Here is a 54,276-nt window from a genome sequence, read left to right on the forward strand (position 1 = left end):
TTGACCTTCAGACATTGATTGATGGTGGGTATGTGAGTAGTAAACTTTCTAGTGATTCATTCTTTGAAGGAACAAATCCCAAGCTGAGTTTCCACACTACTGCAGATAATTTCTTTCCTACATCGAGTCAACTTGAAGTAAACGTTAAGAGCGTTTATGTCCATTCATTGATGAAAGCTAGGTTTTTTAATTCAACTGAATCTAGAAATTTTGATGAAAGCGCCCAAGACAGAACATTTAGTTCGGTAATTACTTTAATACATCCAATGAAAGTAAATGACCTTACACCTGAGTTTTTATCAACGATAAATACTAGTAATTGTGGAAGCTAATTAAATGCGTAACAGAAAATCCTTTTTACAAATGAGAAACAGCCCATCGAAACAGAAAGGTCTAGTCCTTATTGATATTGTCCTTGGTGGTGCTCTACTTCTTGTTTTGCTCTCTGCATACGCTAAGTGGGAAATCGATAAGACAGAAAGAGAGCTCGCGGATTCAGCCAAGACTAAACTTGAGTATATTATTGAAAAAAGTCAAATGTACTATATGGCACGCATTTATGTGGATGGGAATGAACCCACGGACACTAGTAACTATCCATCTTCATATGACGACTTAACAGATAAGGGCTACATCGCTAAATGTTCATCCCAAGATGAAATGAACAACAAATGTGTTGATTACTCTTTATTACCTATTGGTGGCGGCGAAGCAGTTGTTTTTAATGTTAGTACTGATACTGACGGTTATGCTCAACTTAAGCTGTCATTTGATCTATCTAATGAATCGAATGCCAAACGAAAAAATTTAATTCGACAATCGGTGATAAAAGTTCCTGGTTACACAATGGATGACGACGTTGTCACTATAACTGTAACTCGTCCGGGAAGTGCCCTTGCGTTTGATAATGTTGTTCTTAGAGACGGTACGCACGATATGACCGATGATTGGGATTTTGGTGGTACTGCGAAATTAGAAAACGTTAAAGACATCACCTTTGAAGGTTTGACAGACAGGACTGCACTAACAGGTATAGTTAAAAATGGTTCGGTTTATGTAGAAGATCAAAATGGTGCTGTAGTAACAAAACCAGAATGCCCAGCAGGTTACAATCCAACCATTACAACATATTTCATTGGAACGGGTGGTGATACCGAGTTCACCGAAATGGGTAATATTGACACCTATTACCGCAGTACAAGTCCAACAACGTGGCAAGTGAATATTCGATTTGCCGCCTTGAAGAGTGGCGAAACATCAAGAGCCTGGCAGTATACAGGCAACGTCGGTTACTGGACATGGTGCGACCTTTAACATCTAACTAGGTGATTTGATTTATGGAAGATTTTCAAAATGATATTGATGCGATGCAAAAGAGATCGCTACCAATACATGAACGGTCTGAGCTTAGAACAAAATTTGACCACACATTACGCAAACCCATAGTAACCGTAGGTAAAAAGAAAAAGGGTATTTTCAGCTTTGGTAGAAAAACTTTAGAATTTTTGCTGCTAGATGTCTCACCTAATGGGGCATGTATAATCGCAAAAGACCTTCGTGCATCTCCATTTAATCTCAATGAAGAAATAATCATCGAATTTCCTAATGGGATTGAGCGTGCAGCTGAAGTGCGGTGGCAACTAAAAGAACTTGAGGTTTCGGGATACGATGAAAAAAAGTTAGGGATTGGACTTCAGTTGACCGAAGTGTTGACGCAAGATGAAATGCTAACCATATGATAACAGTAAAAATTGGCCGGATTTACTCGGCCATTTTTTTACGTGTTATAAAATCATCGAAAAAAAAATAGTTCTTTGGTAAAATCGTGGGATGCGCTGTTTATTTATTGCAATTGACACGAATGTCAGAGGGTAATTTTCGGTATGTTGTTGGGACACACGGAACAAGTTAGATCCAGAAATCAGAATGGTGACCCATTAGTTGACTTGGCTATAAAAGGGGATCAAAGTGCGATAGAAACCTTATATAACAAGTATAAGCCGCTACTGTTTTTTTCACATAATCACTTTAAAAGCGTCATCCCCTCTGATGAAATTGAAGGCTGTTACGATGAAGCCTTTGTAACCACGCTAAACACCTTCAATGAGAGTTACGGTTGTCAGTTTGTGACCCATCTTAAGAACATACTACATCGAACTATCTTCGCTAACATACCAAGCTATTCAGACATTTATATCCCTAAGATCCTACGGTACAGGGTTTTCAGGATAATGAAATATCTAGGGTGTAATAACGTTCATGATTCATCTGTACATGGTTTTACTATCGAGCATATAGAGATGGCAAAAGCTCATTACGGGTGGGATACGTTAAACTCTGAACTAGTTATGTATGTCATTCCCATTCTTTTTTACGAACTTTCAGATTCCTTTAATTATGAGGAAGCTCTACAGAAGAAGGATTCATTTGGTCTAACGGTTGAGCAATCGACCATTGATGAATCTGACGTTATAAGACGAGACTTAGCCAATCTTATAGAAACCGTACTCAATTTATACTTCCATGGTGAAGAAAAAGTCTTCATGAAAAATATTATGAGAATGTATGTGCAATCACTAGCTAATGATGAATGCTATGCGCAAAGAGCACTCCAAGTATACGGCTATGACACAAAAACAACTTCACGTAAATGCGTCTATTTCTTTGATGTGTTACGAGAATATTGCCAATTCAATGATATCAAAATAGACGATTACTTCTAATTGTCTTCATCGCGATCAAAGACAACTCAAAGGTTTAAGATATGAATAAAACGCTACTTTGTTTAGCAGTATCCGCAGTATTGTTTGGTTGTAGTTCGACAGAACAACATGAGTCATCAAATGGTGCAGATGTGGAATACATTTCAATTAATGTAACCGCTCCACATTTTACAGCATTCAAATATATAGATGCACCAATTAGCTTGACAGTTAAAGATGAAAGAAAAAATATTGAGGTCGGTCATTTAGAAGATTTGACATCCGAAGTGTTATCACCAGTACGTACCATTGAATCATTACAAGCAATACTTCAGCCTATTTTAGTTGAAACACTTTCGGGGCAAGGGCACAAAGTAGCGCTGTCAAATAATGGTAATTTCGAAGCGGGCAAAAACACAATGCGTGTAAATATAAAGTCGCTTTACGCTCGTGGCACCGCAAATGATGATCTCAGTGCTGTAGGTGAGTTAGAAGTAGTAATGGGTGTAGTCAATGCTGATGGTGATATCCAACAGTTTGCAAAAACAATCAACACCAAAATCAATTATACTGACTCTCAAAGTGTGCTGACCGAGGATAATGTCAGAGTGGCAATAGAGCAAATGCTTTCTAGCATGATCAACACCATGGCCAAAGATGCAGAAATTCAGAATTTTATGCGCGTAAACTTTGAACAATTTGAAAGTTGAGTTTAACCATGTCTAAAGCTAACTTGGTTTACTGTGCCCTAATATCTTCATTCGTTTCTGTGGCAGCACAAGCTAATGTATATGACCAAATCGATAAATACATGCATCAAGACCTTCATGTTCAGACAGTGCCTGTGGAATCAAAGTACATCGAAAAATATTTTGACTGTTCTTTTTATCATTCGACGGTGACTAAAAGTTCCGGCAGAAGCGAACATGTAAGTTTTGTTCCTGACACCATTGCTGTATTACCGAACGGCAATGTACTTTCAGTTTCGATGCCTGCTAATAATGCAAGGTTAGAAGAACTCGAAAAGTGCTTGAAACATAGCAACACCACTACAAGTTTTAAAGATGGAATGGAACTACAAAAAAGCTTAGAGGCTTTATATCCGTTTATGACAGGTGTTGTGGAAGGGCAGAAGTACAAAATAACAGGTCATGACTTAACACTAGTATCTGCCAATAATTATCGCGGAATTAACGAGTTTAATGTAGTACTTAAAGCAGGTAAACCTGAGAAAATCTATATTAGGTATCGTGCTGCTCAGTAACTCAGGTCTTTCCCCAAATAACCTTATAACCGCTATAAACCTCACCATCACGCTTATACCAAACCCGTCTAGTGACGGGTTTTTCAATGCTTGACTATTGATTAGTTAGAGTAAGATATCAACAAAGAGTTACCTAAAAATAAGGTCTATCATGGTGTTTAGAATTAGAAATTTTGGCAACGATGCTGAATGCTTTTCAATAGATGAACTAAAACAATCTCTTTCAACGATTTATTCCGGCCAGTCCGTTACCATTGAATACCGGAGCCGATGTGGATTGCTAAAAACAAAGCATGTCGATATTTCAGACGCAGGGATAATGACTAACAGCTATGGACTTAATGAAATCATCAGCTATGAAGATTTAGCAAATGATATCCAAATCCCCTAACATCTCATTTTGGCGAACCCGTAGAGAAGCAGCAAACCGATAAGCTTGTAGTTTTTGAGTAACCTATGGTGCTCCTGTGTTACAAGGGTTTACTGCTTAAGGTAAAATCACAGACCAAGTTCAGTCGTAATTAACAAAATACAATATTTAGGAAAACACGAATCAGATTTTGGTAAGCAAAAAATTGAGATATACCACCGGCATTCGAAGTCGTTCAGAACCTTCAAAGGAAGGTGCTTGGGTAGGGCTGGTGTTCGTATTTATTACAGCATTTATTATTGTACCGGGCGCGATAGCCTATATGTTTGGTTGGTCAGGAGCTTTTCTCCATATAATTATAACCTCGATGGCATGTCTGGTAACAGTCGGGCAGCGGTTACCACCATATATAATGCGTACCATATTGGTACTGACTTTCACATTCACTCTTACCTATTGGGTTCTAAGTCAAACGGGTCAATAACAGCGATTTTATTGAAATAACTATTGGGGATGTTATGTCTGGAAGTGAAAAAGGGGGGGTGTTTTGGCAGGTAGAGTAGCTTTAGACCTCACTGGTGGAAAATACAATAACCTCCGTGTTCTTGGTAGATAGGAACATGGTCAGCAATAGCAGCCAAACCCACTTTCTTACGACTCTACTCCTTGCACGTTCGAATTGTGCCCTGCCAAATCTGCTTGAGGGATCCCTGTATAAGATTCAGATTCGAACGTGATTGACTCGGCTGTGATAATCACATCGTCAAACTGATCGCTTAATTCTGTTTTTAGGTCTGTAAGTAATTCATCAGGGATTTGGCCACGGTCATACGTCACAGACTCTTTTTTAGAAGAACCATTGTGAACGTACTTGCCACATATAGAATCGGCTAGTTCAGCAACCGAATCTCGATTCAAGGTCTAGATTGGTTGCCTTTATCCCTGAAGATATCAAGGCTAGGGCAGAAATAGAGTAGATCTTTTCATGCTTGAAATTTCCTATCTCATTACATTTACACTATTGCCACGTACATAAACAAAACTAATGGAAATTCAGACCGCTGGTGGTATTATCAAGTGGAGCAAACTGCTTGCTTGTGTTCCGAACTTTGGCTTGCCAATTGGCAAAGATCGTATGATCAGCAGTCTAAACACCTATCTAATATTTATCTTTACATCAATGTGTAAGGAGTCGGACGTTGCTCATTGAATTGTGAGGATATGCCCTATGCTAACACCCGATCATCTATTGCGCTTTCCTGATGGAAAAGTTGTTTCACAAATTAAGAAAGAAGCAAAAAGACTCACGAAAGCCAGTGAACTATCTCACAGCCAAGTGCTTAGTCAATTAGCCAAAGATTCAGGCATTGACCTGCCCTGGGAAAAAGCCCTAAAACAATTACGAATCTATTGGGATAGTTATTTCGCAGAGTTCATTTTTCAGGAAGAACCAGAGTGGGAATTTACTGTGCAGATTGGTGGCTTTAGCACTGAGGAAGCCGCTGTTAGTTACGCGAAAGGGGACGGTAGCTTAAAGTGGTCTTATGGTATGTTGATGTTTAGGCATGAAAGTGACGAAAATCCAGATTGGCGCATACTGGATGAGCGTGAAATTATTATCAAACGACAAAAACCTGAGACATTAGGTAACATGACAGTTTACCCTCAAGACTTCGAGCAAGTGAAATTTAGGTCGCACGAATTTTCACAAGTAGTTGGGCGTAAAGTGACTTCATTCGGTAGTCTTGCTTATGGAGTGTCAAAATCACCACTAGTACAAGAACCTCCATTTGTAGAAAAGGGCAGTAATGATGTGGAAAGCTCAAAATACCTCGAAGCGATTGGATTAGCAACAAGAGCAAAACAATACGGACATTCGATTTATCAGATAAAAAACGGTGATTCTAGCGCGAATCTTCATTACATCCATACGTCATTAGAGCCCCGTTTTATAACGTTCATGTGCCATTTTGCAAATTCATTACCTACACACCTTGAAGCAGATCTTCAAACAACAAGATCGACTTTTGCGATAACCCACTTAGAAACGTTCGATTTAGAAATGGATACGCATCTACACGAACTATTCAATGGAATCCCATGTTTTGGTCTTGATCTAGATTCATTACCATCAATGGCAGAAGAGGGATCTTTTGCAGAATTTCAGTGGCGAGTTATCAATGTTATGTTACAAGTTCAGGGTGCGCTGGGTATAGAGATTAAAGATGTCCATTTATGGTTAGATAAACCGTACTTTTCTAAAGTGGTCGAGCAATTAGAGTCTCAAGGGACGCATCCCAACATTGTCGACCTCGCCCGAAGCTTTCTAGGACATGACAGAGCCTACTTTAATAAATTGATGGCGAGTTTAACTCCGTCAATGATGCTATATCACTCGCTCCTTAAACCGATTACATCATAGTTCCTTTAACGGATTAGTCATTAATGTGGCTAATCCGAAGTTTTCCATTATGATTTTGCTCCAAAATCATCAAGTGTTTGAGTTAAAACTTGACCCGAATCGCTTCCAGTTCAACGGCTAAGGCTATGCTCAATTGGCTTTTCAAAAGTAGCCAAAGAACCCTCTGAATCGAACTCAATTGATACCAACGACAGACGAACCTCTTTAATCTTTACTTGATGTGTCTCTGTCACTTCATTAACCGCATCTAGAGCTAATGAAACCTTCCAGTCATCAGTACTCTTCGGCAGACCAGATTCTCCACCCACTTCGATGCTGCTACTCAGGTTGCCAACACCGTAAGTAAATCTTGCTTTAGCTTTTAGATACCCTTTAACTTGACTCGCCATTGTCGCTTCCTATTGTTGATTGCTTCTGTCAAAGGCACTGAAATCAGCTACTTCAATGCCTTTTGCACAAGCTTGATGTTTCTCACTAGGGCGTTCGATGTCGGTTAGTTAGTTTACGTTCTATTTCGATAATTCCCTATGTTAAATAATTAAAGGTTTGCAACTAAGGTTTTGAGTTTATCGCCTAACTGCTTTTGTAAATCCGTATATTCCGAACTCAAACCAACCAGACCACAAAGAGCAAACATAGGCAAAGCCATGACAATGGCTATCAAAACCCATAACCAGATAAAAATTCCGACAATTAATGACTTCATATATTTCCTATCAGGCTATCCGTCACAGCGAACGGGAAATCTGGTATTGCAGTGTTTGCATGTGTGGTAAAAACTGGCACCTGAATGACAGTCATCATCAGGTAGCTGAACGGTTTCTTCACACTGAGGGCATTCGCATTCATAAATCGTAACTTTGTATGCCTTAACTTCAATGGCTGGTGTATTGCTATCTGTCATTTTCGAAGTTTCCAATTAGGCTTAATCGCTCGGTTTGTTTAAGCGAGTGTCTTCATTTGTGATCAGTTCAATGGCGCAACAGGGACAGATTGACTTTCTAACGTAGCAAACCATTTCATGTTTGTTATGTCGTTCGGCTAATTGTTTTTTATTGGGCAAATCTTCAACTGGAACTTGCGGAATAGTCACATGGCTATTTTCGTGACCACCAAAGTCTATTTTACATATAGGACATGGCATCCAAAACCAGTTACCTGATAACGCCCACCAACGCCTAAAACTCACTGGTAATCGCTTCATGCCAAATGCATCGATTTTCATCTTTGCTGTGATTTTGTAATCATAATCAGCCATCATTTTTCCAATATTAAGTAGTTCAATGTTTATCTTAGACGAACATGCAATCCGTTTTCACGGTATCTTTCTTGTAGTTCAACTCGGTTATATTTATTTCTTAACCAAAGATCTCCTGACTCAATGCAAGCCAATGTCATCTGCTCATTGATCGGCAACTGAAATTTTAAACCACCAAAAGATTCGTCATACGGAAATACACCCCCGTTCTGACCGATGTTTATAAACCGCCTATCTAATGGTTCAAGCAGTTCATCCGTTAAAAACAAGTCTTCAAAGGCATTAATCTGATATTCCTTTAACCGCCCTGATGGATCTTCAACAGTGAAATCAACCCAACCCTTGTGGTGAATATTTGGTTTGTGAGAAAACGTTGTTATAACTAGCGTTACACCGTTGTCTGTCTGCATCTGAGTTTCCCATTACTAAATTAGTTACTTTTCTGCCAAGTGTTCTTGTAATTTGGCACTAAAGAATCCTGACCAAAAGCAGCAATTACAGCATGATTTTCAGTATCAAAAACATGTGACCAATCGACAGTTAGTGTTCCGTATTCTCCATCAAAGTCAGAATTTTCAGTTTCAAACGTAGTGCCGATGAGTTGTTCTGCTGTGTTCTTTGCGGTTTCTAGGTTCAAGCTAGAGCTATGGTAATCGTGCGCTCCACCATCTGGATAATGCCGACTTCCTGCAAATATTTGATATCTCATATGTTTCCAATGTTGATTAGTAATTCCTAATTCCATGAACTTCGTAGATACAAGCATTTTCATTGTCTTTACTAGGGTTAGTTTTTAGGCAGTTTTCCATTGATGATTTAATGAGGTAATTACCTAAAAGCAGCCCTAAAACAATACCAATTACAACTAATACGAGGTTCTTAAAAGTCGATTTTTTCAACGAATGTTTCCTAATTGGCTTTCTTGCTTATCAGTTGGCGCTAGCGGCTTTAATCGCTTCGTCCATCTCGTTAAGTAGATTTCTTTTGTGGCGAACGAATTCTGTTTTGCTCATACCGAGCGCGATGTAGTTATCGCCACTCGATTTAACCTCTCGAATTGCCATTTTGATAAGACCTACCGTAGTGTTTTGTGGCGTGTCTATTTTCGTACTGGCTGCGTTTAATATTGCTCGTTCATTGGGACCAATAACTAACTCAGCTTTCGTGAAAAGATTGCTAGGGTCAAACATACGAATTTTCCTATCAATATAACCGTTACAGCGCACGGAACATTTAACCAACTAAAGCACCACCTTTAGCGATCGTTCCTAGCAATAAAGCCACGATCCAAGCTGGCATAACTAATATCAAATATCGGTTGTTTTTATTAGTTACTAGGCTTGTGAAGGTAAATAGTACGACCATAACCGCATTTAAAATAAACCACTTAGTTGCAAAAGGGTCCGAATACATGGCTTTGGTAGTGTAAACAAATCCAAGCGCATATATGAACATCATTATCCGTGCGTATCTTTGTTGGGGAGTCATAATTGTTTCCAATATTCAGTTCTTGGTAAAGCCGTGCTTTTTAAGATGAAGTTCTCTGAGTAATCCGAACGCCCCCAGAACAACTTGGCCTATAATGAATGCAGGGCTGTACGTGCCATCATAAAAGGCGAATAGATAAGCTAAACCCATCACGATGCAGCCTATCCAAATACCTGACATTTCTTTATGCGATTGCCATAATTTCCACATTTTCATTTTTCCCACTATGGTTTCATGCGTTGACTGAGCATCGGTTGGTTTGCAGGATGGTTATTTGAAACATGTTGTGGTGCTGAATCAACAATGGCCGTGTCATAGTCACCGCTTAGGTGCTCTAGTAGACCCAAATCTAGTTCTTTTAGCTTGGCCATTGCCTCACCGTAACTAGTGTAATCGCCCTTCGGTTGAATGATCGCTACCTTGTGACCAAGTTTTTCTAACGCAATCCGCTCCGCTTCAGCTTCTTTGGCGACAAGAGCCATTGCAGTGCCATTTAGTTGGATGCCAAGTATCGGTTGAATGTAGTAGCCAGCTAGTTCGCCTTCTTCGACTTTCTGCCAATGTTTGAGGTTGTTGATATCAATTTCCATTATTTCTTCCATCATTCTTTGTTTTTCACAAAATGCACTTTGAAGGCTAGAATTCCATGCTGCTTTAACTGTTGAGCAAGTCTATCTAGTCGTTTCCAACTTCTTAACTCATCCACTCTGCCATGTCGAATGGCATATGCAACACCCCTCGCAGAGTTGATCCCAACAACATTAAATTCATTGTCGTGCTGTTCAGACTCTTGCAAGATAACATCGGTAATTCCACCAGACTCTGCCAACCGGAAAAACTCGCCCTCAGTAACTCTTTCAAACTTCATTTTTATTCATATTGCCATTTTGTAATCTACATAATAACATAATGTAGATTGATCTGTCTATGAAACATACTACTTGAACATTTTGCTTGCTTTTTCTCGTAGTTGATTCCAGTCGATATCTACGTACTCATCTTGTGATCGTATGTCTCTGTGATGGAGTAGGTTCTGTATGATGACTTTAAGCTCTGAATCAGTACACTTTTTGCTAAGTATTTTTTGAGCAAGTCTAGCCATTGTGTGTCGGCCACTGTGGGCTGAACATCCAGCATGTCCATAATTTTGATACAAAGATTTGATTGTATTCTGCATACTGGTGCAAACCTCGTACTCCTTACCCTTGACGGTTTTTCTCTGTAAAGCAAAAGGTTTCCACTCCCTGTGATGATTAGACATAAAGACAGGACTCTCAGGGTCTAGTCCACGATATAGATCTTGCCTCTTGCCATAGTTCATACCCACTCGATGCTTTACCCTAAGATCTAACCAGCGCTCGATATAGTATCTTTCATTATCGATAAATACGGGCGCAATAATTGACTGACTGCCTTTCGTCGCACTAGCTCGAATTCTGGTCAGGTACATTAGCCCTCCACTTTCATATAGAGCTTCTTTGACTAGCCACTTAGAGCACTCAATTGCTCTAAAAGTTGAACCCAGCGTCGCCCACAATATGGCTTGGTTACGGGCTGCTATGAGAGGGTCTACGCTAGGGTTATCTATTCGGTCGATAAGGCTGTCGAATTCATTGAGTGTAATGGTGTCAGGCTGTTTAACCTTTTTCTTAGGAGGGTTGAACACCCACTTGAAGTCAATATTCTCAGAGTCCATTGAAGTATCCACCCATATAGGAAGTAAGTATTTCCCATATGGTAGTATACTTTTTAATCATATTGATTAAGTTGTTGTTTTTATGTGACGTGATAGGAAACTCGCGCTGGTGGTTTTTCAGAAAAACCGTTTTCCAATTATTTTCCCAATCATCGAAATATCGTCTATGCTGTTTGAGTAGAGCACCGCTTTTTAAAAAGTGTTGATGACGTGGAAATAAGTGACTAGCTCTGCTCACTCCACATTGAGGGGCATACTCGTACAATGTGCAATTCCGCCGAATAGGCGGGGCGTGATTTCATGGCTTAGTTGCTTGCACCGCTAGGAGTCACAAAAATGTGATCTGTCAGATTTCCGCCGAATAGGCGGCTCAACTACTACCGAATAGGTAGCTGACATAAACACGATCACATGTAAAACTACCGCCGAATAGGCAGAGAAGTAATAGAAGCCCGTCTTATTTGACGGGTTTTCTATATCTAAACCTATCAGTTCGCGTTTTCCCTTCTTTTCTTAAAACTCTATTTTTATTTACAATTATATGCGAATATGCAAAAGTGCATTTATGCAATATTGCACTTTGAGAGGAATTCTATGATCACGAATGTAGGACAGCAGATTTTGACTGAATTGAAATCTGAACAAGCAATGGACGTAGCAGATAAAAAATTGTGGTTTGTCTTTAAGGATGTTGGCAGTATTCCACATTTTCTTTGGCACTTCGTAAAGGCGTTTTCGACAGCAATTTTTGTTTATCCCACTGCCATTTTGGTGCTTAGCGTCGCGCTACTGGATGAACAAGGTATGCAATTGTTATTGTCTCAACCATTGTCTGAAATCATCCAAATTAAGCGCGAACTGATTCAGTTCTCATTTCTTTTGATAAGTTTATATCTTGGTTATTTTACTTTTCAATATTGGCGGAACTACGTCAACATCAAGCAACAATATCAGTCAGATAATGAAAACTTCTATCATGATCAAAAGCTCCAAATTGAACTGATTGAAGAAGTGTTATACCGCCATAAACTGATCGACAGAAAGGACACATAAGATGAGTGATGGATACAAAGGACTGAGCGTGTCGGCAGTCAAAGATTTGGTACAAAATCCCGACAAGACACTCACCGCAAAAGCCAAGCCCTACAGTGGATCGGGTTACGTGTTGAACATCATCGATGATCAACAGACGTTTATTGTCGCGTCTTACCGAAGCAACATGAAAGTGTATAAACGCGCTGATGCTCTACTCAATGACGCGAAAGATATGGGATTTGAGTCGGTCACGTTCGAACTGTAACTTCTTAGAGCGCATCATCTAAGGTGCGCCCGTTTTCCCCTGTTGTATCGAGCACTGGTAAAGTTTTGGCAAAACTTACCACTGGTTGCGCGATACTTTACCACCACTATATCTAGTGTCGTATCAGCTGCCGCGGCATACTACATATTGTGGTTAAAGCGTTTTCACCCAAAACCCCTAAAAACCTATGTTATCATTACCAACACGGCTAAAATCCGTTGTGTGTGTTTTTTGGAAGAATCAAAGGAAAAACACATATGTTCAAGTCAAAAGCCAAGGCAAGAAGTTTAACCCCTCCCCAAGTTAAAAAGCTGATGATTCGATGTCAGCTAATGCATAATTCGCAACAAAAACGCTTAGTTCTAGCGCTCTCTTTTTCGACGATGCGCGTCTCAGAAATCGCTCAAATTAAAGTCGCTGATGTAGTCACTCCAACGGGAGAAATAAAAACCGAAATTCATTTAAGAGCGGCTATGTGTAAAAGGCGAAAACCGCGCACAATCTGGCTCAGCAAAATGGCTAAGCAAATCACTCAAGAATGGCTCGACTATCGGCTATTACATAATCTTGCCACGACATTCGATTCCGCATACCAACAGATGAACCCTGATAATAACTTGGTGTTAAGTAACAGGGGGCGAAGCTATTCGATGAAGCGAAAGTCCAGAACGAATCAATTTGGCGAGCAAGTTGATTACTTGGCGTGTGATGCTTTGGAGTTGATGATCCGAAATGTCTATCAGCGTGTTGGTTTGAAGGGGTGCAGTTCTCACTCAGGCCGCAGAAGTGCAGCAACGATAATGAATCGGAAAGGAGTAGAGCTTAACGTTATACAGAGGGCTTTAGGGCATTCACAACCATCTATGACGCTTGAGTACATTGATATTTCTGCCGAGCAACTTTCTAATGCTGCAATGCTGGCTTTGTAGCCAGAATATGTATATGATTTTGTGCCATATTCCCGTTTTGGGAAAATAAATATTGACTATTAATTATTCGTTTCCCACAATGGGAAATATAGCAAAGGGGATTCAATGCGAGTTTTATCAAGAGCGACTTTGCGCCAGTTTTGGGAGCAGCCGCAGTACGCTGACTCTCAACAGCCATTGACCGCATGGTATGACGAAGCCAAACACGCAAACTGGCAGACGCCACAGGATATAAAAGCGTTATACCGGAATGCGTCTTTCGTCGGTAACAATCGCGTAGTGTTTAATATTCACGGTAACAAATACCGTTTGATCACCGCGATTAATTACAAATTTTCAATGGTTTATGTGCGTTTTGTCGGAACTCATGCCGAGTATGACAAAGTTGACGCATCCACTGTTTAAAGGGGCTGATATGCAAATCAAACCAATCAAAACCGAAGCCGATAACCGCGCCGCATTAGCGCGTATCGAGCAGCTTTGGGACGCAGAACCAAACACACCGGAGGGTGACGAACTTGAAGTGCTTGCCACATTGGTTGAAGCCTTTGAAGAAGCGCACTATCCGATTGATGTACCTGACCCGATTGAAGCTATCCGTTTTCGTATGGAGCAACAAGGGTTAGAAGATAAAGATCTTGTGCCGTTTCTTGGTCAGCGCAGCCGTGTCACTGAGATCATGAATCGCCAGCGACGCTTATCTATATCTATGATCCGCAAGCTAAATGAAGGGCTTAGAATCCCCTTGGATTGCCTTGTGAAAGAATACCAATTGGTTAAGTAGGGTAAATCTAAGTGTCTGGAATATCCAAACGTCTAACGTTTCAAGTTTCGAAAAAGAAGTGGCGGATAAAAAACCGTTTTATTGGTTTTGCTATTCTTGCTGGTTTATCTGTGTTTTGTTTGTTTGCACCAAAGACAACGGAAAAACTCTTAAATGATGAAACCGAATAATTGGGGAAATTACATGGATTTCAAAGATTTTGTAGGCTATCAACGCGATAGTAAAAAAACAGAAGAACAGGCGCGTTTAGATGATGCAACAAAGGCGCTTAATAGTTGGTTAGCCAAAAATGAAGAAGTAAAAGTAGTGAATGTAGAGTCTATATATTCAAGCCAAGGTTCAATGATGGGTTCTACTGAACCTAGATTTAAACATTTGCGTGTTTGGTACAACATTGTTTAATGAGGGAAATTTTATGAAAAGCATCACCGATGAAATGCACAAACATCACACGATGTTTCAAGGTGCTGGCACATACATGCCAAGAGTGGGAACTAAGGTCGTACAGGTACAGCAAGATCTTAGCGAGTACCTAGCTTTAAAAGGTAAGAATGCAGCATACAAAGATTGGCTACATAAACTCAACCGAAATGACAAGTTACCTCGCGGCAAGTTCTTCAAAGGCAAGAAAGCTGGTAAGCCAATCATTCTAATTGATGAGTTTTGGCAATATAGCTCGAAAACGGAATCATAGGGGAAAGTGAAATGTTTGGATATATACCACCAATTCAGGAAAAAGAACCTAAGTGGGAAGAGACACGAACTCGCATTAATGAGGATTGCGTAAAGGTAAGCCGAGTTAATCTTAATGCGCTTACCTTTATTGACCCGAAAGGCGATTTTTCGAATATTGAAAACACGATGTTTATATGCAATGGACAATTACCGTTTGGCGAATGGTTGAAGAAGTTAAGTAAGAATGACACTGCCCCTCGCGGTGCATGTTCAAGCTATTTTGATAAAAACGTCCGTTTCAGACGCTAAGGGTAAATATGAACGAAACCGAAGCATACGCAGCAATTAGAAAATTCGTGGCTAGTGCTATTTTCTTACTAGTTTACATTTATGCGGTACAACATTCTCAAGACCTTCTAGTTCATTTGGTTTTGGGACTAGGGTTTATTGTTTGGCTAATCCAAGGTTTGAGGACTGTACTGATAAAACCACGTAGCGAAGAAAACTTACCAGAAAAATTATCTTTTTCGAAAGGTAAAGAATTGGATAACTAAATAAGTAGGGAATTTACATGCTTGGAACAACCCAAAAAGCGAGTTTAGCATTGGTTATGTTTCTTTTACCATTTATGACTTTAGCCAATCAGCCATTGATATTGAGTCATGACGGTTCAGATCTTAAAACGGTTCAATTAGGTAAATACGAACTATGTATTATTTCAGGTCTTTCATTTCTAACTAATAGCAGAACTACAGGCGTACCAGCCACTATTAAGCAAAATAAAGGATTATGGGAGTTGTCACTTGAACAGTATGTGACACCTTTTACTGTAGAAGTAAGATGCAACTAACACACGGGGAAAGTAGATGTTTTTTAGTAAACGAGAGCGCCTACTCAAAAGAGTAGAAAAGGCTATCAGAATGGGGGCGTCGAAGTCACAAGAATATGTAATTCGTAGGAATCATGGCCGACAGCTTTGTTTGCAAAACTTATTAAACAAGTAACGCGGGGAAAATGATGCTAGATGAAAACTCACTATTCTTTGCCGTTTTCATTGGGTTGCTAGGCTTCTTCTGCTCTCAAATGTGGCAACGTTATTTGAGCATGAAGCAGCACAATGAAGTTGGTAAAGCTGTACGCTCTTTAAGAGAAAAAGGGTTCATCGTTACACTGGATCGCTTAGACGGATTCGACACTGATACTCAAACTGAAATGGAACGAGTGAGATCTGTTGGCTATACGGTTCTCGATAAGAACGGCAAGCCTATTGAAGCAAAAATCTCATAACGGGGGAATAACTGAGCCAAGTAACGACAACTTCGTTCACAAGTTATATGCCTGAACATTGAACTGCATGGTTAAACTACAAGTACAATTTTCAGGTTCATTGTGAATGAGTGGCTTCTAAAAATTCTCTGAAAATTGACTTGCAAGGTTTGCCTGTACAATTCCATCATAAAATCTCTGAGTTTGAATTTTGAACAATTGATATATCGCTTGGTGATTAAACGAAACATGAATAAAAGCAACTTAAAAACAAATACGGGTCATAGATTCATAAGTCTTGGTCCCACTGCATTCAAAGTACACATTCATACACCCGATGACCAAGTGTTGCATCGTAGCATTGGATTTCTAAAAGTGGGCGAAAAAAGAGGGTTGAAAAAGGCTATCAAGCTTAGAAATGAGCTGGGTTCACAATTGTGGGGTAAGCACTGGAAGCGCATATTGCATGAGCCTGAGATTTTCACGCGCTTACCTCATTCGCTCGAGCCGAAAATTATAAATAAGCCAAGGCCAACAATTATCGATCCTGACAATGTAGACACTTGTTACCTAGCGGCTTGGAGAGAGTACGACAAAAAAGGTAACCCAACATACAAGAGCGTAGTATGTTCCATCAACAAACACGGTAAACTCGCAGCTTACAACAAAACGAAACGAGCTTTGCTTGCTGCTTACAAGGACGACATAGAAATTCTACTTTTTATGGGTCGAGTTAACACGCTTAGGTTTGATTAATGTTACAAAACTAGTCGAAAATAGATCAGGATTTATTAGGGGATTAAAGAGAGCTATGCTGACAAGGCAACATGATATTTGGCGGTATAAGGAAGAAGCCTTCACAATCAACAATCCTTTTCTCGCCTCTATGATTGGAATAGTTGGTAGTTTTGGGTTGGATGAAAATGGGTTTGATTATGAATCTAAAGAAGGCAATCTATTTCATGTAAGAGGTTTCAACGCCAGTAAAGATTGCGGTTACGTTATTTTAAGTTATTTTGCTCAAAAGCTTTTTAATATTGAACGCCTACCATTTTGTACAGATAGAGTCGTAGATAAGAGTATATTTTACGGTTTGGATAATACTAGGCCGCTTGTAAAGGCACTCCAACTACTGTCCAACGAACAAATAGCAGACATACTCAGAGAGTGTGAAGGGTTGTATGAACATACACAACAAAAGCTTAGGGAACAGGGGTTAAATAAGGTTAGACTCGTTAGAAATATTTCAATTGAGTCCGAGAATCATAATTTGGACAACAGATATCAAAAAACACTTTTTCGCTATATTGAAGCGGCTAAGTTTCTTGGTTTGACTGAAGTTCAAATAGAAATGGATACGCTCAATTCGTTCACTAATTCAGATGGAGAATACCGCTATTTATCTGACATTGTGCTTTCACTGGATGTAGATGCCAGAGATGTCTTTTACTGCTCAGCTCTTATTGATAGCCCTCACCAAAATAATATAGTTGAGAGTAATGAATGGGTAGTCGTTAACCGGGCTTGCAACGGATTAGTTACTATCCCATTGCAGAGCATAGAGATAATGGAACGTAACTTTAAACGCGATACTAAGCTTGATGAAACAGGGGCGCGGGCGATAGTTGAAAGATATACGCCTTTATCATTGCGTCACGGTTTCCTTAAGGAAGCTAATTATGGAAATTTTGGTCTAAAACCTACGTTAAAAAGACGCTTCGCAAAGTGGTTATACTATCTCTGACAACAATCAGAATATGAATACTAAAGCTGATAGTTTGAAAATAAGAAAGCCCCATTAAAGGCTTTCTATCCCATTCTTCGATTAAAATGAGAAGGATATTTTTCTCCCTGCCCATCAACGATAAATGCACAGTGAACATCTACAGCTACTCCCGTATTTTGGGGGCTGGAAAATCCACCCTAGATAATTTGTTAATCTGGAAATCGTATAGACTGGGGTGGCTTTTGTCCCTAGTGCCAACGATTCGAACAACCAACGGGCGTTAGTCTCTTCTGGAGAGTTGCAGCGTTATTGCCGACTTTTCAGAGCGGAATAATTAATTTAATCCTGGTATATGACCTATCGAAATCACCCGGGAACCTTGCTTAATATGGTTTTCCAGTATAATGGAGAGTCGGAAATAAAGAGTAGGATAAATGAGCAGTAGAACTAAACTTTCGCCATTTGGAGCTGCATTACGAAAACTTAGAATTGATGCCGATGAAACCCAACAGCAACTAGCAAAATCCCTTCACTATGCGAGTACGTTCATTTGTGGAGTTGAAATTGGTACGAAGAAAATACCGGATTCTTTAATAACTCAAATTGAAGCGCATTATGAAAAAAAAGGTATCGAAGTTAAAGATAATTTAAGGGCTTTGGCAGCCGTCAGTAATGGAGAGGTGTCACTCCATGGGTTAAGCAGCGAACATAAGCTACTGACTAGCCAATTAGCATCCATGAAGCTCACTTCTGAACAATGTGCTTATCTAACGGAGAAGATTAAGGAACTCTGAATGCAAATACAAGATTGGACACCGCCGCCATGTCCGAAATGCGGAGCTGATGAAATGCTTCATATGTTGGTAAGCCACATCCCAACGACTAAAGCGTTTAGAACGCAAAATGGGTGGTACTGCGGTAAGTGCAATGCAGGAGCTTTTCAGTTGGGTAACTTCTCAGAATCAGATGCAGCTCAGTTGGCTGTATCGCTAGTAAACAGATAACGAGGGAAATTCCATGAATAAAAATGCGGTTTGGTTTGCTGTTTCTATCCTTGGTTCGGTGGGTGGTTTCTATGTGATTGCCCAAGATGCCAGTTTAGGTGCAAACATCAGTGCAGGAATCGCAATATTTTTCGGAGGTTGGTCAGCTTGCTATCGCTCTGGAAAATATCTAGGTGCAATTAAAGATTAACGGGGAAATTATGGACTTACCAGACTGGACGCCTCCACCATGCCCCAAGTGTGGGGCTGATGAAATGTATCACAGGTTAGTGAGCCACGTTCCTTCATCAAAAGCATTTAGAACTCAAAATGGATGGTACTGTGCGAAGTGTAATGCAGGAGCTTTTCAGTTGGGTAACTTCTCAGAATCAGATGCAGCTCAGTTCGCTGTATCGTTAATAAACAGATAAGCAGGGAAACATAAAAGATGGCTAGTGATAATGTAACAAGAATCAATATATTGTGGACGACTGTTATTTCGAGACTCGCGTTTATCTTTGCGGCTCTATATTGCTTTACAGAAGGTTGGGATACCGCAGGTGGTTGGATGGTATTTGGTGCAATTGTATGTGGTTATTCTTGGGGAAATAAGAAAGACGGTGAAGACACAGGGTCTACTCTTGAGGAAAAAGAGAAGATCACTAAGTAGAGGGAAATCGATGAAAAACAGATTAATAGAGTTTTTGAATAAGAAGGAGCTAGCCAATATCTATATCAGTTTCTACTGGCTGGCTGCTATGACGTTTCTTTTCAAGATATTTGGTGGAACGTTTGACCAAGTAACAATTCTTGGAATTATTACACTAGGTTGTTATTCGGTTTTGCTTTACGCAAGAGCAAACTTGAAAAATTGCAAACCTAAACAAAGTTAGAGGGAAACGACGATGTTTATTTTTTCAGAGGACGTTGCTATTGCTTCAGGCATATTGCTGATTATCGCCTGTTCTCTACCGTTTCTACCAGTTATGGATAGTCGATTTAACAGTCTGTCATCAAGCCAAGTAAAAATAGTGAAAACGGTTTATGGTTTCGGTGTTCTATTACTACTTGGTCTGGTATTGCCTCACCTGCTGAACTACTTATTTGGATAACGAGGAAAGTGTGGCTAATTCTAACCAAAAACTAAAGTATTCGATGGGAATCGTTACTTCAATGACCGTGTTTGCAATTGCGGTTTCAGTATTGCTTTTGGGTGTAAATGGGATAGCGAAAATTATTGCCTTAGTGGCAGTGTTTGCAAGTGGTTTTGGCTGTGCTCACTCACTTAGTAGCATGATGAAAATAGAAATACCAAAAGAAGGGTAATTCGTGTCTAGCAAGGGAATAAAACTAATCGCTAAGTTCAACGCATTGCATCTAACAGCAATGCAATTAGACCACCAATGTTCTGCGGCAGATACTCTTGAGAATTTAGACGATGTTTCCCAAGAGATTATTGACGAAATAGACCGTGAAATATCAAAAATCGTCAAATCTTTACTAGCAAGAGCTGACAAGCTCGAAGTTGAATACAGCAAGCATGGCATCGAACTACCAAATCTTGTTGAAGAAAGCCAATCAATCAACTACTAGGGTAAATTACGCCCTGTTGCAGAACTGCAAGTTATGAAGAAAGATTACCAGCTCAGGGTTTGCTTAACGATTAAGACTCTGAGAGCTCAAATCAAAGGAATTAAGCATGTCCGGTAGTAAAGAAATCGCAGATCGCATAGCAAATCTAATGGATGATGGAGAACCTAACTTCAAGGAAGGTTTAACGCCAGTTTCAGAACAAGCAGTAAAGGCGTTCTATCAGGGTTTAGTTGCTATGTTACCAACAATCAAATATAGCGCATATGCTCAAGCAGGAATTGCGATAACCCCTTCGATGAAAGAGTTACTAATTCATCACTGCTCAAATGAACATAAATTCAATGATGTCTTGGGGCTTGTTTATGTTGTCTCTTATCGTGATATGAAGAAATCATCGATCTTGGATTTTTAGGGGGAATTTAACGATGTTAGTAACACAATCGCTACCGAACGGATTTGATCTAGAAAAAGCAAAGGCTTATCGCTTAAAAACTGCTGCTTTTCGTGATTGGCAACACAAGCTAAATCGCAATGACCAACTCCCTCGCGGCAAGATCTTCAAGGGTAAAAAAGCAGGTAAGCCAATTATTCTGATTGATGAGTGTTGGCAGTTTTTCTCGAAAACCGAGTCATAGAGGGAAATCATGGATGACGGTTATTCGCTGTTCAGATCTAGATGGGCAAGCCAATACATAAAACAAAATGTGTCTAAAGCGGAAATCAGATGTTTGGAGTAATACCGTTTATTCAGGAAAAAGCACCTAAGCTGGAAGAGACTCGAGTACGCATTAATGAGGATAGCTTTAAGGTTAGCCGAGTCAATCTGAATGCACCTGTCTTTTTCGATCCTAAAGGTGATTTTGAGCAAATGGAAGGAATCGTTTTCTATTCTACGGGTCAGCTATCTTTTGCTGAGTGGCTGAAGAAATTAAGCAAGAGCGATACTGCGCCACGCGGTGCTTGTTTCGATTATTTCGCTAAAAACGCTCGTTTCAGACGCTAGGAGTAAATCGTGAAGATTAAAGTATGGCCTTTCGGTCTGGTTCTCATGGGACTGTGGTTTCTAACAGAGGTAACTGTAAGTTATTTGATTATTGGAATAGTTATTAAGGTTGGTCACGGTTTCTTTCGAAATGAGGGTAACTCTGAGGGCAAATTGGAAACTCCAGGTGCAACTGATTTAATTTTAGATTTCTACCATGTCACTACTTGGCCTTGGTATGTACAGTTGGTTGGGATCAAAGAATCGTTGCAGCTGATTACCGGAGGACTTTTTTGTCTCTCAACAGCGTTCGGAATGTTGTACTACCTTGGGGCTTCTACAAACGTTCCCGAAAGTGTCACAAATAGTTATAAATCCATTGTAACGGAAAGAGACAACACTCTTCCTTTACATGTCAAAGCTGAAATCAATAGCCGAATCGATGATGGGTTCGAGTATTCGGACTTGATTTGGGCTAGAGATGAAGTGATTAGATCATGCGGAATAGCTAATGAACCAGTAAACGTCAGTACTCAACTATTAAGCACAGCAATGATGGGTATTTTTAGGATGTTTCCTATTTTCTCCGACACCTTGATGAGTGTAGGTAACACCATCGATCGTGCGAACTGTACTATCAATGAAACCACCCAAGACTAGAAGGAAAGATAAATCATGATCAAAACACTAATAGAGCGCGTTTTTTTACGAATAGGTTCAACTGGCTCTAGACAGTTCACGTTTGAAAATAATGGTGAAATCTGGATTTCACCGGAAGAAAGAAGAGACCATATTGAAAACTTTGGTCAGCCAAAACTAGTAGTGGGTAAAACTCGATTACACGATCGACAACTTGAGCAACAACGTAAGCTTGAAGAGGCTTTCGAACTTGTTCCTGAAGGCGTTGTTGTTGAATGGAGTATCACTGACGGAGTGGCCGAATTTCTAGTGAAAGAAAAACCCATTGGTTTTTCAAACCAACAGGTTCAAGAATTAGTCACCAATCTGAATGCAATTGCAAATGAAAGTGCAGTGTTCTCCAAGTAAAAAGCATCTAGCTTGTGCAAAAGTTATTGAATTACTCGGATTCATTGCCTTTGACAGAAGTTACGAACACGAGATAAAGAATGGATTTTAGTAACCAAGATAAGCAAAAAGAGTATATCGACTTTCGATTCAAGCAAGGTGTAGATGTGATGCCTACCTGCGTTATGACTACCAAAAGTGGTGAAGTACGGGCATTTACCGTGCCATTCTCTAACGACGATGAAAAGCGTAATTGCATCCTTGCCCTAAGAAGACTCGTTCAGAAACTGGAAGTTGTGACTTACACGTTTATTGCAACCGTCAAAATGGGTGCTTCAAATGGCATTAGGCCATCAGAACAACTTGATAACCGAGAGGGAGTCATGTTCAGCGTAAGAACTAGAAACTCGGTTGACCTGACAGTATGGATGGTAGAAAAATCCGAGGATGGTTCAAAAAGGCCAGTAAACCCGGCTAAAACTGGTGATGCTGGTGGAGAACTAAGTGATCTCTTTGATTCTGCTCCATACAACCGCCTCACTTACACGCAAAAGCGCAAGATAGATAAGGTAGTTAAGACGCTGCTGAAACCTCAAACGGTGCATTAACGTGATATCGGAAACATCGAATGAAAAACAATATAGCGGGATTACTTTTCGGGATTGGTCTATTAATGGGGTGCGTTCCCATTTTTATTGCGAGTTTGCTCGTGAAGAAAAATCTCTTCATTGAAGCAATTGATCGCATGAATAGCTTTTGGAAAGAGCTGGAAAAATAACCTCAATCGTAATGGGAAAAATGAGAAAACTTATAGGTTTAGTTTTGTTGATAGCTATTGCATTCGGTTCGTATCATAGATTAACTACGATGGAATGTAATAGTGGTGACGTGCTGTGCGCTAAAATGCACAGAAAATCGGGATAGGAAAATGAACATGAGCATAGAAATTGGTGAAACATCACTTAATTACAATCACTTAACCAAGGGCGACGTGTTTACTATTGGTTTATCTAAGCAAAAACATACAGTTGCTTACAAGCATTGGCAACGAAGCTCAGGGAGTGGTCACGGTTCAACGCCTGATACACTACTTATTGTGCTAAACAATGGAGGGGTGATTAATGTCGACTCGTGGAGAAAACTAAAACCTTTCACAGTGGTTGATAAAGTAAAACTATCCATTAGAACACCCAATATCTACGTAAAGGAAAATTAGGAAAAAAATGCATGTACGAAAATGGTCGGTTATTTAATATATTCGCACGAATGATGCTTGGTGTACTGGTTTGTATTGCTGGTGGCACGTATGGGTACTATACGAGCGATAGCATCCTGATGATTACATGTAGTGTTTTTGTGGTTTTAGTAGTGGGGATCGGTTTGTTCCAATACATAACATTTGTTCGTGAAATGAACCGCTCACTAAAGCAGGAATCATCATGGCAAGTATAGAGACTCTTGAAAAGGTGGTGGTTCGACAATTAAATGCTCAGTTCAATTATCAAGCGCGCTATGACGGATTGAAAATGTTTTTCGCTATTTCACTTTGCGTGGCGGTCTTTATTGCAACGGCGTGGTATTTGTTTTTCGGGCCAGCTTTTATGGATTTATGGCCTCCCATGCACCAGTTTATGGTTCTAAGTATCAACTCTATCCCAGCACCAGAGACCAACCATAAATTGTACGAAATATTGCTAGACCAAGGGTATGTTTCGGTAGTGCAGATGAAAGAACTATCAGATATGGCAGCTTTGGAAGTCGATAAACTTCTCAGTTCGCAACAATAACGGTAAATACAAATAACTAAGCAGATTTTATGGTAAAGCTTGTCTCGATACTTATCTTGACTATCAGGGGGGGTGTTTAATACTCCAAAGTGTTTGATATGTCTTGATCGTGGGATTCCTTATAATAATAGGATGAGGCACACGAGTCTTGGTTAGATTATTCAGGTAATGGAAAGGAAAGGAAGTAAACAGTGGGTAACAACAATAAAACAATACGAAAAATTAGGTTAGAAATTTTAATTGCACTATCGTATCTATCGCTTACTGTCGGTTTGGTAATGAAGTCCCAATTTTCGTTTCCGGCAAACATCGAAGATTTGGTTGCACCACCAATTTTGAACACCCTCTTAAACTTTGCTTTAGTGACGTTAGTACCTCAAAGCTTCCAACAGTGGTGGAATAATATCGTTCCTCAATACTCAATTTTATCAACGTGTCTAATTATAGTTGGTACCACTGTCATGCTGTCCCTAGTGTTAATACGATTAAGCCTTGAACCTAGAAAGATCCGTCTTGAGGTTATAGGCATATTGTTGCTAGCAATATCGGCGTTTTTAAGTCTTTATTGTTATGTGAAATTTTGGGGATGGGTAGGCATCAATTCGAATCTACTTAGTTGGAGCATGCTTCTGATGCTAATACCTTGGTTGGCAATTTCTGTTTTATGTGTGGCGTACATTTTCACAAAAATCGGTTTTTTTGAGAAAGAAAAGTTTGACTCGTTTCTTGCCTATATTAGGTAGAAGTTCATGTTGAGCGGCAACATACGTTATTAAGTCTGTAATAGTATTGGACAATTTAAAGGTATACAGAATGAGAGATTTCCTAATAAATTTTTGTGTTATGGTCGGTTCCGGTCTAGGCATGCTAATTCTTGGAGGGGCAATTTGCTTTGGCTTAGGGTGGGTCATTAGCATTTTGGGTTTGAGCACCCTCATTGATGCTGGTGCGGTTGCTTCAGCTTCTCAATACTGGGAGTACGTTCAGCGAGTAACTTTGCTAATATTGCTTCCTCCTATCTATATCGGCGTATTTCGTATGCTTCCAATCTCTGAACAAGTAGAATTAAAGGAAGCGGCTAAGGTCACTGGTATTGCTTTGGTGTACACAGGAGCATGGTTAGGGAAAGTTCTCTTTTTCGCTATCGGTGTATACATATTCGCTACAGTTTTTAAGTGAAACCTGTAGACCATCATACTGATCCGAGCCAACTCAATAATTCACTGGCTTATTTCCAACCTTTCAAACGTTCGATTTTTTTGGTATTTTTAAAATACTGTCGGACTAAGTCACCGCGAGCCTTGCCAACGCTCAACGACCATTCAATTTTTTTACAGTATTCACATCTTTCTTTGGAGTGCTGTGAGGCAAGCACATCACTCCGATACATTTGTGAGTATTGTAAATGTCAAAATCAACGCTCGATTCCACAGAAGTAATTGTTTATCCAAGCGAGTTTGGATTATTTAAACAGTTTATTGAAAACTTATGTCATAGGATTTGCTACTTTTACCGTGATCAAAAATATCCCAGTGCATTCAAGCGGAACGATGCAGGAGCCCGGGCTTTTGGTTACAAATCTCATTCAGACCTGATAGCGAGGTGCAAAGGAGCTACGAAGCCGGAAGAAACTAGTACTTTTCACGTATATGCACTTTGGCGAGATAGAATTTCCAATAAAAAACTTGCTTCAGAGTTACAGCATTGCTTTAAAAACCTATCACCAGATCAGATTTGCCATTCTTTTGAAAACGCCCCGCCTAAACAAACAGAATTTAAAGTAGTTGATGGGACGCCTATCTGCCAATTCAGTCCATTAGATCCCGATATAAGCAACGAGCAGAGAACTCAAGAAGAGTTGGATACTTGGTGGAATACACCTTTCGTATTGAACACCTACGACGGACAAAGAAATCGATATACTTTGTACGTCTTAAACGGCGGTGCTTGGGACCGCGCTACAGGGCAGGCATGGTGCGACAATTTAGAGGATGCTTTAAAAGCTGCTCGAGATCTCAAGAACAGTAATACACAGTATCGTGATTATGGTGAGCCGGAAGCTGCTATAACGTTAATAAAAATACCTGGAAGTGTAGATGAACATGAAGCAGTAAAACTGATACTCAGTGAATCGCAAAAGCTCCTGATGTATGCCGGTAAAGTAAAGAATGTGCTTGAGTATGTATCGGTTCAATTTGTAGAGCAGAAGGATATTGATTTACGCTATGTTTGTACATTGCTGAATGAGACGTCAATAGATGGTATGTATCTCGGTACTTCCGATACTTATTTTCCGTTCAATGGTGCTGATATAGGTATGGACGGTCATATTGTCTTTGAAGTTGATGACCACTATCTTGCTCAGTTCATCGCTCTAGGCAAAACAGCAGCAATAAAGCGACATTTTGATTCATCGCTGCCAAAGAGCCCGGAGGATTTTGAAAACTGGGTTCTTGGAGAGGGTAGGACAGCAACGGATATTTATTTTGATTTAGCTGGACCCAACACTATGAAAAATAATCTTCAAGTCGTAGCTTATACATTAGATGGTCTCGACTACTACACAATGAAAATGTAGATTGAATATTCTAAGGACAAACCGGTGATATCGAAATGTAATTTACTGAAACGTCTGCTATGAGGGCGGTGACTCACTAGGTTTTGGCCACAAATTTAGTAGCACCTACAAGCAACATTAATTTGGGGAATTTTGAATGGAAAATCGATCAGTACTTAAATCTGAACAAAGCTGTAGTTTAGTAAAAGTTGAGCAATGTGATATTTACGGCAATGTCATTTCGACCTCTTTCTTGGTGATAGATGAAAATGGTCAAGAAAAACCATATTCATCTCTGGCAGCGGCTAATTCTGCTTATGCAAACCGTGTCTATGAGGCTGAACAGCGTTTGGGTTATAGCTCCCCAAGTATGGGAATGTAGAAAGGTGGCATTTATGACTGTACCGCTATGGGAAATAACGCAAAAGTTGCACCAAGCTGGTGAGCAAGCGATTAAATTCTCCGTGCACAAGTTCGATCCCTACAATCAAGGGCGAGAAACAACGCTAGTTGAAGCTGTCCGCTGCTTAACTTTTCAATCACGTTTTGCTGGCTCTCACTCGTTTGTTGATAGTAAGACCAAAGAGCCAATGAACTTACAAATTGACATTGAATCTCTAACAGACGTACCAATGCTAGGTAAATTTCTGTCAGTATATATCTCAGACGGGACAGAAAAATTCCTATCTCAATTTGTCGTAACTGAGAGCAAATCACATTACTTCTTTTTAGATTTTGGCCTCGCAAAAGCTAAAGCAAGAAGTGTCGAGGTTTAAGCAGATAATCGTAATATGAATAAAGTCAAAACACCGCTATCCCCGAACTTTACGTACAGTCTTATGGAAATATTCCGTAAATTGAACAAGTCTCACAAGCGTAAATTGTTCCTATCAACGTTACATTCTTCAGATGTCAAATCGATAATGGTGTGCTATTCAAACTTTGTAGAGCTACCACACCTTAAATCGCACATAGAGTCTCTAATGTGGCGTGGATTACCCCATAATCATGTTATTGAAAAAATGCGCTCATATGGGTTACCCGAACGATATCAAAGAGCCGTGATCAAGAAAGCGAGTTGTTGTGTAGCTAATAAATCCGCAGGCTATGGTTTAGTTCTCCCACTATTTACAATCGACAGTTGTATTAAACCTCAATCGCCATATCGGTTAATTGACGTGTCAAAGGTTGAAAAGTTTGCTCATGGCGATTTATCGTCAATCGATAGTCATTTAAAAGCACTCCTTGGAACGAGCTTTCGCCAGTACGACATAGAACGATTAAGATTAATCTATGCAAGGCTAACGCGACGCAAAACACTACTTAACATAGGGAACCCCAAACTAATTTCTAAGAGTCAGTTCCATTGGCATTTGTCGAGTGGTAACAATGCAATAAATCGAAACAAAGGGTTCTCACCATCAGGATTATCCAATTTTGGTTTCTTGAGTTTAGCTGACGCACTAGATTGGCTAAATTCTATATCAAGAGAACTGGTATGGCGTGATGGATATACATTCAAAGTTAGAGGACTTAAAGGCTCTTTCGCGGTGACTAATAAAAGAAGGGAGCTCCCAAGCGATCATGTCAATATAAGTAAGCATCATAGACACTTTCCAGCAATCTCCCCAGAAATGCGAGCAAGGCTAGTTGCAAAGGCTGCTTAAGTGGCGATAAAGGCAATTGTCTTATACGGCACAATGCTGGACAATTGCTGACTAGAAACAACCGGACATTTACAGCCGTATAGTAACAGACTTAACATTTTATTTTCGGTAAGTCTTTCCAGTTGGTTAGGTAAGCAGGTGAGAGGTGTTTACGTAACATCCCTGATTCATTTTCAACCTTCAGAGCTCCGAGCGTGATCATTCGGGAACCAAAGCGGCGATTTAGGCCATCTACAGTACTCATGAGTTTTGGAGCGGCTGGTGGGGCAAATAGGTCTCCTTGCTGATGCTTTGTTTGCTCAAGCCCTAATAGCCTGCAACCGATCTTGTAATAATCAACATGCTCTCTATATAGCTCTCCCATGGAGTCAGAAAGACCTTTTAGGAAAACTCTCGTGTCATCGGAAGGATATTCAAATAGCAAGTTGGCACTGAATGACTTTGGAGAAGTTTCAAACCGGCTTGATTGGGCAAAGACAATCATTTGCCGAGCCGTCAAACCCTGGGCTCGCAATTTTTCTGTAGCTATAGAGATTCTTTCACTCAATGACTGGTGCAAAGACGCTTCTGAAGTAGCTCTCACGGTAAGGCTGATAGAGGACGAGATTTCCTTTCTACCTTCAATTGTTGGGAATGAGTTGAAATCATAAACAACTTCATTATTGAGCTCACGTACCGTTCTCTCGAGAGTGATTCCGAACCAGTCATTAGCTTTTGAAGTGGATACTCTACTAAGATCCAGTGCAGTGTTTATTCCATTACGCTTGAGAAAAAGTGTTTTGGATCTACCCACATTCCAAACTTCAGAAACCGGAACCGAGCTTAAAAGTTGATTTCTGGATTCCTCATTAATCACACAAATCCCACGGTAGCCCGAAACATTTTTCCCAATGTAGCTCGCACATTTCGATAGAGTAAATGTTGTAGAAATTCCAGCCCCGATAGGAAGTCGAGTGTGATCCCAAACAGTTCTACGTAATTGCCGAGCCACAGCAAGTTGGTCTTCATATGAATTTAGAAATTCTGGTAATTGGCAGAACACTTCATCAATCGAATACTGCTCAATACGAGTAAGAAGGTTTTCGCTACGTATACATTCAACTAAGCGCTTCGACATTGAATCATAGAGCTGATAGTTGCTACTGAAAAGAGTGCACCGGCCTGTATCAAAGAAATGGCGTTGTTCGACGACCGACTTGAACTTCTTCACGCCTAATCGCTTTGCAGCGCGATTGCAAGCAACAATGACGCCATCGCCATTTGAGGCAACAGCGACCGCAGAATTATTAATTCGTAAATCAGGCCGAAATACGACTTCACAATTTGCATACATGCTGTGGACGTCTAGCAAACCAACAATCATCTGTAATTCAACGGTCTTAAGCAGCGCAGAGATTGCGAAATTACGGCTTCTACTACTACCATTTCGTTAAGTGGAATGGGGGGTTCATTGTCACTTCGCAGGCAATGATGATTAACATCGAAAACCCTTACAATGAACTCACCATCTACCAAAGCCACAATCACATCACCATGAGTAGCGGTAAGAGCTCGATTAGCGACCAGTAAATCGTTATTAAAAATGCCACGGCTCCGTAGCCCGTCCCCGTTAGCTACACAAAAAAAAGTCGCGTGTTTCTTTTCTCCTACGACTAATTCGTGCAAGTCTAGTTCACTCAGGGATGCATATTCGTTTGCTGGCGATTCAAATTTACTGACAATAGGCATAATTATAGCACTGTTTATATATACAGTATTAATTATGGTTTCAATAAACCAGCACGTCAATATGGGTTCAAACCATTAAAAGTCAACTGCGTAATTTACGACCAACCTAAAAGCGGGGGAGACCGTTAATAAGTAGGATTGGTTGTATAGAGAGGGATTTGAGTCTGATGGTAGTTGCGCGGGAAGACTAGTTAGGCATTTGCAGTAGATGAAGGCGCCCCAGTTATATCCAAGAACACATTAAATAAGTCCTTTCCGAGTGTTGCAATTGCGTGGTGTAAATTAATGGGTTCTTCTCTATCTTTTCGGTTTATATTGTCGCTCGTGGAAAAGTTATGTAGTCGTGAGCTAAATCCCGCATCATTTTTAATAACTCTAGCGATCGCATCAATATCGAATGTCTCATTCTGCAGAAGGCTATAAACCTCTGCGTATGTTTTCTCAAGAGGTTTAACTGTAACAAATGAAAGCACTTCAGGCTTAGATAAGTAATAACCTTGGAAAAAATCAAATCCAAATTTGAGGCAATGAGTCATAACCGATTCAGACTCCACTTTCTCGGCAAGAAGCTTGAGGTTAGGGAATTGGTGTTTTAACTGTTCTAGGATACGAATAACATCTGAACTGAATACATCGAAGTTAAGAACATCAATTTTTACGATATACACGTATGGCAGGATTTGAGACCATAATTCATATTGCTCAATATTGAAGTCATCAAGTGCAATCCTGTAACCTAGTGTGTGCAGTTCTGTTAAAGAGGAAGTTAGTGCTGTGTCGGGTTTAGCGCTTTCTAAAATTTCAATTACTACTTTGTGAGCCGGGAGTAATTTAGGGTACTGGTCAAGGATAGTTCGTTGATCAAAATTTACGAAATAATCGGCCCCGTGTTCTTCTTGCTGGTGCAATCCATATAGCAGTTGGTGAGAAATGATTGACGCTGTAGCATCACGCGAACTCACATGACTAGGGAAGCAATTTTTATCAGAATCTCGATAAAGCATCTCAAAACCAACAGCTTGCAACGATCGGTCGAAAATTGGTTGTTTGCCAACGTATGTCATATCGTGTAAATTCATCGCACCCATTACCGTGTGATTGTCTAATATATCAGAACGAATCCCATGATTTTCACATAAAACGGTTCTCTGCACAATATTTGTCCTGTGAATTCGTAGTCAGCGACAATGCTCTCAATACCTCTTAAAAAGTGTGATACGCTCTGATTAACTGTAACGCTTGGTTACAAATTAATACTGAAAAGTACATTAGCAAGGGGTAATATATGCAAAAACAAAGTTTTGCAAAAATTCGTATTGAAGCTTTTACACAGGATTCAAATTGCAGAAATTATATTTGTAATTTTGAATCCAACGAAAACTTGTTTGTATTCATAGTTTCTGAAAGTTCAAAAACAAAATGGGTAAAAGAATGGTGCGTATGTTCATATGCTCCAGATTCTTTCACTCATGAACTTGTTAGAGGTTGGGAAGATACTAAAAGAAAAGAATTAGGCTCTTTCGAATCCTCAAACTTTCATAGAACTGAGGTTTTGAGAATCGTTGAAGAAGTTGTTCCTTTGGGTAAACGAAGAGATGCGATTTTGAAAATTACAAATAGTGAAGTTTTAGAGATTAATGGTCAATCTGCGAGTATGGGATTACTTACATTTTTGATACAAGATATTAAGCCTGTAGATATTCCACAAAGTGCAATCAAACTATAAATTAATTAGCCAACTGTAATAAGTTGGCTAATTAACTCAAGTAAATACAATTAGATAAAAAACTTGTAACTATTGGTTGTTAAAGTTGTCGTATTTTTGAGAAAATCGTGTGATATCCCATATTTGGCCTACAAGTCATACTAAATTGATTTAGTATAGGTAAGTAGAAAAGGGAAATTTTGAGATATTCTTGCAAAGAACTAACAAAAATTATCAAATTGTTTCTGATAATTATGTGATTCATTCTGATATGTTGCATAATCACATAAAGAATGAAAGTAACCAGTGAGACAATAAGAGCTCACTCAATGCTTAGAGATGTAGCTAAGCATTTAGAGATATGACAACTTCATAGAAGAAGTAAGAGTCATACGAGGATAAGAAGGTAAACAATGCTTAATTCTGTTGATACAAAAACAACAAGTCGCGTTGATAATTCTGAAGAGAAAAAGAAGCCACTTACTAAGTCAGAACAAAATAGACTTAAGTGGTACGATTACTTTGTTAATTTAGCTGAAGAAAAAGGCGGCGAAGTCGTTTCGGATAAGTACGAACGTATGCATGCCAAGATGACGTTCAAATGTGAGCATGGACATGTATTTAGTGCGAAGTGTCATGATGTCCATCAAAAGGGCTCTTGGTGTCCAACTTGCGCTGGCAATAAGCGACTGACAGCTGAAGATTGTCAAGCTGCTGCTGAGAAGCGTAATGGAGAGTTCTTATCAAAAGATTATCTTGGTTTAGATTTAGACCATACATGGTGTTGCTCTGAAGGTCATGTTTTCAATCACACGCCTTTAAACGTCATGCACAATGATTCTTGGTGCCCGATTTGTACCAAGGCAGAAAATAAGAAAGCTTACAGATTAAAAAAGTATGAAGAAGTAAAACAACTGGCTGCCGATCATGGTGGTTTAGTCGTAAGTAAGCTTTATATCACTTCTCGATTACCAATGAGTTTCCAGTGTGCGAAAGGCCATTCATTTACAAAAACAGCAGCTAAAGTACGCTCTGGAGAATGGTGTCCGATGTGTAAGGTTGAAGAACTAGATTCTAACGATAGTTACGAAGATGAATAGCGGATTTAAAGTACAACCGTGAAATTAATTTTGCTAAAACACTTTTATGCCAGTCTTTGACTGGCTTTTTTTTAAGATAAACTACAAGAAAGTTATTCATAATGCTATATTTTTGATTATTGATGTAATCAATGAACCGCCGAAAGGCTTTTTAACAAGGAGTAATCTATGTATTTACCTCAATACAATGATGATACGGCTACACATTTTGAAGTGAGCCGGTTAAAACATCTCTATCCCGATCGCTTTTCATCCTTACCGTATTCTCTGAATACTTGGCGTGAGGAAGTGAGTCGTCACTATATCCTGGGTGAACCTAATGACGTAGATACCATAACTGCAGAGTTTTTAATTGCAGCGGTAGATAAGTTAAAGGAGCTTATTAAAGACGGATATATTTGCAAAACTGCACTTAGTTTTGGCAAGGATTCTAGTGTTTTGTGTCTAATTTTGCTTTTGGCATTGATGGAACTGAAACAAGAAGGATTTAAGCCCAAACACCGTGCAATAGTAACACACGGCTCTACGCTGGTGGAAATTCCGACGGTCGATACGCATGCAAAGGAAAATTGGAACCAATTGACCAAATTTGCGTTGCTTTATGATTTAGAAGTCGATTTCGTTTTAGCAAAACCGAGTTTTACTAGTTCTTGGATAGGTAGGGTTGTCACTGGTAGGGGACTACCGACGACAGTCGCTTCGAATGTACGACAATGTACAAACGATCTAAAAATTAATCCTATGGGGAGAGCAGTAAAGCGTTACTTCAAAAATAAAGGGATCGACTCAAAAAATGAGAAGATCTTATTATTATTGGGGTCTCGCGACTCTGAAAGTAAGATTCGTAAGAGTAGTATTGCTAAACACGGTGGTCAGGAAGATCCATTAGCTGTCACTAAACTTGATAGTGGCGAGAGCGTGAGTTATTTAATCAAAAACTTTAGCACAGGTATGGTATGGGAAGTATTGCAATTTGCTGGTTTGGATGAAGGAAAAATTCTTCCATCTTACAAATTGTCTTATGACGATACGGTCAGAATTTATGCTGATTCGAGTGGGGAGTGCGTGTTATTCGATACCTCTGAAAAAAGCAAGCAAACTCAACAACCTTGTGGCGCAAGGCATGGTTGTGTAACTTGCTTAGCGGTGGGCAACGAAGACAAAGCGATGCGTAATTTCCTGGCGAATGAGGAATATGCATACATGCGCCCTTTGAACCGTATTAGAGAATTCCTAGCGAAAACTCATTGGGATTGGGGGCAGCGCTCCTTGGTCAACCGTAGTATTGACCCGTGGGGGTTCTGTAAGGTTCAGGAGGATCTGTATTCTTTTGAGAAGTGTAAAAGGCTTTTTTGGGCTCTGGTATCATGTGACGCAATGGAAGAAGATCGCGCTTACGAGCATAGTAAGCGGTATTTCAGTGATGATAGTGATATGGAGAGAAGTGAATACAATCGAAGAATGTGTGAGCCGCAATTTAAGTTCGTCACATTCAAAGATGCCGTTTTGGTCGATTTTCTATGGGCTTTTCATTCGTTCGCGGATGAACCTAATACAGCACTCAATATCTGGTATAAGGTTTATGAACAAGGCCGCTACGAAACATTAGCGGAAGTTGACGATATGCCGTTTGTACCGAGAACTCCGCAGCCAGAGGCAAGGTATTTATACGTAGGGGAATCTTGGTCAAGCAAACTTGATGTCAATTTAATGGGAATCAGAGATCCTATTTTGGAGGTATTTGCAGACGAATGTCCGGGTGTGGGCTTGGAAGCTAGGTTGAGAACTAACAAGGTAACCAAGCAACGTGAGACTTTCTTTTCTATGGAAGTTAACGAAGGACAGGAGTTAGATATTAGTGAGGAAGCGTTGGAAATACTGGAGTCAGATTTAAAGTACTATGCACATAGGACAGGGTACGGACCATCAGACGCTAGTATCAGAATGCTTAGAGATGGGTCAATTCAGATAGCACGTGGCAAACAGTCGAGCTATCAGAATATGATGGAACGAGCACAGTTTTTTCAATATCTGGGTATCAATTCTCATACAACTCTCGCTGACATCGAAGCACGTAGTGACCTCAAGCTTTTCACTAAGGAGCAACATCAACAATTCACGCGCTTTATTCCGAGCAAGAAGGCGGCTATTGAGCGTGATTTTGAGATGAACGAAGGTAACTTAGAACACGGGAAAGCAACAAGTGTGAAAGTGGTTAAGCCATTACAGAAATCTGAATTTCAAATGGGCTTCAGCTTTGAATCTGAGTTTACTCAGGAAAGTAATGCACCAGTGAAAAACACTAAACCCCAAAAGACAGATGTAATAGAAACGCTGTTTATCGATGCATCTCCGGTGCAATCTGAGAAGCAAGTTTTAATTGAGCAGATGACATTTTGGTGAGAAAAGCCCCCGTACGTACGGGGGCTTTTAATTTAAGTGAACAATGAAAAAATTGCCGAAGCGTTTAAAGCGGTCATTAATCTTGGTCATTCGATTTTAGGTCAAAAGTTAGAATCCAGATCTTCTCTGGGTATTGGTTTAGAAGTAATCAAAACTCGAACAACTGCAACAATGAGTTGAGCGCTACAGGTACACTTTATTGCCAGTATTTAGTAACAGATTCAAAGGGAATTTAATTGACGTTACTTAAAAAACGCATATATATAGACATGCTAGGAAGTAACTACGACACGCGGCTCCTTCTCCATACGAGGCCACTCCGTTGGTGGACAGTGAGAAGAAGTCTCTTTTTATTTTTTTTTCGGTTTTTTTTTCGATTTTTTTTTCGATTGCCCGGGCTTATCAAGGAGGTAGAGGGGTGGATCCACAATATTAAAAGTCGTGCGGTGAGGCTGGGGGAGAGCTGAACTAGAGATTTGCATCCCTGTCTATATATATGCAAGGGTGCAGGCCTATCAAAAAATAAGGGTGGAAAATATAGGCAGAAATAAGATAATGAATCACACGCTTTTACGCTGTCTGATTTAAAAAGGATAGGTAACGCTCTGGGAAATGTGACGTACATCGCTATGACGTCAATTGATCGCTTGATCTATGACCACATTGTCAGAACCAAAAGTAGGATTTACTAAGCATGGGGAACATCGTATGAATTTGACTTACTTTAAAATGCGGATTTGGAAGGTAATTAACTGCACCACTGGAAAGCATTGGGATAAAAATGGAACAGCAAATTTCTGTGGCGCTTGCGGAAAACAAATCAATCCAGACGCATATTCCGATTACCTTGTGACTCTTCAAGATGGAACCGAGAAAACCGTTACTGCCGTAAGTCCAACTCATGCTCAGTCTCTGGTTATATACGGAGACAAATTATCGTTTGATTGTAGCACTGGCAAACCAATTGGTGATCGCGTCGTCCACACTGACAATGTTAAATCAGTTAAAAAAATCTAATAGGAAACATGAACAATGGAAGATAAAAATAAGTTATCTGCTTTTTTGGTTAAGCTTGCCTCATTAATGGATACATACGAAGTAGCATTTGACTACACAAACCAAGATGATGGCATTCACTTCATTTGTGGAACAGAGGAAGTTGCAATCATGTCTCCCAAAAGCTCTGACCTGATTCAAGAAGCAATGATTTTATCAAGTAACATCGGCAATAATGCAAATTAGATATAAGCCAAATGAAACTCTAAGTAGGTAGACTTATGGATAAAAGATTGAACACAAATAGACATATTATCTGGGCAAAATTACCAAAACGCTCCGAAGAAGAAGCGTTAGAAAGACTAGACAAGTGGGCGGCGGATGAATTCCGTAAAGACCCCTCTTTTAATTTGGTAAACATAGAAACAAAGTGTAGCGATGATACGTTTCTATTCTACCGAGTCTGGTATACCACAATGTCATAAACACCTATGGTAGGAATAATGTGCCAGGTTTAACAGCGTATCCAAACAATAACCCAAACCTTCACTAAAGATTCTGGTAGCGACCGAACACGAAAAGAGAGGCTAACATTGAACAAAGACAATAAATTGGTGTTTACCTCGACGTTGTTTGAATTTCTACAGCGATTGAGCTGCACTGAGGGCTTCGAGTCGGATGATGAGTTTGAAGAGTTGTCTATCGCTGACAAAAAATTACTCGAAGCTTACGAGAATATCTATCGTATGCAGACTGACTACCAAGCTGGGACAATGAGCTACCAACTTAATGACTGGTTAGCACTGAAGTTCCTCCTGCCCGCTAACCAGCATGAATACTTGTTGTTATTGTCAGAGCTGATTTGTTACCCAAAGAACTATACGGCATCACTGCTTAACGAAGTTTTGTCGTGCCTAGATTGCGACTTAGGCGAAATTAAAGCGATTCATGAACAATTCAAACGAATTTCTAAACCTATTGGCGGCAACTGCAAGCTAGAATTGGATAGCAGCTCAACATTAAATCAATTCAATATATTTATGCTGCAGTACGTCGAACTAATGCTTTTTCGGGATTTGGCTACGTATCTTAATTATCATCGGCCACAATTACCTCCAACAGAAATTGCAATCAAACATAAGGCTTGGCAAAAACTAAAAACCAGGATGGTAACTCGTGAAGAACTGCAGCAATTACCTTTAGAAATATCTAGTATGTGGCAGCGGTCGATTCAGCCGAAAAGTTATCGATTTTCTATTGGAACAAACGAATTTGTACCACCAAACCAACTAAATCAGTGGACATGGGATGCTTTAATCTGCATAGAAACGTGCTTGAGTGTTGCAAAAACAGTCTCTATTAACGATTTTTATATATTAACCAGTCGCCCATGGTTTAAATCAGACAAGCTTGCTGAGAACCGTCAATTCAAACAAACAGTTTTAAAAACCTGTTTTGCCAAGTTAGAACCAGTATCAAATGAAAATAGTCACTTAATGGTATCAGCTATAAAGATACTGCTAACTACAGGGATCCACCTGCCTGACAAATTTTTACATAATTTGACTGAGTGCGTATCGACCGAAGATGCAGGGGAATTAGCGGTTATCTTGAGGAACCACCAGCTTCTAGGGACGATTAATGCTGAAGTGACTATAGTCCTGATTTCTAAACTTTATACCAGGTACCCAGACAACGTGGTGATCATGGCCATAATCGGTTTACACAGTTTAATAAGCGGAGAAATTGAGACGGGGCAGAACCAGATTAAATATTCAGTAATTTGCTTGAGAAACCCAGGACTCGTAGAAGACTCGATTTCCAACGCAATCGTCAACACCTCTAGTCACATTAAAACTCTCGTAAAATCCGAATTAAAATGGCTATTTAAGCGTGGATAGAAATAGAAAATGAGCGTTCTAACCTTCTAACCATGGAATCACAGGTAAATTCCGCACAGACCATTCCTAATCTGCTCGGTAATTACGGCATAACACCAAAATAAACCGACAATTACAAAACATAATAAAAACAATGACTTATGTTGACATTAACCCATTTTGATTCCATGATTAGTTCTACAGCATAGGTGGAATTCGGTGACACCTGTTGAAAATTGAATTAAGGATTACACTCATGACTAGCTATATAAATTTCTCTGAATATGCCATCCATGAAACTCAATGCGAACAGATCAAAATGTTGAATGGCATTTATGCCTGCATTCAAAATGTAATGGCCAAGTGTGACACCAATGAAAAAGAGTTAATGCTAAAGAATATGGTTAATACCGTTTTAGATGCGGAACAATTTGTCACGAATAACCAAGTTACTCGGTCTCACATGGTTCTAATACTCGACCGTTCAGACATCAGCGAGCGAGCCCAAAGAGTCTTGAATACGAATTTTCAGTGTGTTGATTACAAAGACAGTAAACGCATTGAAATTATTGAGAAGATGTTGGCGTATAAAGACACTTTGGATTGTCCCCATTACGAATTCTATTCATTGATGATGAAAGTGATGCTAATGGCTGGTGTTAAGGTGGGGCCCCAACATATGGATATGCGGGAAGTCTCCGATAGCGATTATGCTCAGTACAATCTTTTAGAGTTGTCGCAACTGTTGTGCAAATCGCTAGCGTTTTCAGTAGCCATTAACAACCGTGACATTAAAGTTCGAATTAAGAGTGGAACTGAACTGGTAGGTGGACAGGAAGTACAAACGATGAACCTATTTTTCAACAATCGTCGTGTATCAAATGTTCATCATTTGGTTATTAACAATGAAAGCATTGAAAACTTTATGACAGGTCTATACGAGTTCCAACACCAACACTAAACACTTGATAGAAAATCAAATCGGGTGCTATTATCAAAGTTCATTAATGGTCATAGCACCATATTTCTGCCGAAAGGCTATTTGTAAACAAGGGGTCTACCATGCGAATCTCTACCAGTGATTCTTCTTTAATCGTGACTTTTGAAGACTGTACTTTAAAAATCACCGATACAAGCTCAAACGTACAAGCCAGCCTATTCCACTGGACTGTAACAAAAGTACGTATACAGCAACAACTGTTTAAAGTTAGTAAGTCCGTGTCTTTCAAGAACTTTTTTGACAATACAATGCGCCATGTTCTGTTTCAGAACAAGGATTTGAAAGTCGAAGTAGTTCAAGAAAAGCTTAAGGCTCTCACCATCACTCACCTAACATTTAACGACTCAATAGTAGTGACTTTGAATGATTGGGAAACTATCTGCAAAGCTGTCGAAGCTCAAGTTCAACTCAGTATGAGAACGAACCCAACAAAATTCGAAGCACTGCAAGATCAAATGATGGAATCGCTAAAAAAAGCGATAAACAACTAATAAAAATGGGCATTGCGCCCATTTTTTTTGTAAGCCCTAATGAACCAAGGGCTTAACATTACATGACTAAATGCACTTGATGAAATATGTAACACAATGCTAGTATCAACATTGTTGTTTTATAAGATATTTTGAACGACATTCCGAAAGGATATATCAAGGAGAATCATTTCCAGACATTGTCTGAACTTTTACTAGAATTAAAATCCGGATTAAATTACCAGTGTAATAATTACTCTTGTGATCAATTTTGATTTTTATCTCGGTGTTTTCGTCAAACATAATACCTCTATACTGTTGTCAGTGTTATTCACTACGCACACAGACAAATTAAGCATTTGATATATCAAATATTTCTAATGTCAAACTAGATAAAGTGTGATCCATATATCAGATTTCTTAAATTCATGCACATTTCACTCAACCAAGAGTGACGTTTTTGAGTAATTGCTCAAAAGAATGAAAGAAATTATCCTCAAAAAGTTTCTTAAATATCAACCTTTTAGGTATTGACCTATTTTCGCATACATGCTTTTGGCTTAGGTTTGTAGGAAAAATCTCTCGCTGTTTCACAAACCGTGTGATAAATTTCAAGCTCAAAAAAAAAGCAGTAAAAAATATTACTACATTATAGATCGCTGGTTAGTTATTCATGTACAAAAACATCCTTTTAGATAACCCGGAAATTCAAGTGGTTAACGTAAAAACTGAACATAGCTCAAGTTTCGAATGTTCAGTTCAATTAATGGAAAAAACTAAAGCTGCTATTATTGCATCTAGACAATGCGTTAAAAGCATTAATGGCTTGTCTCTTGTTCAATTGTCGTTTTTTGAATGGGTTTGCGATTTAGTTGCAGTTCAACCAACAGCTGTGCAATTTTTAGGTATGGGTGTAAGTAAAGCCCTAATCAACGCTCTGTTTCTTGAACAAATAAATCTAACTATCGATGGAGCCCAGTTCCATTATTATATCGAAAGCTGTATTCAGTCTGAGTTCTTTGGGTATATCTTCCAAAATGGACGCCCGATCCTGAACTTAAATATTGCAAATTAAAAGTAACTTAATAACTGATTCTATCAGTTGTTATTCCGGTCTATCCGGGTTGCCGAAAGGCTGCTAAACAAGGAGTTTACAAACGAGTACATACCTAACCAGAATGTACCTGTCTATTTGGACGTTATCTCGTCTCCTCTGTTTCTTCAGAAACAATCCCAACACTAAGCACGTTACGATTTTTTATAGTTTCTGCTTATTAGAATCTTTATCAGATTCCTTAGACCCCATTATCAGCTGAAAAGCAATCCATTAAGGAGTAATACCCATGAAAGTATTTTTAACTTTAGCAATGATCGTAGTTGCACTAACCGGGTGTGCAAGTGCACAACTTGACCAATCCTTTGAACGTCCTACTAATGAAGATGTAGCAATCCACAAAGCGGATGAAATGATCGGCCAGAAACTAACTGTTATTGTTCCTCACAACAACAATCTGTTAGAAACTTTGGAAGTGAATACTTCAAATGTAGGACTGACAAGAACACGCGTAAGAGACAGTAAGTATCCAATTCAGACGTTTATGGTTGATCATAAACGTTATTCAAATGAACTCGTACTTGCAAATGACACATTCTCTTTCGTAGAAGAGGTCTGTAACTACGAACCTGGTATTGGACCTTTTTTGTTGGAGGGAGAATATATCGATGAAGATACACGATGCCTCTATAACAAAGATAAGACATACCCGCCAAATCACTATCGTTCGTTTATTTCCGGTAAATACCAAAAATTGGCAACGAAAGTAGGGGAAAGCTATCAGTTCCAAATACAAAAGGCAGAATCTCATCACGATACCGGCAGCAATGTTTGGGGTGATTACTACGTGAGTGATAAGGATAAGTTCGTTAAGCTTGACACCATACTTAACCGCTTTCTACGTTACACACCAACACCAGTCGAAATTGAGTCGGCGTATCCGAGAGAAGCACTATATGAGGCCTTAAAACGCCATAGCGGTTCTATGACCAAATCTGAACATGACTATGTCATTAAAGTGGATGAGTTTTACGGCCGTTACACTATGTTCCCACATCAAATCATACTTCCTACTGAAGATGGTATCGTGGCAATAAAGGTAAAAGTAAGATCATATCGCGATGGTAGCATGGCAACACTCTATGCGGATTTTTATCCATACATCGATAGTAGTGAAGTTCATGGTCAAGAAATTGTGATTGATTATACTAAGCTTCAGACCGTTTTAGACAAATTTGTAAAAGACGTCAAAAATGATTGAAGCACATACATAAACGGGTTTAGGCAGTACGCTTTTACCCGTTTTTTTATACCGTTAGACTATGAGGCCAAGGCATGCTTGATGCTGAAAACGCTCATGTTGAGCAAAATTTAAAAATCACTGCGGAACAAGAAGAAGTACTTAATCAGTACAATGAAAAATTAATCAGAACTAGTATTTTCCGCATGTATATCCTCGTTTTGGCCGGACCTCTAACAGCGGGAATATTATCTTTCGTCGGCGCAGTCTTAGCATATCGCCTTAAGCCAGAACTGATTGGTACAATCTGGTTATCTCATTCAAAGAAAATTATAACCACCAGCGCAACATTCATTGGTCTTGAAGTCCTTGGGCTTTTGTTGAACGATACAAAAGCAGTATTCCCCATAATGATTATTTCAATAGTCTTTGTTTTAATCAGAACCTACAGAGGCATGCTTAAAGCGTTGCGATTTCGAGCATTTTAGCGCACTGACATGTCACCAACATTAGAAATAAAAAAGGACGCACATTGCGTCCTTTTTGCTATTTCACTTAACCAAAAATGATTTTCCAAGCTCAACACACAAACTCAAAACCACGTAACTAAATGTGGCTGCGGCGGCGCACAGAACTGGGAAGTATGCGCTAATTATAGCGGCATAAGCGTTAGTTTCCATTTCATACAAATGAAAATAGGAAGCACATATAAGAAATGCTACTGGGATCAGATATCCACTTAAGTACAACTTAACGTTTTCTGTTAATAGACCTGAATAGCTTATTAGCATGCTTATTGCTGATACACCGAACATAACATCACTCGATGCAGTGAACATTTGCCAAGCATCGAAAATGAAGGTTATTGCGGTGGTAATGGTGAGTGATATTAAAAATAAACTCATTTATTGACTCCTTGATTAATTAATCGCTTTTCAGCTGGGTTTTATTGTAAGAACAGTAGAATAGTAGCGATGCACACAAATCACTGTCAATAGAAAACACCAACATAAACACAGAAGAAAGGTTTGAGGGAAAGTTGTGCTGGATTATCGGCATATTGAATACCCAATACAATGCCAAGCACGCAGTAGTTGCAACTTAGAAGAAAGGGGTGCAAAGCACCCCTTATTATTACCGTTATTTACCAAATAAAACTGTTTCACCCTCATCGAGCAATTGCTTAGCACTCCAACATATAGATGTTAGTACTGCCGCGACGATAGGGGGAAAATACACACTAACTAAAAAGTTGTATGCAGTTTGATCAATGATGAAATCAATGGGTAGGTGACTCATAAAAATGAGCGTTGCCGGAACCAAATAAACCAACAACAATGGTCTGTTCGTCTTGGACGAAAAACCAAGCGCACCTAAATATGACCATACTGATGACAGAACAAGCCAAGTAAAATCACACGTGAAATTATATGAATTGGACACATTAACTTGAGTAACGATACCAAAAGCATGTGAAGCTATTAGCCATACTGTAGAAATTGATTGGAAAACTATAAATAGAATTTTCATGATATACACCTTGATTAAGAGTCTTACGACGGGTCTATTGCACAACGCAACAAAATTCTATGATACCACAGCTTGTCATCGTAGCTGTACTTCTTCTATGTCATTAACATAAAAAATCGTGGGAAGCACTCTCATTTCAGTGTATTTTTATTAGGCTATTTTCGACAAACATAGAATTTATTACATAGTTCTGAACATAAACCTAAGTTAGGAAAGCAAATGAACAAGTTTCAAAAGTTCAGCACAGCTGCATTTATCGGCCTCATTATAACTAATGGACTCTTGATTAAACGCGTTTCTGTACTCGAACAAGAATCGAACAAAAGTGCTGCAGAGCAGTTTAAAAAATACATAATGGATAACCCTCAAGACCTGATTAGCTCATTACAAAAATTTGATGAAAACCAACGTAATGAAGCCAAGGAGCTACTGGCTATTAAGGCTCGTGCTCATAGCAACGAATTACGGAAGGATGCATCTGACCCACACCTCGGGAATCCCAACGGAAAACATTTGATCGTTGCTTTCTTAGACTATAACTGCGGGTATTGCAGACAAACTGAGAAAATCCTTGAGCAATTGCTGGCAACAGACCCTGAAGCGAAAGTGATAGTCAAAGAATTCCCAATTTTCCCAGACATACCATCTTCAGCATATGCGGCAAAAATGGGTGTTGCTATCAACAAATACCGTTCAAAGCTCTATAACGAGTATCACACAACCTTAATGTCAGCTACAAAGGCATTAACGATTGAAGAAGTGGACCAAGTTATCATCAATTTGGGTATCGATATAAAAGAATTGAACAGGTTTGCTCAAGAAGCTGAAGAACATGTCCAATTGACTCACCAACTTGCTCAGAATATAGGTGTTACTGGTACCCCGACTATGTTTGTTGGTAAAAATATGGAACCACTTAGCACGGTTGAAACCCTAGAGCCTATTACTTCTCTGTTTTAATCCTGACTATCATGCAATTTCAAACTAGGAGTTCAGCTTTGGTAGATCAACTAAAACTGGCAACTTCAAAGTAGACGGTCTTCTTACCAGTGATACACATAGGCTACTTAATCTAACATTGACTCAATGGGAATACTTCACTGCATTCCCATAGTTATAAGGGCATGTATGGCCGTACTATCAAAAGAACAACGTCTGGAACTTCTAGCACAATCAACATACGCTAAGAAAACATCCTCAACCAATAAGGGCAAGGCAAATAAGAGCACTTCCGATTCTTCAACTGAACTTAAACGTAAAACCGGCTTTCGAAAGTTAACGCAATCCCAAATCGATAAGTTGACCTCCACGAATAAACAGGTAGATACAAAGCAACTTAAATTAGTGATTTCCGACCCACAATCGAAGATCAGTAGAAACCCGCACCGACAAGAATTAGACCGATTACACGATAACCCTCACTTCATAGATAATGATCCTGAACACTATGAACAAACCCAGTTTTTTTGTCAGATCATCGATTTGTTCCCGCTTGAATATCGCATGACATGTGCAACACCAAATGGAGGTCAACGAATAAAAGGAGAAAGATTTCGACTGTTAGGTGAAGGCTTGCAACCTGGTTGGCCGGATACACAATGTTCAATAGCCAGGCAAGGCTATCACGGTTTATATATTGAATTTAAAAAGCCACTAAACAAATTTAGAAATGAAAATGAAGCAATCAAATCTGTCAAGGCGCATCAACGATCAACGCTACGTATGCTTAATTACTTTGGAAACTGCACGCACGTTGCATTTGGTTGGCAAGAAGGTCTAGATATTTTTAAAGCTTATCATGGCTATGGCGACAAAACGCTATCTGAGCTTGAACTGTTCTACCCCAGAGAATTACTTTTGCCACCAACCGATGGCGAGGAACTTGAATTTCTGCGTGAGTGGTTTACGTTTTCTGACCAACCTTAACAGCGATTTTACTGGCTACGCCGTTTTGCTAAGACCCGTAGAAAAACTATAAACAATGAATAACTATGCATCTGGAATTGAAAATATGAGAAATATATCGGGGAAAGACAAAAATATTTGGTTTGGAGTGCATGATGATTCATTGGATTGAATACATGGTGCTTTTAACTTCAAAAACAAAACTTAAGTTTTGTGGGATTCGATGTATAATTTTTGTAACTCTCACTAATAAAGGCTAAATATGAAATTGCTAAGAAACATACCGATTGTCGTATTATCTTGCGCGGTTGTTTCGGCTTATGCTGATTCATACCCGAAACTAGATGGTAATGTAAAAGCTATCGGAATTACGGTTACGTCAGTTTCAAATGAAGTGAATGAACTCGTAGGTAACACCCAAGATACAGAATCATTAGTCGATGATAATAAGCGGCGAATAGACAACATTCATTTAAACGTTTCTAATCTGGATTCTCTTAAATTAGCATGTGTTGCCAAGGGGAGCACTACATCTTCAACCACCAGCGGTGCTTATACGTACAATTATAGGACTACCTATAATTGGTCGAGCCCTAATTGTAATACGTCAACAACCTTAGTAAGCAAATCGCACAGTCCAGCGTATAATTCCTGCGTTAGTCAACCAAGCTATACCACAAAATCAAACACACGTAATAGTGACAGCAGTTGTACATATTATGTTTATACTTATACCGTAAGTCATTATTGGAATAGTTCTTCAAATTCTTGCGCTACTAAAACTGAGCTCACCAATACAGATCGGTTGTCGGGTGGGATGGGTTGTGGCGGGGGTCACCGAAATCGTAATTAGATTCACGAGTACTTTTATGACAAACAATTTGCGAACAATAGCAGTAATAGTACTTACTTTATTAGCAGTACTATTTTTTAGTGCTAGATCCACATTAATTCAAACTTTTGGTATCGATGCTGACGTTGCAACAGATTCTATCGTGTTAGGTTCGAAGGGGCTGTTGCTGGCACTCTATTTTATTGCTGTATCTTCTTTCACTCTATCGAAGGGGATTCCTGCAATACCATTCATTCTTGCTTTAGGTTCGAAACCTATTTTGCAAAATTTATACGGACAAGATATTGATGCTATGCCTACAGTACTATCTATCATGTGCATTCTGTCCTTAGTACTTAGTTATTACCTTAAGCATAAGTTCGACAGAGAGTATTGAAGCCAAATTCCTAAACTCGAACAACTAAACATCAGCGGCCTATTTGCCGCTTTTTTTTTACCGTAATATTAGCAGCAGCTAATAGGATGGTAATATAACCTGAATTGTATTACCATCCTATTAGACTAAGCTAATTAAAGTTTCTGCGCTCGGAATTTACGCTAGTCAGTGGTTTTTTCGTCATCCACCAGCGATTGAACAACATTTACAGTTTTTTGCTTTATGAGAGGATTCATGACCAACAACCTTCAAATTAAAAGTGTTACAATGTCACGTAATGAAGTAATTGAAAGTCAGAAACATAACCTCATCGTTCGACGCCCGCAGACGGATGCGTTTCGTGAAGCGATCGTAGAAAGCTATCAGAAAAAGGTAAGTAATCCGGATCGGGGACGCTTACCTCGATTTAAAGTAAAAATGGTTTCTGTGGAAGAACTTGCACATTCCATTGATCCAAATTTTTCAGGTTACGAAAACTGGTTAAGGCAATATCAGGAATTTCAACTCGAACGTGGGGGAAAAAGCCATTCGTACATCAGCTCGTTAAACACAACTATGCGAGCTTTTGATTCTTTCTGCGTTGAGCAGCAATCATATTGCTACCCAGCTCACCCCCGAACGATTGCCTATTGGTTCGAGTCATTAATCAGCCAAGGAAAGAAAATTAACACCGTAAAGCAGCATAAGGCTATGTTGTCGTTTTTATTTGAGACAATCTTCGGGGTTGCCCCTAACCAGAATCCTGCAAAGCATGACCTCATAGTAAATACAGTCATAAAAGCTGCGAAAAGGGATATTATCGAAAGTGACAATGTCACGGATAGAGAGCTACAAGCGTTACCTATGCGAATTAGCGATTTGGAAGCTTTACATCAAATCACTACTAGAGCCAACGCTAAATATTTCCGGGATCTTGTCTTTGTTAGTCTTTGCTATGCCACTATGCTACGTGTCAGTGAAATCCGTACATTGAAGAAGTGGCAAGTACAAGAGCATATGAATACTGAGGGAGATTATCAAATAGTCCGGGTTCGCTCAAAAACTACAGATTCCCCAGAGCCCAAAAGTGTAACTGGTGACTTTGCTAATTTATTGCGTGAATACCTTGAGAGGTTTTGTATACCACTTAATGATAAAGACTTTATATTTTCTGAACTTACCCATTTTCAAGGGTTTAAGGATCCTAAAAAACCAATGTCTCTAAAAGGTGCCATTGAAATTTTTGGACGATGTCATAAGCGCCTATACGGTGAAGACACAACTAAGAAACTCGGGCGCAGAGATGTCTTTACTGCACACAGCTGTAGGGTAGGGGGCGCGATTGACGGCTTTATTATTCATAAACTTAGTGTTGCTGAATTAATGGTACTTGGTGATTGGAAAAGCGAAGAAATGCTATCGCGGTATTTGCGTGGTGTGGCCGAATCCCTGAATACCAAAATACAGTCTAAGTTCATCACTGGTTAGACGGCATTGTCTGAATTTTAGGATTGGGGCAGACTAACCCACGAACCGTTCACATAAAAAATAATTCATTTGCGTTTGTACGCTGGTGGGCTGAAGACTAATTGCGCCTAACTCGAGTTTCCATTAATATCGATCATGAACTTCTACTTTATGTAGACTTAACCTGCTGTAAAGCTTTTAACTAAGGAGTCACAATCATGACCGATAAAATCATACCTCGTAACCAAGTTCCATCCGATTATTCAAACCTACTACTAAGAGAAGCTGGTAATTCGCATCCGATTATATTGGCTGAAAATGGTGGTTATTTTTGGAAAGAAAATCCAAGTGTAGCTAACCTTATTAGTCAAGTTGGTCTGAATAACGTATGCCACCTACTTCTAACGATGGGCTTTGACCAAAATAGTGATGTTTATAAACAGCTTTACCGCAATTTGGGAGTCTCTTTGTCTCGATATGAGTCAGTAATCTATCAGGATGAGGAGAAAAGTAAAATTGAGGTACTTACTAATGAACAAGTAGCAATCTTAATAAAGAACGCAATCAATTTTGGTTACATAACGGGAATTACCGACGACCACAATGGCGATGTCAATATATTTGGAGATGCTGGAGAAACGTATGGGCAAATGTTTCTTGATGCTAATGGAATACCAAAGATCGAAGATGCTAAATCTTCTGAATCTATGGACTTTTCATTCAAGCACCCAGGAACTGGCGAAATTAAAACCGTCACCCTTCAAGCATGGGAAATTCAGAACAAATTAGCTGACCAGTTAATTGATGAATTGGAATGCGACTGCTCTCCTGTTGGAGAAACCAACGTCGTCGAATGTAACTGTGACAACTACCTTTATGAGTTTGAGTTACAAGAACGCAAGTAAAACTCAGCTGAAAAGCAATAATAAACAAGGAGAAATCAATTATGAATAATGCTATTCAATCTAAGATGACAACGCTCACTGCAGCTCCAGATTTACACCATGAGTTTGCTATGAGTGCAAAAACATCTATCTACCGAGCCAAGCCTTCCTTACCACTACGTACTTTACTTGACCGAAATTTGCTCCAAGGCTCCACACTAAATTTCGGTAAAGGGAAATACGATGTTGATTCTCTGGCCATAACGGAGAATATAGGGATTCAATGCATTGACTACGATTACACTTGGGCAAAATGGGACATTATGGGCTCTAGCTTTAAGTCAGTCGTCGCAATGTATGTATTGAATACCTTATCTAGACAAGGTCGAGATTTCGTTTGGAATCAGCTTGCTAGAGTGACAGACGACTCTAATGGTTCTCTGTTCGTAGCCGTCCGGAGCGACCGGAAAGGTATGAAGGGTGAACCTTTTGAAGATGGAGTCAAAACTAGCCGTGGGACGATACAGGTAGCTTATACTGATGAAATGTTAATCTCGGAAGCTACTCAATACTTCGGGCATGTAGAAATAATCCAAAGCAATTCAAGCTTTATACTCTGCAAATGTAAACACGCTGCAGAAGCTGCTATTAAAGCGGATGACACGCAGATGGCATTAGCTTTATAACACAAACCAAAAGACCACCTTAGAATTCGGGTGGTCTTTACAATTATTGAGTAGAGCGTGGAAGACTTTTCCTGAATCTATAACCTAGCGTATTACCCTCAATAAGGTACCATTTCTTCAGAACTTAAAATGAAGTTAAATCATCAGCGGAGGAAAAGCAGATGAATAACAAACAGCAAACCCAAGCACGAATAATGATGATCATATATGCACTTGGGTTTCTTTACACTGGCAAAGCCATGTATTCGGATCCATTTGCAATAAGCTGGTTCATTTGGAATACATTGTCGGTCGTACTGTTTGTAGTCACTAGCTTAGTTACAAATCGGAACAACAATTGGTTGGTTATGGTTGGTCCAGTATGGATCATAACTTTACTGTTATCTGTAATATCTAAAAATGGGGCGTTAAGTTAAAGTTGCCGCTGCAAAATTTAAGTTATGCTAGGGTATATGTACAGTCAAAAAGCAAAACCATTTTTGGAAGAATTAAGCATTTTACAGAAGAATGTGCATGTAGAAATTGATGCAAAATTTTGTGAACTGGTTTCTGATGTACAAATCATAGAGCGTAGAGAGCGAATTCTAGATTCGTTACCCGAAGAACTTAAGCAATTTGGCAATGTCCTTTACAAATCGTAAGCAGGGGGAAATATGGGCTTCAAATTTGTAGCAAGCACCTTTGTACAAAAGGGATATGAGACCAGTAAAGGTGAATGGTCAGAGTCAGCTCTAAATGATATTGCCAAGCTTAAATATCATTATCCTGAATTAGCTCAGTGGGGCGAACTAGCTTTAGGGAGCGCATGGGGTTGCTTTTCTCAAGATGTGTACCTAGTTAATTGGTCAGATTTTGGCTTAGAAACACGCGATGAAGATTTTCTATCTTATTGCTATTGGAAGCAAAAAAAAGGTCGTTGGAATCTAGGGTTGGATTTAGGGCTTTTGTCAGAACTAAAAAGTGAGTGGCAATAATGTCAAAACCAGTAAAACCTCTGCAATTCTATGCATTAACACTGTTCGCGATTGCGTATTCAGCTTTCTTTGTTTTTCTCACTTTCGGAGACTTTGATAGTCCAATATCTAATTGGACTCCTTATATTGGTAACTTTCTTTTCGATAACTTCGGTATTACAGCAAGTTCGGAGGTCCACCTCAATTTGTTTATTCATTTTGTCGTATGGATAACTATTGCATTGGTTATTGTCAAATTTAAAGAACGTGCGTGGTATGGGAGTTTTAATGCGGTTAACGCGGCATATGAACTAGAACTTAGACAAGCCGCTTTTCGTAGTAGTATAGGAAATGTTCTGCACGTACACGTCGACCGTGGTAGCTTCTTTACTAATACAATTTCAACCATTGAGACAGAACAAGGCATATATAGAGTCGTTGGTGATGTTGGTTCTGTTCAAAAGGGATTGCCTATTATGCGTACTCAAGAGAAGCTTTATGTTGGTGTTTCAAGTGAAGAAGGTTACACATTTATTTAATGGGGAAGTTCGATGGTAGTATGGATAGGTGTTTTTTTGATATTGATTGGTCTAATTTCAGGTTATAAAGCTCTTAAAGAATTTCGGTCAGTGTTCAACTCAGACTCCAAGCTTATAAACACCCCGATGACAGGCAAGTTTTACAAAAAATGTTCCTTTTACTTTGTATTGGCAGGGGCGATTTTGGTTTTATTCCACTATGTTGAACTAACATCATTGAGCGAAGATTCGCGTAACCTAGTTATCGTTTGGTCATTACTAGTGGCGTTTGTCTTTGTGATTTATAGCCTGATTCAATCTAGAGCTAACTCAAAGCTATTTAATGATATAGCAAGTCGAATTAATAAGCTTCAAAGGTAATATCAGTATGTTTTTCTCGAACCAGAACTATGGTGCAGTACAAGACTACAAAATCCTCATGAAGCTGAATAATATCGAAATGTCTAAACAGGTTTTCTTCGGCCACACCCACGCTCGATAACCAGCATTTATAATTGCTTCAAAATATTACGTTTTTAGATGCTAGTCTGGAATTCATTAGAGCTTTAATGGCTTTTACTTTGTCTATTAACGATTTCAACAATCTTCGGCCGTTAGTCCTTCCTGAAAAGACTTGAGAACCTTGCGTGTTTTGGTTTTCCAGTATAATTCTAGGGTAGATCAGAAATAGCTTAGGGTACTCCTACAAAGAAACTTAACTCAGTTCTCTGCAGAGACAAATTACACCCTATAAATGGCGTAATACGCCATTTGATTTTATTTATATCGTATCTCCCAGTAAGGTTTTAGAAATGACCACATACACCCAGATGGATCTCTTTGGTGCTGTAGAGCAAGCGTATTTAGAAAGTGACGGTAAGCTTAATCAAAAAGAACTCTATTCAAAAGTAGCCAATAAACTCTCTATAAAACCACAAGAGCAATATGGTGAGGTAGGTAAGCAAAAGAACGTAAACCTCTTTTACCGTGCTGTGCGTTGGGTACAGCAATCACTAAAAGCAAAGAAACTTCTTACAAATGTAGACAAGGGCGTTTGGGAGCTTTGCGGTACCGCTAAAGAAAAACTTCACATCATTAACGAAGCAAAAAGTGTTGTGGCTATGTCTACGACATTAGGATTAATGCTCTGCTCTAAGAGTGAGAGTGTCTTTGATAACGACATCATAGAAGAAGATATTGATTTGGTACTAACTTCACCGCCCTATATCCTTCAAAATCCCCGAAATTATGGAGGGACAAATCAATCAAAAGAATGGGTAGCGTTCATTATGAACATTATCAACAAAATTTCGCCGCGGCTAGCTGACGGAGCTAGCATTTGTCTCAATGTTGGCCAAGATTCCTTTCATAAAGGAATGCCAGCGCGACAGACACACATAGAACGACTCATTATTGAAATGGAAGATGCGGGATTTTGGCTTGTAGATCGCCTTATTTGGATGTCAAACAAAGCTCCTACACCTTACGCATGGACTTCATTGAATCGTCATATGCTGAAAGCGAGCTACGAATTCTGTCTACACTTCACAAACAACCCTTTGAAGCTGCAAAGTAACAACCAGCGCGTTCTACTTCCGCATACAGAAAGTCACAAAGCATTCGTAGTTAACGGAGGTACACTAAAAGCCGCAGTGAATTCTGACGGCGCACACCGTAAAAGTGTCGGTGACTATAGCAACACCGATTTAGAAAAAGGTAAATTGGCATCAAACACCCTTTATTTTGCGAACAAATGCAAACACAATGAAGCGGTTAATCGTTTTGCAAAAAAACATGGCATACCGACGCATGGTGCAAAAATGCCGTATAGACTAGCTGAGTTTTTGGTTAAATATCTTTGCCGAGCTGGTGGCCTGGTTGTTGACCCATTCGGTGGCTCTGGTACAACCGCTCAAGCTTGTGAGGATACGGGTCGACGTTGGATCTCAATCGAACCCGTCCTTCAATATATCAAACAGTCATTTGTGCGATTCTCGTCGCTGAACGATGATGTTTGGTATAATCCAGCTTTTGTAGCTTAATTTACAAAGAGCCTTTGATGACTTATCAGGAATACAGAGTCCTTATCGATCAGTGGACAAAAGCCGTTAACGAGGCCGGGTTTAGATTGTCTGATGACAAACCAATCCCGTTAACGTTCTGGAAGACGTTTCTGGGCATCAAACGTAAGGTACATCAAGATATGTGTGCGATGAAGCACAATACCCAAGGGGAGGTTTGTCCATATAAACTTGTACCCGCTTACTACGTAAAGACTATCTACTACGTAAAGCGTCTTGATCACAATGCGTTTCTCGAAGAGGTGAAAATCCATATTCCACAATTTGAGGCCGACAAGACATCCTAGCGGCTTCAAATGTTCTGCCTGTTATTTTCTCAGACAGATTGGAAGGTTGAAAGTAATTATGGTTGGATGCGGTGTTGCATGGTGGCAAGGTGTGTTTTAGTAAATAGGAAAACGCAATTATTTATTACTAACTACAGAGAGACCAACGTCAGACTTTAAGATATCGATGGTTGTGGGATTAGAATAAAGTTTCTGAGTAATAAGGTTGATACTAAGTATTAAAGTGTCATACATACTAAATTGGCAGCGTTACCTAATATCGCTGCCATTTTCCCTCGCTATGCAGTTGGAGCCGCACCAATTCGTCTTAGAGCAGTAACAGCCTCCGTGATACCAAAATCCTCTTGTTTTGGTTTTAGGTTGTTATTCATATCAGCAAAAGTAAAAGCTGCGTGATAAGCATTCACACGCTCACGGTGTAGTGCTTGCAATGCGATCACGACCAATTCTCTATCATCTTGCAGCTGTTCTAATTCCATACTTTCCCCTTATCCGTCTGGTTGTTCGATAATTGTTGATAGAGCCTGTTTAGTTGCGCTTTCAAGCGAGATCTCATTGTTACGATACGATCGTACTATTGAGTTAAACTTCTGGTTATCACAAACACAGAAAGCCAAATTAACCCCGTTAGTTTCATGTAATGACTTTCTAATGTTCTCAATAGCTTGAGTGCTATACATGACTCACTTTCCCCCTTAATCACGCC

General features: G+C 39.4%; 80 protein-coding genes (1 of these 80 cut by a window edge). 61 read left to right on the forward strand and 19 right to left on the reverse strand.

The genetic code is table 11. From position 1 onward, the window contains the following. The 6 genes from HUO09_RS17045 to HUO09_RS17070 all read left to right on the forward strand — a co-directional run. Window positions 1–332, forward strand: the 3' portion of a protein-coding gene (locus HUO09_RS17045; protein WP_188234716.1) for a hypothetical protein. The gene continues 223 nt to the left of window position 1, outside the view; only the last 332 of its 555 coding nucleotides appear in the window; its start codon lies off the left edge, out of view; its stop codon occupies window positions 330–332. A gap of 4 nt (window positions 333–336) precedes the next feature. Next, window positions 337–1,314: a hypothetical protein gene (locus HUO09_RS17050; protein ID WP_188234717.1), complete on the forward strand. Its 978-nt coding sequence runs from the start codon at window positions 337–339 to the stop codon at window positions 1,312–1,314. Between the two features lie 23 nt (window positions 1,315–1,337). Beyond that, on the forward strand, window positions 1,338–1,739 hold the full coding sequence (locus HUO09_RS17055) for a PilZ domain-containing protein (protein ID WP_188234718.1): 402 nt from the start codon (window positions 1,338–1,340) through the stop codon (window positions 1,737–1,739). A gap of 144 nt (window positions 1,740–1,883) precedes the next feature. Next, window positions 1,884–2,723, forward strand: coding sequence for a hypothetical protein (locus HUO09_RS17060; protein ID WP_188234719.1), 840 nt, complete (start codon window positions 1,884–1,886; stop codon window positions 2,721–2,723). Window positions 2,724–2,764: 41 nt separating this feature from the next. Then, window positions 2,765–3,412 carry a YajG family lipoprotein gene (locus HUO09_RS17065; protein WP_188234720.1) on the forward strand — a complete coding sequence of 216 codons (648 nt, stop codon included), beginning with the start codon at window positions 2,765–2,767 and terminating at the stop codon, window positions 3,410–3,412. Between the two features lie 8 nt (window positions 3,413–3,420). Then, window positions 3,421–3,966, forward strand: coding sequence for a hypothetical protein (locus tag HUO09_RS17070; RefSeq protein ID WP_188234721.1), 546 nt, complete (start codon window positions 3,421–3,423; stop codon window positions 3,964–3,966). A 1,021-nt stretch (window positions 3,967–4,987) separates the two neighbouring features. On the opposite strand, the gene HUO09_RS17075 is transcribed toward HUO09_RS17070, so the two are convergent. After that, the gene (locus HUO09_RS17075) at window positions 4,988–5,254 is read right to left on the reverse strand and encodes a hypothetical protein (RefSeq protein WP_188234722.1); all 267 of its coding nucleotides are present in this window, start codon (window positions 5,252–5,254) and stop codon (window positions 4,988–4,990) included. Window positions 5,255–5,564: 310 nt separating this feature from the next. Between HUO09_RS17075 and HUO09_RS17080 the strand changes: the two genes are divergently transcribed. After that, entirely contained in the window at window positions 5,565–6,758 is a 1,194-nt protein-coding gene (locus HUO09_RS17080) for a hypothetical protein (protein WP_188234723.1), read from the forward strand. Between the two features lie 110 nt (window positions 6,759–6,868). Here the strand turns inward: HUO09_RS17080 and HUO09_RS17085 are convergent, their stop codons facing one another. From HUO09_RS17085 to HUO09_RS17140, 12 genes are all read right to left on the reverse strand, one after another. Further along, a complete protein-coding gene (locus HUO09_RS17085; RefSeq protein ID WP_188234724.1) occupies window positions 6,869–7,147 on the reverse strand; it encodes a hypothetical protein in 279 nt (92 codons plus the stop codon). 149 nt (window positions 7,148–7,296) lie between these two features. Next, complete coding sequence (locus HUO09_RS17090) at window positions 7,297–7,464, reverse strand: hypothetical protein (RefSeq protein WP_188234725.1); 168 nt, start codon at window positions 7,462–7,464, stop codon at window positions 7,297–7,299. A gap of 15 nt (window positions 7,465–7,479) precedes the next feature. After that, window positions 7,480–7,662 (reverse strand): hypothetical protein, encoded by a 183-nt coding sequence (locus HUO09_RS17095; RefSeq protein WP_188234726.1) that lies wholly within the window; start codon window positions 7,660–7,662, stop codon window positions 7,480–7,482. 21 nt (window positions 7,663–7,683) lie between these two features. Continuing rightward, window positions 7,684–8,016: a hypothetical protein gene (locus tag HUO09_RS17100; protein ID WP_188234727.1), complete on the reverse strand. Its 333-nt coding sequence runs from the start codon at window positions 8,014–8,016 to the stop codon at window positions 7,684–7,686. 29 nt (window positions 8,017–8,045) lie between these two features. Then, window positions 8,046–8,426, reverse strand: a complete 381-nt coding sequence (locus HUO09_RS17105) for a hypothetical protein (protein ID WP_188234728.1) — start codon at window positions 8,424–8,426, stop codon at window positions 8,046–8,048. A gap of 20 nt (window positions 8,427–8,446) precedes the next feature. Beyond that, window positions 8,447–8,725 carry a hypothetical protein gene (locus tag HUO09_RS17110; RefSeq protein WP_188234729.1) on the reverse strand — a complete coding sequence of 93 codons (279 nt, stop codon included), beginning with the start codon at window positions 8,723–8,725 and terminating at the stop codon, window positions 8,447–8,449. Window positions 8,726–8,945: 220 nt separating this feature from the next. Continuing rightward, on the reverse strand, window positions 8,946–9,206 hold the full coding sequence (locus HUO09_RS17115; protein ID WP_188234730.1) for a hypothetical protein: 261 nt from the start codon (window positions 9,204–9,206) through the stop codon (window positions 8,946–8,948). Window positions 9,207–9,249: 43 nt separating this feature from the next. Then, window positions 9,250–9,504 (reverse strand): hypothetical protein, encoded by a 255-nt coding sequence (locus HUO09_RS17120; RefSeq protein ID WP_188234731.1) that lies wholly within the window; start codon window positions 9,502–9,504, stop codon window positions 9,250–9,252. A gap of 15 nt (window positions 9,505–9,519) precedes the next feature. Continuing rightward, entirely contained in the window at window positions 9,520–9,714 is a 195-nt protein-coding gene (locus HUO09_RS17125; protein ID WP_188234732.1) for a hypothetical protein, read from the reverse strand. A gap of 14 nt (window positions 9,715–9,728) precedes the next feature. Beyond that, a complete protein-coding gene (locus tag HUO09_RS22610) occupies window positions 9,729–10,094 on the reverse strand; it encodes a hypothetical protein (protein ID WP_373563705.1) in 366 nt (121 codons plus the stop codon). A gap of 11 nt (window positions 10,095–10,105) precedes the next feature. Next, on the reverse strand, window positions 10,106–10,372 hold the full coding sequence (locus HUO09_RS17135) for a hypothetical protein (protein ID WP_188234733.1): 267 nt from the start codon (window positions 10,370–10,372) through the stop codon (window positions 10,106–10,108). Between the two features lie 69 nt (window positions 10,373–10,441). After that, on the reverse strand, window positions 10,442–11,200 hold the full coding sequence (locus HUO09_RS17140; protein WP_188234734.1) for a site-specific integrase: 759 nt from the start codon (window positions 11,198–11,200) through the stop codon (window positions 10,442–10,444). A 594-nt stretch (window positions 11,201–11,794) separates the two neighbouring features. On the opposite strand from HUO09_RS17140, the gene HUO09_RS17145 reads away from it, so the two are divergent. From HUO09_RS17145 to HUO09_RS17305, 33 genes are all read left to right on the forward strand, one after another. Further along, on the forward strand, window positions 11,795–12,253 hold the full coding sequence (locus tag HUO09_RS17145) for a hypothetical protein (RefSeq protein WP_188234735.1): 459 nt from the start codon (window positions 11,795–11,797) through the stop codon (window positions 12,251–12,253). Window position 12,254: 1 nt separating this feature from the next. Further along, window positions 12,255–12,500, forward strand: coding sequence for a hypothetical protein (locus tag HUO09_RS17150; RefSeq protein ID WP_188234736.1), 246 nt, complete (start codon window positions 12,255–12,257; stop codon window positions 12,498–12,500). Between the two features lie 257 nt (window positions 12,501–12,757). Continuing rightward, the gene (locus tag HUO09_RS17155; protein ID WP_188234737.1) at window positions 12,758–13,429 is read left to right on the forward strand and encodes a site-specific integrase; all 672 of its coding nucleotides are present in this window, start codon (window positions 12,758–12,760) and stop codon (window positions 13,427–13,429) included. Between the two features lie 105 nt (window positions 13,430–13,534). Continuing rightward, a complete protein-coding gene (locus HUO09_RS17160; protein ID WP_188234738.1) occupies window positions 13,535–13,834 on the forward strand; it encodes a type II toxin-antitoxin system HigB family toxin in 300 nt (99 codons plus the stop codon). Between the two features lie 10 nt (window positions 13,835–13,844). After that, window positions 13,845–14,213, forward strand: coding sequence for a type II toxin-antitoxin system HigA family antitoxin (locus HUO09_RS17165; RefSeq protein WP_188234739.1), 369 nt, complete (start codon window positions 13,845–13,847; stop codon window positions 14,211–14,213). Between the two features lie 183 nt (window positions 14,214–14,396). After that, the gene (locus HUO09_RS17170; RefSeq protein ID WP_188234740.1) at window positions 14,397–14,615 is read left to right on the forward strand and encodes a hypothetical protein; all 219 of its coding nucleotides are present in this window, start codon (window positions 14,397–14,399) and stop codon (window positions 14,613–14,615) included. Between the two features lie 13 nt (window positions 14,616–14,628). Beyond that, window positions 14,629–14,907 carry a hypothetical protein gene (locus HUO09_RS17175; RefSeq protein ID WP_188234741.1) on the forward strand — a complete coding sequence of 93 codons (279 nt, stop codon included), beginning with the start codon at window positions 14,629–14,631 and terminating at the stop codon, window positions 14,905–14,907. A gap of 11 nt (window positions 14,908–14,918) precedes the next feature. After that, complete coding sequence (locus HUO09_RS17180; protein WP_188234742.1) at window positions 14,919–15,197, forward strand: hypothetical protein; 279 nt, start codon at window positions 14,919–14,921, stop codon at window positions 15,195–15,197. Window positions 15,198–15,205: 8 nt separating this feature from the next. Then, on the forward strand, window positions 15,206–15,442 hold the full coding sequence (locus HUO09_RS17185; RefSeq protein WP_188234743.1) for a hypothetical protein: 237 nt from the start codon (window positions 15,206–15,208) through the stop codon (window positions 15,440–15,442). A gap of 17 nt (window positions 15,443–15,459) precedes the next feature. Beyond that, window positions 15,460–15,738: a hypothetical protein gene (locus HUO09_RS17190; protein ID WP_188234744.1), complete on the forward strand. Its 279-nt coding sequence runs from the start codon at window positions 15,460–15,462 to the stop codon at window positions 15,736–15,738. A 164-nt stretch (window positions 15,739–15,902) separates the two neighbouring features. Beyond that, on the forward strand, window positions 15,903–16,175 hold the full coding sequence (locus HUO09_RS17195; protein ID WP_188234745.1) for a hypothetical protein: 273 nt from the start codon (window positions 15,903–15,905) through the stop codon (window positions 16,173–16,175). Between the two features lie 228 nt (window positions 16,176–16,403). Next, entirely contained in the window at window positions 16,404–16,910 is a 507-nt protein-coding gene (locus tag HUO09_RS17200; RefSeq protein ID WP_188234746.1) for a Fe3+-citrate ABC transporter substrate-binding protein, read from the forward strand. 55 nt (window positions 16,911–16,965) lie between these two features. After that, window positions 16,966–17,898: a hypothetical protein gene (locus tag HUO09_RS17205; protein WP_188234747.1), complete on the forward strand. Its 933-nt coding sequence runs from the start codon at window positions 16,966–16,968 to the stop codon at window positions 17,896–17,898. A 416-nt stretch (window positions 17,899–18,314) separates the two neighbouring features. Next, window positions 18,315–18,674 (forward strand): helix-turn-helix domain-containing protein, encoded by a 360-nt coding sequence (locus HUO09_RS17210; protein WP_188234748.1) that lies wholly within the window; start codon window positions 18,315–18,317, stop codon window positions 18,672–18,674. Beyond that, window positions 18,675–18,884, forward strand: a complete 210-nt coding sequence (locus HUO09_RS17215) for a hypothetical protein (protein ID WP_188234749.1) — start codon at window positions 18,675–18,677, stop codon at window positions 18,882–18,884. Window positions 18,885–18,897: 13 nt separating this feature from the next. Then, a complete protein-coding gene (locus HUO09_RS17220) occupies window positions 18,898–19,074 on the forward strand; it encodes a hypothetical protein (protein WP_188234750.1) in 177 nt (58 codons plus the stop codon). 237 nt (window positions 19,075–19,311) lie between these two features. Beyond that, complete coding sequence (locus HUO09_RS17225; RefSeq protein WP_188234751.1) at window positions 19,312–19,533, forward strand: hypothetical protein; 222 nt, start codon at window positions 19,312–19,314, stop codon at window positions 19,531–19,533. Window positions 19,534–19,768: 235 nt separating this feature from the next. After that, window positions 19,769–19,975: a hypothetical protein gene (locus tag HUO09_RS17230; protein ID WP_188234752.1), complete on the forward strand. Its 207-nt coding sequence runs from the start codon at window positions 19,769–19,771 to the stop codon at window positions 19,973–19,975. 10 nt (window positions 19,976–19,985) lie between these two features. Next, on the forward strand, window positions 19,986–20,189 hold the full coding sequence (locus HUO09_RS17235; protein WP_188234753.1) for a hypothetical protein: 204 nt from the start codon (window positions 19,986–19,988) through the stop codon (window positions 20,187–20,189). A gap of 3 nt (window positions 20,190–20,192) precedes the next feature. Further along, window positions 20,193–20,456: a hypothetical protein gene (locus tag HUO09_RS17240; protein ID WP_188234754.1), complete on the forward strand. Its 264-nt coding sequence runs from the start codon at window positions 20,193–20,195 to the stop codon at window positions 20,454–20,456. 106 nt (window positions 20,457–20,562) lie between these two features. Continuing rightward, on the forward strand, window positions 20,563–20,868 hold the full coding sequence (locus HUO09_RS17245; RefSeq protein WP_188234755.1) for a hypothetical protein: 306 nt from the start codon (window positions 20,563–20,565) through the stop codon (window positions 20,866–20,868). A gap of 13 nt (window positions 20,869–20,881) precedes the next feature. Then, the gene (locus tag HUO09_RS17250; RefSeq protein ID WP_188234887.1) at window positions 20,882–21,091 is read left to right on the forward strand and encodes a hypothetical protein; all 210 of its coding nucleotides are present in this window, start codon (window positions 20,882–20,884) and stop codon (window positions 21,089–21,091) included. A gap of 89 nt (window positions 21,092–21,180) precedes the next feature. After that, the gene (locus HUO09_RS17255; RefSeq protein WP_188234756.1) at window positions 21,181–21,459 is read left to right on the forward strand and encodes a hypothetical protein; all 279 of its coding nucleotides are present in this window, start codon (window positions 21,181–21,183) and stop codon (window positions 21,457–21,459) included. Between the two features lie 9 nt (window positions 21,460–21,468). Beyond that, window positions 21,469–22,098 carry a hypothetical protein gene (locus HUO09_RS17260; protein ID WP_188234757.1) on the forward strand — a complete coding sequence of 210 codons (630 nt, stop codon included), beginning with the start codon at window positions 21,469–21,471 and terminating at the stop codon, window positions 22,096–22,098. Window positions 22,099–22,113: 15 nt separating this feature from the next. Continuing rightward, window positions 22,114–22,485, forward strand: a complete 372-nt coding sequence (locus HUO09_RS17265) for a hypothetical protein (RefSeq protein WP_188234758.1) — start codon at window positions 22,114–22,116, stop codon at window positions 22,483–22,485. A gap of 80 nt (window positions 22,486–22,565) precedes the next feature. Next, window positions 22,566–23,072 carry a hypothetical protein gene (locus HUO09_RS17270; RefSeq protein ID WP_188234759.1) on the forward strand — a complete coding sequence of 169 codons (507 nt, stop codon included), beginning with the start codon at window positions 22,566–22,568 and terminating at the stop codon, window positions 23,070–23,072. Between the two features lie 326 nt (window positions 23,073–23,398). Then, entirely contained in the window at window positions 23,399–23,680 is a 282-nt protein-coding gene (locus HUO09_RS17275) for a hypothetical protein (RefSeq protein ID WP_188234760.1), read from the forward strand. A 223-nt stretch (window positions 23,681–23,903) separates the two neighbouring features. Then, window positions 23,904–24,251, forward strand: coding sequence for a hypothetical protein (locus HUO09_RS17280; RefSeq protein ID WP_188234761.1), 348 nt, complete (start codon window positions 23,904–23,906; stop codon window positions 24,249–24,251). 813 nt (window positions 24,252–25,064) lie between these two features. Further along, a complete protein-coding gene (locus HUO09_RS17285) occupies window positions 25,065–25,430 on the forward strand; it encodes a hypothetical protein (RefSeq protein WP_188234762.1) in 366 nt (121 codons plus the stop codon). Window positions 25,431–25,656: 226 nt separating this feature from the next. Continuing rightward, the gene (locus HUO09_RS17290; RefSeq protein ID WP_188234763.1) at window positions 25,657–26,829 is read left to right on the forward strand and encodes a hypothetical protein; all 1,173 of its coding nucleotides are present in this window, start codon (window positions 25,657–25,659) and stop codon (window positions 26,827–26,829) included. 136 nt (window positions 26,830–26,965) lie between these two features. Further along, window positions 26,966–27,190 (forward strand): hypothetical protein, encoded by a 225-nt coding sequence (locus HUO09_RS17295; RefSeq protein ID WP_188234764.1) that lies wholly within the window; start codon window positions 26,966–26,968, stop codon window positions 27,188–27,190. Window positions 27,191–27,203: 13 nt separating this feature from the next. Beyond that, window positions 27,204–27,584 (forward strand): hypothetical protein, encoded by a 381-nt coding sequence (locus HUO09_RS17300; protein ID WP_188234765.1) that lies wholly within the window; start codon window positions 27,204–27,206, stop codon window positions 27,582–27,584. A gap of 207 nt (window positions 27,585–27,791) precedes the next feature. Beyond that, window positions 27,792–28,475 carry a hypothetical protein gene (locus HUO09_RS17305; protein ID WP_188234766.1) on the forward strand — a complete coding sequence of 228 codons (684 nt, stop codon included), beginning with the start codon at window positions 27,792–27,794 and terminating at the stop codon, window positions 28,473–28,475. A 91-nt stretch (window positions 28,476–28,566) separates the two neighbouring features. On the opposite strand, the gene HUO09_RS17310 is transcribed toward HUO09_RS17305, so the two are convergent. From HUO09_RS17310 to HUO09_RS17315, 3 genes are all read right to left on the reverse strand, one after another. Further along, window positions 28,567–29,838 (reverse strand): DUF4113 domain-containing protein, encoded by a 1,272-nt coding sequence (locus HUO09_RS17310; protein WP_188234767.1) that lies wholly within the window; start codon window positions 29,836–29,838, stop codon window positions 28,567–28,569. Further along, window positions 29,835–30,203, reverse strand: a complete 369-nt coding sequence (locus HUO09_RS22615) for a S24 family peptidase (RefSeq protein WP_223159485.1) — start codon at window positions 30,201–30,203, stop codon at window positions 29,835–29,837. The genes HUO09_RS17310 and HUO09_RS22615 overlap by 4 nt, the downstream gene beginning before the upstream one ends. A gap of 191 nt (window positions 30,204–30,394) precedes the next feature. Then, window positions 30,395–31,357 carry an EAL domain-containing protein gene (locus tag HUO09_RS17315; RefSeq protein ID WP_188234768.1) on the reverse strand — a complete coding sequence of 321 codons (963 nt, stop codon included), beginning with the start codon at window positions 31,355–31,357 and terminating at the stop codon, window positions 30,395–30,397. Window positions 31,358–31,488: 131 nt separating this feature from the next. Here HUO09_RS17315 and HUO09_RS17320 point away from each other — a divergent pair, with 131 nt between their 5' ends. The 11 genes from HUO09_RS17320 (at window position 31,489) to HUO09_RS17370 (ending at window position 42,539) form a co-directional block, all read left to right on the forward strand. Beyond that, on the forward strand, window positions 31,489–31,929 hold the full coding sequence (locus tag HUO09_RS17320; protein WP_188234769.1) for a hypothetical protein: 441 nt from the start codon (window positions 31,489–31,491) through the stop codon (window positions 31,927–31,929). 392 nt (window positions 31,930–32,321) lie between these two features. Next, entirely contained in the window at window positions 32,322–33,008 is a 687-nt protein-coding gene (locus HUO09_RS17325) for a hypothetical protein (RefSeq protein WP_188234770.1), read from the forward strand. A 168-nt stretch (window positions 33,009–33,176) separates the two neighbouring features. Then, entirely contained in the window at window positions 33,177–35,411 is a 2,235-nt protein-coding gene (locus HUO09_RS17330; RefSeq protein ID WP_188234771.1) for a hypothetical protein, read from the forward strand. Between the two features lie 708 nt (window positions 35,412–36,119). After that, a complete protein-coding gene (locus HUO09_RS17335; RefSeq protein WP_188234772.1) occupies window positions 36,120–36,428 on the forward strand; it encodes a hypothetical protein in 309 nt (102 codons plus the stop codon). A 15-nt stretch (window positions 36,429–36,443) separates the two neighbouring features. Continuing rightward, window positions 36,444–36,653, forward strand: coding sequence for a hypothetical protein (locus tag HUO09_RS17340; protein ID WP_188234773.1), 210 nt, complete (start codon window positions 36,444–36,446; stop codon window positions 36,651–36,653). Window positions 36,654–37,000: 347 nt separating this feature from the next. Next, window positions 37,001–38,308, forward strand: coding sequence for a hypothetical protein (locus tag HUO09_RS17345; protein ID WP_188234774.1), 1,308 nt, complete (start codon window positions 37,001–37,003; stop codon window positions 38,306–38,308). Between the two features lie 235 nt (window positions 38,309–38,543). Continuing rightward, complete coding sequence (locus HUO09_RS17350) at window positions 38,544–39,248, forward strand: hypothetical protein (protein ID WP_188234775.1); 705 nt, start codon at window positions 38,544–38,546, stop codon at window positions 39,246–39,248. 101 nt (window positions 39,249–39,349) lie between these two features. After that, a complete protein-coding gene (locus HUO09_RS17355; RefSeq protein WP_188234776.1) occupies window positions 39,350–39,778 on the forward strand; it encodes a hypothetical protein in 429 nt (142 codons plus the stop codon). 652 nt (window positions 39,779–40,430) lie between these two features. Next, window positions 40,431–40,832 carry a hypothetical protein gene (locus HUO09_RS17360; RefSeq protein ID WP_188234777.1) on the forward strand — a complete coding sequence of 134 codons (402 nt, stop codon included), beginning with the start codon at window positions 40,431–40,433 and terminating at the stop codon, window positions 40,830–40,832. Window positions 40,833–41,100: 268 nt separating this feature from the next. After that, entirely contained in the window at window positions 41,101–42,072 is a 972-nt protein-coding gene (locus HUO09_RS17365) for a hypothetical protein (protein ID WP_188234778.1), read from the forward strand. A 74-nt stretch (window positions 42,073–42,146) separates the two neighbouring features. Beyond that, complete coding sequence (locus tag HUO09_RS17370) at window positions 42,147–42,539, forward strand: hypothetical protein (RefSeq protein ID WP_188234779.1); 393 nt, start codon at window positions 42,147–42,149, stop codon at window positions 42,537–42,539. 63 nt (window positions 42,540–42,602) lie between these two features. Here the strand turns inward: HUO09_RS17370 and HUO09_RS17375 are convergent, their stop codons facing one another. After that, window positions 42,603–42,956, reverse strand: a complete 354-nt coding sequence (locus HUO09_RS17375; RefSeq protein WP_188234780.1) for a hypothetical protein — start codon at window positions 42,954–42,956, stop codon at window positions 42,603–42,605. Window positions 42,957–43,191: 235 nt separating this feature from the next. Continuing rightward, complete coding sequence (locus tag HUO09_RS17380; RefSeq protein WP_188234781.1) at window positions 43,192–43,581, reverse strand: hypothetical protein; 390 nt, start codon at window positions 43,579–43,581, stop codon at window positions 43,192–43,194. Window positions 43,582–43,800: 219 nt separating this feature from the next. Here HUO09_RS17380 and HUO09_RS17385 point away from each other — a divergent pair, with 219 nt between their 5' ends. From HUO09_RS17385 to HUO09_RS17430, 10 genes are all read left to right on the forward strand, one after another. Further along, window positions 43,801–44,541 (forward strand): DsbA family protein, encoded by a 741-nt coding sequence (locus tag HUO09_RS17385; RefSeq protein ID WP_188234782.1) that lies wholly within the window; start codon window positions 43,801–43,803, stop codon window positions 44,539–44,541. Between the two features lie 168 nt (window positions 44,542–44,709). Continuing rightward, complete coding sequence (locus HUO09_RS17390; protein WP_188234783.1) at window positions 44,710–45,507, forward strand: hypothetical protein; 798 nt, start codon at window positions 44,710–44,712, stop codon at window positions 45,505–45,507. A gap of 848 nt (window positions 45,508–46,355) precedes the next feature. After that, window positions 46,356–46,715 (forward strand): hypothetical protein, encoded by a 360-nt coding sequence (locus HUO09_RS17395; RefSeq protein WP_188234784.1) that lies wholly within the window; start codon window positions 46,356–46,358, stop codon window positions 46,713–46,715. Between the two features lie 234 nt (window positions 46,716–46,949). Continuing rightward, the gene (locus HUO09_RS17400; RefSeq protein WP_188234785.1) at window positions 46,950–48,182 is read left to right on the forward strand and encodes a site-specific integrase; all 1,233 of its coding nucleotides are present in this window, start codon (window positions 46,950–46,952) and stop codon (window positions 48,180–48,182) included. A gap of 197 nt (window positions 48,183–48,379) precedes the next feature. Next, window positions 48,380–49,066: a hypothetical protein gene (locus tag HUO09_RS17405; RefSeq protein WP_188234786.1), complete on the forward strand. Its 687-nt coding sequence runs from the start codon at window positions 48,380–48,382 to the stop codon at window positions 49,064–49,066. Between the two features lie 41 nt (window positions 49,067–49,107). Continuing rightward, window positions 49,108–49,731 carry a hypothetical protein gene (locus tag HUO09_RS17410; RefSeq protein WP_188234787.1) on the forward strand — a complete coding sequence of 208 codons (624 nt, stop codon included), beginning with the start codon at window positions 49,108–49,110 and terminating at the stop codon, window positions 49,729–49,731. Between the two features lie 653 nt (window positions 49,732–50,384). Next, window positions 50,385–50,705 carry a hypothetical protein gene (locus HUO09_RS17415; RefSeq protein ID WP_188234788.1) on the forward strand — a complete coding sequence of 107 codons (321 nt, stop codon included), beginning with the start codon at window positions 50,385–50,387 and terminating at the stop codon, window positions 50,703–50,705. Then, window positions 50,705–51,223, forward strand: coding sequence for a hypothetical protein (locus HUO09_RS17420; protein ID WP_188234789.1), 519 nt, complete (start codon window positions 50,705–50,707; stop codon window positions 51,221–51,223). The genes HUO09_RS17415 and HUO09_RS17420 overlap by 1 nt, the downstream gene beginning before the upstream one ends. 791 nt (window positions 51,224–52,014) lie before the next feature. Next, the gene (locus HUO09_RS17425; protein ID WP_188234790.1) at window positions 52,015–53,244 is read left to right on the forward strand and encodes a site-specific DNA-methyltransferase; all 1,230 of its coding nucleotides are present in this window, start codon (window positions 52,015–52,017) and stop codon (window positions 53,242–53,244) included. Between the two features lie 86 nt (window positions 53,245–53,330). Next, window positions 53,331–53,570, forward strand: a complete 240-nt coding sequence (locus HUO09_RS17430) for a hypothetical protein (RefSeq protein WP_188234791.1) — start codon at window positions 53,331–53,333, stop codon at window positions 53,568–53,570. Window positions 53,571–53,848: 278 nt separating this feature from the next. On the opposite strand, the gene HUO09_RS17435 is transcribed toward HUO09_RS17430, so the two are convergent. Next, window positions 53,849–54,049 carry a hypothetical protein gene (locus tag HUO09_RS17435; RefSeq protein ID WP_188234792.1) on the reverse strand — a complete coding sequence of 67 codons (201 nt, stop codon included), beginning with the start codon at window positions 54,047–54,049 and terminating at the stop codon, window positions 53,849–53,851. Window positions 54,050–54,276 lie beyond the last annotated feature (227 nt).

It is taken from the genome of Vibrio sp. Y2-5, from assembly GCF_014596725.1.
Lineage (GTDB): Bacteria > Pseudomonadota > Gammaproteobacteria > Enterobacterales > Vibrionaceae > Vibrio.

Bases quoted from the DNA above. Each gene is read 5' to 3' on its own strand.
- HUO09_RS17355 (WP_188234776.1), top strand. From the start codon at position 39,350: ATGCGAATCTCTACCAGTGATTCTTCTTTAATCGTGACTTTTGAAGAC.
- HUO09_RS17335 (WP_188234772.1), top strand. From the start codon at position 36,120: ATGAATTTGACTTACTTTAAAATGCGGATTTGGAAGGTAATTAACTGC.
- HUO09_RS17395 (WP_188234784.1), top strand. From the start codon at position 46,356: ATGACAAACAATTTGCGAACAATAGCAGTAATAGTACTTACTTTATTA.
- HUO09_RS17245 (WP_188234755.1), top strand. From the start codon at position 20,563: ATGTCCGGTAGTAAAGAAATCGCAGATCGCATAGCAAATCTAATGGAT.
- HUO09_RS17050 (WP_188234717.1), top strand. From the start codon at position 337: ATGCGTAACAGAAAATCCTTTTTACAAATGAGAAACAGCCCATCGAAA.
- HUO09_RS17190 (WP_188234744.1), top strand. From the start codon at position 15,460: ATGCTTGGAACAACCCAAAAAGCGAGTTTAGCATTGGTTATGTTTCTT.
- HUO09_RS17165 (WP_188234739.1), top strand. From the start codon at position 13,845: ATGCAAATCAAACCAATCAAAACCGAAGCCGATAACCGCGCCGCATTA.
- HUO09_RS17375 (WP_188234780.1), bottom strand. From the start codon at position 42,956: ATGAGTTTATTTTTAATATCACTCACCATTACCACCGCAATAACCTTC.
- HUO09_RS17275 (WP_188234760.1), top strand. From the start codon at position 23,399: ATGAGCATAGAAATTGGTGAAACATCACTTAATTACAATCACTTAACC.
- HUO09_RS17105 (WP_188234728.1), bottom strand. From the start codon at position 8,426: ATGCAGACAGACAACGGTGTAACGCTAGTTATAACAACGTTTTCTCAC.
- HUO09_RS17060 (WP_188234719.1), top strand. From the start codon at position 1,884: ATGTTGTTGGGACACACGGAACAAGTTAGATCCAGAAATCAGAATGGT.
- HUO09_RS17265 (WP_188234758.1), top strand. From the start codon at position 22,114: ATGATCAAAACACTAATAGAGCGCGTTTTTTTACGAATAGGTTCAACT.
- HUO09_RS17155 (WP_188234737.1), top strand. From the start codon at position 12,758: ATGTTCAAGTCAAAAGCCAAGGCAAGAAGTTTAACCCCTCCCCAAGTT.
- HUO09_RS17080 (WP_188234723.1), top strand. From the start codon at position 5,565: ATGCTAACACCCGATCATCTATTGCGCTTTCCTGATGGAAAAGTTGTT.
- HUO09_RS17140 (WP_188234734.1), bottom strand. From the start codon at position 11,200: ATGGACTCTGAGAATATTGACTTCAAGTGGGTGTTCAACCCTCCTAAG.
- HUO09_RS17250 (WP_188234887.1), top strand. From the start codon at position 20,882: ATGTTAGTAACACAATCGCTACCGAACGGATTTGATCTAGAAAAAGCA.
- HUO09_RS17100 (WP_188234727.1), bottom strand. From the start codon at position 8,016: ATGGCTGATTATGATTACAAAATCACAGCAAAGATGAAAATCGATGCA.
- HUO09_RS17175 (WP_188234741.1), top strand. From the start codon at position 14,629: ATGAAAAGCATCACCGATGAAATGCACAAACATCACACGATGTTTCAA.
- HUO09_RS17135 (WP_188234733.1), bottom strand. From the start codon at position 10,372: ATGAAGTTTGAAAGAGTTACTGAGGGCGAGTTTTTCCGGTTGGCAGAG.
- HUO09_RS17065 (WP_188234720.1), top strand. From the start codon at position 2,765: ATGAATAAAACGCTACTTTGTTTAGCAGTATCCGCAGTATTGTTTGGT.
- HUO09_RS17300 (WP_188234765.1), top strand. From the start codon at position 27,204: ATGACTGTACCGCTATGGGAAATAACGCAAAAGTTGCACCAAGCTGGT.
- HUO09_RS17365 (WP_188234778.1), top strand. From the start codon at position 41,101: ATGAAAGTATTTTTAACTTTAGCAATGATCGTAGTTGCACTAACCGGG.
- HUO09_RS17410 (WP_188234787.1), top strand. From the start codon at position 49,108: ATGAATAATGCTATTCAATCTAAGATGACAACGCTCACTGCAGCTCCA.
- HUO09_RS17145 (WP_188234735.1), top strand. From the start codon at position 11,795: ATGATCACGAATGTAGGACAGCAGATTTTGACTGAATTGAAATCTGAA.
- HUO09_RS17055 (WP_188234718.1), top strand. From the start codon at position 1,338: ATGGAAGATTTTCAAAATGATATTGATGCGATGCAAAAGAGATCGCTA.
- HUO09_RS17360 (WP_188234777.1), top strand. From the start codon at position 40,431: ATGTACAAAAACATCCTTTTAGATAACCCGGAAATTCAAGTGGTTAAC.
- HUO09_RS22610 (WP_373563705.1), bottom strand. From the start codon at position 10,094: ATGGAAATTGATATCAACAACCTCAAACATTGGCAGAAAGTCGAAGAA.
- HUO09_RS17270 (WP_188234759.1), top strand. From the start codon at position 22,566: ATGGATTTTAGTAACCAAGATAAGCAAAAAGAGTATATCGACTTTCGA.
- HUO09_RS17255 (WP_188234756.1), top strand. From the start codon at position 21,181: ATGTTTGGAGTAATACCGTTTATTCAGGAAAAAGCACCTAAGCTGGAA.
- HUO09_RS17320 (WP_188234769.1), top strand. From the start codon at position 31,489: ATGCAAAAACAAAGTTTTGCAAAAATTCGTATTGAAGCTTTTACACAG.
- HUO09_RS17340 (WP_188234773.1), top strand. From the start codon at position 36,444: ATGGAAGATAAAAATAAGTTATCTGCTTTTTTGGTTAAGCTTGCCTCA.
- HUO09_RS17290 (WP_188234763.1), top strand. From the start codon at position 25,657: ATGTCAAAATCAACGCTCGATTCCACAGAAGTAATTGTTTATCCAAGC.
- HUO09_RS17185 (WP_188234743.1), top strand. From the start codon at position 15,206: ATGAACGAAACCGAAGCATACGCAGCAATTAGAAAATTCGTGGCTAGT.
- HUO09_RS17400 (WP_188234785.1), top strand. From the start codon at position 46,950: ATGACCAACAACCTTCAAATTAAAAGTGTTACAATGTCACGTAATGAA.
- HUO09_RS17210 (WP_188234748.1), top strand. From the start codon at position 18,315: ATGAGCAGTAGAACTAAACTTTCGCCATTTGGAGCTGCATTACGAAAA.
- HUO09_RS17160 (WP_188234738.1), top strand. From the start codon at position 13,535: ATGCGAGTTTTATCAAGAGCGACTTTGCGCCAGTTTTGGGAGCAGCCG.
- HUO09_RS17330 (WP_188234771.1), top strand. From the start codon at position 33,177: ATGTATTTACCTCAATACAATGATGATACGGCTACACATTTTGAAGTG.
- HUO09_RS17115 (WP_188234730.1), bottom strand. From the start codon at position 9,206: ATGTTTGACCCTAGCAATCTTTTCACGAAAGCTGAGTTAGTTATTGGT.
- HUO09_RS17370 (WP_188234779.1), top strand. From the start codon at position 42,147: ATGCTTGATGCTGAAAACGCTCATGTTGAGCAAAATTTAAAAATCACT.
- HUO09_RS17225 (WP_188234751.1), top strand. From the start codon at position 19,312: ATGGCTAGTGATAATGTAACAAGAATCAATATATTGTGGACGACTGTT.
- HUO09_RS17415 (WP_188234788.1), top strand. From the start codon at position 50,385: ATGGGCTTCAAATTTGTAGCAAGCACCTTTGTACAAAAGGGATATGAG.
- HUO09_RS17280 (WP_188234761.1), top strand. From the start codon at position 23,904: ATGGCAAGTATAGAGACTCTTGAAAAGGTGGTGGTTCGACAATTAAAT.
- HUO09_RS17385 (WP_188234782.1), top strand. From the start codon at position 43,801: ATGAACAAGTTTCAAAAGTTCAGCACAGCTGCATTTATCGGCCTCATT.
- HUO09_RS17180 (WP_188234742.1), top strand. From the start codon at position 14,919: ATGTTTGGATATATACCACCAATTCAGGAAAAAGAACCTAAGTGGGAA.
- HUO09_RS17110 (WP_188234729.1), bottom strand. From the start codon at position 8,725: ATGAGATATCAAATATTTGCAGGAAGTCGGCATTATCCAGATGGTGGA.
- HUO09_RS17090 (WP_188234725.1), bottom strand. From the start codon at position 7,464: ATGAAGTCATTAATTGTCGGAATTTTTATCTGGTTATGGGTTTTGATA.
- HUO09_RS17390 (WP_188234783.1), top strand. From the start codon at position 44,710: ATGGCCGTACTATCAAAAGAACAACGTCTGGAACTTCTAGCACAATCA.
- HUO09_RS17220 (WP_188234750.1), top strand. From the start codon at position 18,898: ATGAATAAAAATGCGGTTTGGTTTGCTGTTTCTATCCTTGGTTCGGTG.
- HUO09_RS17205 (WP_188234747.1), top strand. From the start codon at position 16,966: ATGCTGACAAGGCAACATGATATTTGGCGGTATAAGGAAGAAGCCTTC.
- HUO09_RS17325 (WP_188234770.1), top strand. From the start codon at position 32,322: ATGCTTAATTCTGTTGATACAAAAACAACAAGTCGCGTTGATAATTCT.
- HUO09_RS17215 (WP_188234749.1), top strand. From the start codon at position 18,675: ATGCAAATACAAGATTGGACACCGCCGCCATGTCCGAAATGCGGAGCT.
- HUO09_RS17425 (WP_188234790.1), top strand. From the start codon at position 52,015: ATGACCACATACACCCAGATGGATCTCTTTGGTGCTGTAGAGCAAGCG.
- HUO09_RS17195 (WP_188234745.1), top strand. From the start codon at position 15,903: ATGATGCTAGATGAAAACTCACTATTCTTTGCCGTTTTCATTGGGTTG.
- HUO09_RS17310 (WP_188234767.1), bottom strand. From the start codon at position 29,838: ATGATTGTTGGTTTGCTAGACGTCCACAGCATGTATGCAAATTGTGAA.
- HUO09_RS17085 (WP_188234724.1), bottom strand. From the start codon at position 7,147: ATGGCGAGTCAAGTTAAAGGGTATCTAAAAGCTAAAGCAAGATTTACT.
- HUO09_RS17095 (WP_188234726.1), bottom strand. From the start codon at position 7,662: ATGACAGATAGCAATACACCAGCCATTGAAGTTAAGGCATACAAAGTT.
- HUO09_RS17420 (WP_188234789.1), top strand. From the start codon at position 50,705: ATGTCAAAACCAGTAAAACCTCTGCAATTCTATGCATTAACACTGTTC.
- HUO09_RS17170 (WP_188234740.1), top strand. From the start codon at position 14,397: ATGGATTTCAAAGATTTTGTAGGCTATCAACGCGATAGTAAAAAAACA.
- HUO09_RS17230 (WP_188234752.1), top strand. From the start codon at position 19,769: ATGTTTATTTTTTCAGAGGACGTTGCTATTGCTTCAGGCATATTGCTG.
- HUO09_RS17295 (WP_188234764.1), top strand. From the start codon at position 26,966: ATGGAAAATCGATCAGTACTTAAATCTGAACAAAGCTGTAGTTTAGTA.
- HUO09_RS17200 (WP_188234746.1), top strand. From the start codon at position 16,404: ATGAATAAAAGCAACTTAAAAACAAATACGGGTCATAGATTCATAAGT.
- HUO09_RS17070 (WP_188234721.1), top strand. From the start codon at position 3,421: ATGTCTAAAGCTAACTTGGTTTACTGTGCCCTAATATCTTCATTCGTT.
- HUO09_RS17305 (WP_188234766.1), top strand. From the start codon at position 27,792: ATGTGGCGTGGATTACCCCATAATCATGTTATTGAAAAAATGCGCTCA.
- HUO09_RS17380 (WP_188234781.1), bottom strand. From the start codon at position 43,581: ATGAAAATTCTATTTATAGTTTTCCAATCAATTTCTACAGTATGGCTA.
- HUO09_RS17350 (WP_188234775.1), top strand. From the start codon at position 38,544: ATGACTAGCTATATAAATTTCTCTGAATATGCCATCCATGAAACTCAA.
- HUO09_RS17120 (WP_188234731.1), bottom strand. From the start codon at position 9,504: ATGACTCCCCAACAAAGATACGCACGGATAATGATGTTCATATATGCG.
- HUO09_RS17125 (WP_188234732.1), bottom strand. From the start codon at position 9,714: ATGTGGAAATTATGGCAATCGCATAAAGAAATGTCAGGTATTTGGATA.
- HUO09_RS17150 (WP_188234736.1), top strand. From the start codon at position 12,255: ATGAGTGATGGATACAAAGGACTGAGCGTGTCGGCAGTCAAAGATTTG.
- HUO09_RS17435 (WP_188234792.1), bottom strand. From the start codon at position 54,049: ATGGAATTAGAACAGCTGCAAGATGATAGAGAATTGGTCGTGATCGCA.
- HUO09_RS17405 (WP_188234786.1), top strand. From the start codon at position 48,380: ATGACCGATAAAATCATACCTCGTAACCAAGTTCCATCCGATTATTCA.
- HUO09_RS17285 (WP_188234762.1), top strand. From the start codon at position 25,065: ATGAGAGATTTCCTAATAAATTTTTGTGTTATGGTCGGTTCCGGTCTA.
- HUO09_RS22615 (WP_223159485.1), bottom strand. From the start codon at position 30,203: ATGCCTATTGTCAGTAAATTTGAATCGCCAGCAAACGAATATGCATCC.